Source organism: Bacteroidales bacterium (genome assembly GCA_029210725.1).
Taxonomy (GTDB): domain Bacteria; phylum Bacteroidota; class Bacteroidia; order Bacteroidales.
The window spans coordinates 1-57671 of record JARGFM010000009.1 but is presented as its reverse complement, the minus strand read 5'-3'; the positions used below and the strand labels follow the sequence as shown (position 1 = coordinate 57671).

Below are 57671 nucleotides of genomic sequence, written 5' to 3'. Positions count from 1 at the left end.
GAAAGTACCGTCTCCCTTATTTCTGAACAGTTGGTTGGTATGTACTTTTCCATCATGTTCTCCTTCGCTAAGCCCCTCGGTATAAGAGCCATTGCTCATGTAGAGATCCAGGAAACCGTCTTTATCGTAATCGAGGAACACGGCACCCCCACCGACGGTTTCCACCAGGTTGTCCATATGATGGTCGCCAATGCTGTGCTTGAAATTGATTCCGTTGTCGGGAGAGATCTTCTGGATAAAATCCCCGTTGTCCTCGGGAACAGTGGCCCTGATTTGTTCAGACTCCCTGATCTTTTTGCCGGGCGACTGGCATCCTGCCATAAATAGGATGAAAGCTGACACGAGGGTCCATGGTGCAAGTTTCATAGATATAGTTTAGGTTTCGGGCTTAAATATAGTAAAGAAGTATTCTAAATAGGGCCCGGATATTGAAAAACATGGGGCCTTTTAACCTATTTTAACACTGTGTAAAATCATTCAACAATCCCGTATCCCTGCCGGAGGGTGTAATAACTGTCCGGTGCGGGTCCCGGGAAGATCTCCCGGGTTCCATCGGACCAGTTGATTTCCAGGCTGTCAATCTTTGGATTCTTGCCCAGGCCGATATGGAGCCTGGGATCGCTGCTGGAGAGGTAGGTGGTGGTCCACTGGTTAATATGGACGGACTTCTTCTCTTCCCGGTGGACCACCAAGGTGGCACCTATGGCCGCCGCGGCCCCATGTTCCCCCTCCAGGGTAAGCCCGATCCAGTGGTTTGCGTTATTGCAGTCGTTTCGGAGCAAAACCGCATTGGCTTTCAGGTCCACATGCGACACAATAATATCCAGATCACCATCATTATCATAATCCCAGATGGCCGCAGCCCGTCCGGAGCGTTTCTCTTTGAAGTAGGGGCTGAGTTTCATACCCACATCGGTAAAACGTCCCTCCCCGTCATTCTCCATCAGAAGGGGATACTGCAGGATCAGCTCTTCGCCGTTGCCATTGGCAGAAAAGAGATCCAGATCGCCGTCGTTATCATAGTCAAAGAGAGCCGAAGCCCATTGTCCCTTCCCTGCAAAGGCGCCTGCGATACCACTCTGCCCGGTAATGTCCCCGAAGGTTCCGTTCCCCAGATTGCGGTACAAGGCACCGTAGCGCAGGTCGGGCACCAGCAGATCGATGAGTCCGTCACCGTCCACATCCCCGATGGCCCCGTGCATGGAACCCGTTGTTTGTCCGTGACTGTTTACGGCCACACCAATCTCCACTCCCACTTCACTGAAAGAGCCCCCGTCGTTGCGAAACATAAAGTTTGCCTGGTGGTCGTTGCCCTGGAACATATCCAGATCACCATCCCGGTCATAATCATAAACGGTCAGGCCCATGCACATCGATTCGGGATAAAGAAGTCCCAGCTCTTCGGTAACTTCCAGAAAGCTGCCGTCTTCCTGCTGCCGGTACATCAGGGAGGCCTGTCCCTTATATTCCGAAGGATGTGGCATCAATTCCGGTGTGACCGGGGAGACATATCCGGGATCAAAGGCCAGGAAATTGCCTACAAAAGCATCCAGCCTGCCATCCAGGTTATAGTCCCAGAATGAAACGCCCACGCTCCATTTAGGAAAACCGTTCAGGCTGTCGGGTCCGGCCAGTCGAAGTTTATCAGTGATATCGGAGAAGGTGCCGTCCCCGTTGTTCCGGTAGAATACATTGGGACCGTAGTTAAGCAGGTAGAGGTCCTGGTCCCCGTCCTGGTCTATATCGACCGGTCCTGCCGCCATGCTCCATTGACGGTTATCCAGACCTGCTTTTTCCGAAACCTCTTTAAAGGTACCGTCCCCCTGGTTGTGGTAGAGCCGGTTAGGGGTGTTTTCAAAGATTCTACCCTCCTCATCCGAGATTCCTTCCAGCCAGGTTCCGTTCATCATATACAGGTCCATCCAGCCGTCTCCGTCATAGTCAAAAACGGTCACTCCCGAACCACTGCTCTCCAGGATGTTTTCATAGCTATAGTCGCCGAAGTTGTACATAAAATCAACACCGGCTTCGGAGGATACCTCTGTAAAGCAGTAGGACGGGGTATCACAGGAAAGCGGAGTAAAGAGGTAAATACAGCACAACAGGAGGAGCCCTGTTCCGTTTCTCACGTTCATTATCTTAAGGTTTGCGCAAATATAATCAATTGATTCTTTCAGGAATATAATCTCCATTTTTGCTATATTAGCCCCGATCAATTTACGTAATCATGGCTAAAAAGGGATCAGTCCGTCAAGTCGAACTTCATTCCAATGAGGTGGAAGATATGCTGGGAAGGGTTCCCGGATGGATTACCAGGAACGGGATGATCCTCTTCGTTTTTCTCCTGGTGCTTCTGCTCCTGGGAAGCTGGATTTTCAGGTATCCCGATATTAAAAAGGCCAGGATTGTGGTTACTTCCGTGAATCCCCCGGCCGACCTGAAGGCCAGAAGCAGCGGAAAGATAGTTGGATTGTATGTCGTTAACAACCAGTTGGTTAAAAATGGAACGGTGTTGGCTATGATTGAAAATCCCGCCGTTTATGACGATGTGGTTCAGCTGAAGAACAGCCTGTTATTTCTTGATACCATAGCCATCGAAGCGATCACCGAAGATCTGACCGAGATGAAAAATGTGAAGCTGGGTACCATTCAGACGCATTATTCCATGTTTCTGAAGGTTTACCGCGATTATATGGAGTTCAGAAGGATTGATTATCATCAGAGAAAGGTGGAGACCGCCCGTACCGAGCTTGAGAAGCAGCGGGAATACACCCGGAGCCTGTCGGAGAGAATCGCGATCCAGGAGCAGGCCTATGAACTGGCCCTGCGACAGTTCAACAGGGACGCTTCTTTGTTCGAGGAGGGGGTCATCTCTGCCTCGGAACTCGAAGAGTCGCGCTCGGAGATGCTTAATGAACGAAATAAGCGTCAGGAGATTATCAGCCTGATGGCCGAAAATAATATCAGTATTTCCAGGACCGAGAACCAGATTGTGGACCTGGAGCTGAAGCAGCAGGAGGAGCGTTCCGGAATGATCTCGGCACTGGGGGAGGCATACAGCAATCTGAAGGCTGCTATCACCTCCTGGGAGCAGACTTATCTCCTGGTGGCCCCGGTGGACGGAACGGTTACATTTACCCGCTTCTGGAGTGAAAATCAGAATGTCAGGCAGGGTGAGAAGGTACTAACCATCATACCGGCCGAATCAGGCTCGATGATCGGCAAGATCAGCCTTCCCCTGGAGGGAGCAGGAAAGGTAAATGTGGGAAACCAGGTCAACATTCAGTTTGATAATTTCCCGCACCTGGAATATGGCATGGTCAAAGGCTTTGTGAGCAATATTTCCGGGGTTTCAGATGATGATTTTTACACGGTCGAGGTGGAACTGCCCGACGGGCTTCGTTCATATTACGATTACGAGATTCTTTTCAGTCAGAATATGCAGGGAGATGCAGAGATCCTGACCGATAAAAAAAGGCTGCTTGAGCGGGTATTGAACCCTCTGAGGTCGGCCCTTTCAAAACAGGCTGAAATGTGATTTCACGAAACAGTCTTCTGGCCCTGCCCTTACAGCTGGCCTGTCTGCTTATCTTCTTTTAGAACAGTAGAGAAAACAGTAATTGGTGAAGAAGCTGTAAATTTTAGCAGATGTTTTATAACTTGCGTCCTCATTTTAACAAGCTCTTAATTATACCCCACCATGTCAGGAGTTCGAAATGGAATATATATAAGTGTACCATTGATCCTGATGGCTGCTATTGTCGTTTTGGTGTTTCTTCCTTTTAACAGGGATTCTTCTGTGAAGCAAGATGTTCAAATCAGTACCGTGGAGGTCGGCAAGGTGGTGCGGTCTTTTCCGGGAGAAGGCGTGGTGGAACCTCATAGCGAGGTCATTATCCTGAGTCCCGCCTCCAGCATTATTAAGGAGATCCTTAAGGAAGTAGGTAACCATGTGAACGAAGGTGAACCTATCATTATCCTGGATCCTTCACCGATACAGTCTCAGGTTGAGAATATCCAGGACCAGCTCGAGGTGAAGCAAAACTCTTTGAGGAAAAACCGGCTGAATGCCCGGAGCACCAGGGTGGATCTGGATTATAATGTGCAGGTGAAGAAACTCAGGATCGCCTCCCTGAAATCTGAGCTGGCCGATCAGGAACAGCTTCTGGAGGTTGGAGGAATCTCCCCGGCGAAATTTGAACAGACAAAGCAGGAACTGGAACTGGCCGAACAGGACCTGGTGATGCTTCAGGAGAAGAACTCCATCAAGCTTCAGCAGTTGGAAGCCGATGAGGAGGGATTAAGACTGCAGATCGAAATGCAGGAGAAGGAGCTGGCTGTAAAAGAAGGGGAACTGAGCAAGATGATTATCCGGGCCCCTTCCGCCGGGATCATTCTTTCGGTAAGGGGTAAGGTTGGCGAAAAGGTCGATAAAGACAGGCTGCTGGTTGAAATGTCGGACCTGACCAATTTCAAGATTCAGGGTAAAGTGGATGATGACTATTCTGAACAAATAAAAACAGGCACCAGGGTTTATGTGGAACTGGATAATGAAAAACTGACGGGAGTGGTGGGGACCGTCAATCCGGTGATCCGGGACCGGATGATTGAATTTGACGTGAACCTGAGGGAAAGCAATCATTATAAATTGCGGCCAAATCTGAATGTGAGTCTGGAAGTTGTTATTGCAGAACGCGATAGCGTATTAAGGATCCATAACGGTCCGGCCCTGAGCCGGGGGGAGGAGCAGCAGGTGTATGTGTTGCAGAATGGGAATGTGGTTGAACGTATGATCAGGACCGGACTCCGGACCGAGGAGTATGTGGAGGTTCTCGATGGGCTTTCTGAAGGTGAGCGGGTGGTTCTTTCTGATTTTTCCTCCCTGAAGGACATGGAAACACTGGAGGTCAGGTAATGAAAGGAAACTATATTCTCGGATCAACGGTTTTTCTATTGTTTTGTGCATCCATGCGGACCATTGCGCAGGATGCCGAACACGTTTCCCTCAGTCTTCGTAATGTGGTGGATATGGCCATATCCCAGTCCTCTTCGGTAAAGTATGTACAGAACCGCGATGTAAATTACTATTGGCGCTGGAAGAACCACCAGACACGATTTCGTCCTCAACTCACACTTTCGGGCAATCTGCCTGATTTTGAAAACCAGACAAAACCCATTATTCAGCCCGATGGAAGTGTTATTTTCAACCAGGTTACACAGTTGGAGACCTCTGCGCAACTGGCTATCAGTCAGCCGATTCCCCAGCTTGGAGCTTACGTTTATGCCGCATCGGGAATTGTCCGGCTGCAGGATTTTAATAACAGCACGGTTGGCTTCTCAGGGGTCCCGGTAAGCGTGGGTATCACGCAGCCCCTGTTTGCCTACAACTGGATGAAGTGGTCGCGTAAAATAGAACCCCTGATTTATGAGGAGGCACAAAAACAGTTTATTGAAAGCATCGAGGAGATCTCCTACAATGCCACCTCCCGTTTTTTTAACTATCTCAAGATACAGACCGACTATTCCCTGGCCGAAAGCAACCTGGCAAACAGTCAGGATAACCTGAAGATAGCAAAAGTGAAGAAGGAGCTGGGTAGCATTTCTGAGAATGATTTCTCCAGGATTCAGCTCTCCGTGTTTAATGCTCAGAAAGCCCTGAATAATGCGCGGATCAATTTAAAAAATGCCGATTACGAATTAAAGAAATATATCGGGCTGGATCAGAGCAAGGTGATAGAGTTGATTATTCCCCTGGATATGTTCCTGTGGGAGGTGGACCCGGATGTTGCCTTAAAAAAATCGATGGAAAACAGGAAGGAGTCCCCGCAGTTTCAGAGAAGGCTTATCCAGGCAGACCAGGAACTGACCAGGGCCAAACGCGAAGCCGGGGTCGGTGCCACTCTGAATATGAGTTACGGGGTGTCGAACAGCGCGGACAGATTCGGGGGTATTTATGAGAATCCGGAGCAGCAGCAGAATATTGCTCTTTCGCTGAGTTTGCCAATTATGGATTGGGGGCGATCCGAGTCCAAAGTGAAGCTGGCCGAGTCACAACGTGAGCTGGTGCTCTATGATGTGGACCAGGACAAGCAGGATTTTCAGCGGGGAGTGGTCGTGCAGGTGGAACAGTTTAACCTGATCAAATCACAAATTGCCACTGCCGAGGCGGCCGATATGGTGGCCGAGGAGGGTTATGAAATTGCTTTGAAGAAGTTCCAGAACGGGGAGATCAGTATCACCGATCTGAATATTTCCTTGCAGGAAAGGGAGGGGGCCAAGAGAGATTATATCCGTTCCATTGAAAACTACTGGGAGTCCTATTACCGCCTGAGGGAGATAACGCTCTATGATTTTGAGTTCCGGCAAAAAATTTATTACACCAATCCCATGTTGACCTATGAATAGTAGCTCCGGGTCTTTGGGGATATAAGATCAACAAGATGAAACGTAGAATACTGATAGCAGCAATAATGGCTGCAGCGCTCAACCTGCAGGCCCAGGAATGGGAAAATCTGTTTAACGGGAAGAACCTGAAAGGCTGGGAAAAGCTCGATGGATCGGCCGAGTACCGGGTGGAGAACGGAGAGATCATCGGGGTGTCAAAAACAGGAACACCCAATACCTTTCTGGCTACCAAAAAGCGATACGGGGATTTTATCCTGGAGTATGAAATGAAAATGGATCGCGGGCTCAATTCGGGGGTGCAGTTCCGTAGTGTGGCCCAACTGCCCGATGGTTCGAAAAGGGTCAATGGCTACCAGGTGGAGTGTGATGATCACGACAACAGGCCCTGGGCAGGAGGTATCTATGAGGAGGCTTCCAGGGGCTGGCTCTATCCCATGTCGTACCGCATGTCTGCGACTGAAGCGAACAAACGCGGCGAATGGAACAAGATCCGGGTGGAAGCTGCAGGCAGCACCATACGGACCTATATCAACGGAGTCAATTTTGCGAATCTGGTGGATGATGCCCGCAGCGAAGGAATTATTGGCCTGCAGGTGCATGGGATCGGAAATGATTCGAGTCTGGAAGGTAAGGAGATCCGCTGGAGGAATATCCGGATACTGACAGAGGAACCAGGAAAGCATATGCTTACCGGTGTGGAGTTATCCCCGGAAGTCAGTTACCTGGACAATCTTCTTACACCCCGTCAGCAGGAGGCAGGATGGAAACTCCTGTGGGACGGGGAGAGCAGCCAGGGGTGGAGAGGAGCCAGGCTGGATGGCTTTCCTGAAAAAGGATGGAGTCTGGAGCATGGTCTTCTGACTGTTCAAAAGAGCGGGGGGGGCGAATCGGCTAATGGCGGCGATATTGTCACCCTAAAGAAGTACAGGGATTTTATTCTGGAGGTGGACTTCAGGATCACAGAGGGGGCCAACAGCGGGATAAAATACTTTGTGGATCCCGATCTGAATACCGGGGCCGGCTCGGCCATAGGATGTGAATACCAGATCCTGGATGACAAGAACCATCCCGATGCAAAAATGGGTATTGCAGGAAACCGGACTCTTGCCTCCCTGTATGACCTGATTAAGGCCGATGCACTGCTTTACGGGCAGGACAACACCCCCAAGCGCTTTAACGGGGTCGGGAGCTGGAACCGGGCCCGGATCGAGGTAAAAGGTGCCAGAGTGGCACACTTCCTGAATGGGATCAAGGTGGTGGAGTATGAGCGGGGGACCCAGATGTGGAAAGCGCTGGTGGCCTCCAGCAAGTACGCTGACTGGCCCGCATTCGGAGAGACCGGGAGCGGACATATCCTGCTCCAGGATCATGGAGACGAGGTAAGTTTTAAGAACATCAAGATCCTGGAGCTTTAGTCATTCTTTAACATTTCTTAAGATTTGCACTTCCCGAAAATCTCTATATTTGTGGACCAATAGTATCCCGGAGCAAGCTAAGCATGGTGGAACAGATAATTATGACGAGTGGCTCTAACACTCTTAACGGTTTTAATTTTGATCATATAGTCCCTGCAACAGGGGCCGGTTTCACTCATCAGGTAAGCAGTTGCATCGAGCAGCTTCAGGAATTCCTGCATCAGGAAGAGGATCTTCATTATCTGGTCACCCAGCAGACTTTTTTTATCTCAGCCAAAACCAGAGACCAGTATGAAGAGCGTTCAGCCATTATACGGGACCAGTTATCGAGGCAGTGTGGAACTAGTTTGCCGGCTACCAGCATTGTGGCCCAATCGCCTGCAGGCGAGATGGATGTGGTACTTGAACTGATCTGTACCAAAGCTGTCGAAAACAAAAAGGTCAGCTACAAGTCCTTACGGGGAGTTGACTATACCGTCATTGAATTTCAGGGATACAAGTGTATACATGGCGGGGGATTAATGGGAAGGGCGGAAGACAGCATACATGAAGCTTCAGAAAGTGCTTTTGAAACAGCCACTGCCATTCTGGAGCTGGAAGGCTTGTCCATTCGGAACATTATCCGGCAATGGAACTATATTGAGAACATAGCCCATGTGGAGGCAGGGGAGAACGCATCACAGAATTACCAGGATTTTAATGATGTCAGAGCCAGGTATTACGACCGGGTTCAGTTTGAACAGGGATATCCTGCAGCCACAGGCATCGGTCAGGATACCGGAGGAGTGATTATTGGTTTTATAGCACTTTCAGACTCGGATATCATCGCTGTAAAACCCATTGCAAATCCCGGGCAGATTGATGCACATAAGTATTCGGAACTGGTACTGGAAGGAAATTCCAGGCAAAAATGCACTCCAAAGTTCGAGCGGGCCAAGCTGGTCACCATTGGATCCAGGAACTATGTTTATGTCTCGGGAACTGCCTCCATTCTGGGGGAGGAGACGGTGCATACAGGGGATGTGGAGAAGCAGACCCTGACTACCATTGATAATATAAAAAAGCTTTTTTCCAAAGAGAACCAGGATAAGCTGGGCCTGGACTTTGAAGTGGAAAAAATCCGCTTCTCTCATCTGCGGGTTTATGTTAAGTACAGGAAGGATATCCCTGCTGTACAAAAGGTCTGCGATGAAGAACTAAACTATAAATCTTCACTTTTCCTGGAATCGGATGTCTGCCGGGAGAACCTGCTGGTTGAGATCGAGGGGGTTTTTACTGTCTGATCTCTGCTTTCAATTCACTCCTATAACACAATTATCCTTACTATCACCCCTGTAAAAGTTGTCAATGCTGGTTTTCCGTAAATTGAAAAACCGGGGATTTAATTTGTTCCAGAATTGATTTGCTGGTTTTTATTGGTAAATTATATGCGATTCCTGAAAGCATATCAAGGCTATATCCATGAAATATCATTCGACAATCTTAGCGCTTTTTCTGTTTTGCGCGATCCTGATGAGTGGCTGTAAGCCTTCACCGGCCGAAAAAAGCAGGGATTATCCCATATCCCCGGTAGATTTTACCCGGGTAAAGTTACAGGAGGGATTCTGGAAGAAGTGGGTGGAAACCGTGCAAAAAACCACCATCCCCTTTGCTTTTCAGAAATGTGAGGAGACGGGGAGGATCGATAATTTCATCTTCGCCGGGGGGCTCAGGGAGGGTAAATTTCGGGGAAAATACGGGTTTAATGATTCGGATCTTTATAAGATTATGGAAGGGGCTGCCTATGCTTTGATGATCGAAGAGGATCCTGAGCTGGCCGCCTACCTGGATAGCCTGGTGTACTATGTTTCCGGGGCGCAGGAGGAGGATGGCTACCTGTATACCGCCTGGACCCTCAAAGCCAATGAGTATAATGAGTTTTATTGCTGTACCTACAGTGATCAGGGGAGGTGGCTGGAAACTTCAAACAGCAGTCACGAGTTTTATAACGCGGGACATATGTATGAAGCAGCAGTTGCTCATTACCTGGCCACCGGAAGCAGGGCCTTTCTGGATGTGGCACTGAAAAACGCCGACCTGGTTTATGAGGTTTGCATCATCCTTGGAAATGACTTTGTGCCCGGCCACCAGGAGATCGAAATAGGACTGGCCAGGCTGTACCGGGCTACCGGGGAAAAGCGCTACCTGCAACTGGCCAAACACCTGCTGGATATTCGCGGAGATGTTCTCGATGGCTCCTATTCGCAGGCTCATCTGCCGGTAACGGAGCAGGATGAGGCAGTCGGGCATGCGGTTCGGGCCAATTACATGTACAGTGCCATGGCTGATGTGGCTGCACTGACCGGAGACAGCGCCTACCTGGAGGCAATCGGGAAGTTGTGGGACAATGTGGTGGAAAAAAAGCTCTCCATTACCGGAGGAGTAGGGGCCAGCCGCCGGGGGGAAGCCTACGGCGAAAACTACGAGCTCCCTAATGATCCCTATAATGAGACCTGTGCGGCTATAGCCAATGTCTACTGGAACCACCGGATGTTTCTGCTTCATGGCGATTCCAGGTACATCGATGTGCTGGAGCGCACCCTCTATAACGGGGTCATCTCGGGGCTTTCCCTGGATGGCCGGCTGTTTTTCTATCCAAATACCCTTCGGCATGACGGCGAGTCCACATTTAACCAGGGAGTTAATGGCCGTTCCCCCTGGTTTTCCTGCTCCTGCTGTCCCTCAAATCTCTCCCGCTTTGTTCCTTCGGTAGCCGGATACGCATACGCAGGCAGGGGAGATGATATTTATGTGAATCTCTTTATGAACAGTGATGTGTCCCTGGAGACTCCCGGAGGAGAACTAAGCCTTTCACAACGTTCTTCCTATCCATGGGAAGGCCATATTCAGCTGGAATTTACCAATGAGAAGGAGGTGCGGGCTGACCTTCATATCCGGATTCCCGGCTGGGCGATGAACACAGCTGTTCCATCGGACCTGTTCCGCTTTGCAGACAGGCAGGAGTCCCGGGCTGAATTAAGAGTCAATGGTAAAAGCGTGGAGATTAAAACCGAGAAGGGTTATGTGGTACTGCAGGGCAGGTGGAGGCGGGGAGACCAAATAAGCCTGGAACTGCCCATGGAGGACCGGATTATAGTGGCCCATGAGAAGGTGATTGAAAAAACCGGACTCCTTGCCGTTCAGTGCGGCCCCCTGGTATACTGTGCAGAAGAGATAGATAATGAGGCGGATGTCCTGGAGGCCGGGATACCTTCAGATGCACGTTTTGAACCCCGCTTTGCCCCACGGCTTCTGGGTGGGGTAAACATGCTTGAGGGAGAAGGGCTCAGACTGGTTCCTTATTATGCCTGGGCAAACCGGGAGGTGGGGAAAATGAATGTCTGGTTTCATCATATCAACTAATCCATGCAAACTCAGAGCTTATGAAAAAGTTACCTTACCTGTCTTTATTGCTTGCTGTTCTTCCCTTTTTCCTGAATGCACAGGGCGTTCAACAGAAAAATATCCTCTACGGAGCAGCCTATTATCATGAATACATGCCCTATGAAAGGCTTGATGAGGATGTAAGGATGATGAAAGAAGCAGGAATCTCCGTTGTCAGAGTCGGGGAATCGACCTGGAGTCTGTTTGAACCCAGGGAGGGGGAGTTTGAATTTTCCTGGATGGACCGGATTATTGATAAGTTTTATGAAGCTGGTATCCAGGTGATTCTGGGGACACCTACCTACTCTGTCCCGGCCTGGTTATGGCACAGGCATCCGGAGGTTCTCCGGGAACACCGGGATGGAGGTAAAGCCTATTATGGGATCCGGCAAAATATGGATATTACAAATCCCGCCTACCTGTTCTATTCGGAACGGATTATCCGGAAGATGATGGAGCATTACGCCTCTCATCCCGGTATTATCGGGTACCAGGTGGATAATGAAACAGAAGCCCGGGGAGTCAATGATTATAACTTCTATGTAGGCTTTGTGAATCACCTGAAAAAGAAATACAAAACCACGGAGAATCTCAACAAGCTCTGGGGACTGAACTACTGGGGAATGACCATTGATGGCTGGGAGGAGCTGCCTCCGCGGGACGGCGTCACCAATACGGGGTATAAGCTGGAATGGGCACGGTTTAACCGGAAGGCTGTGGCCGATTTCCTCACATGGCAAGCGGAGATCGTGGCGGAGTACAAGCGCGACGATCAGTTTATCATGCACTGCTTTATGCCTTCGGTCCAGAATATCGACCAGATTGCAAGTGCTTTAAAAATGGATGTGATGGCCGTAAATATTTATCATGGCCAGCAGGACGATCTGACTGGCAATGAAATTGCATTTGCCGGAGATTATTTCAGGTCGGTGAAGGGAAGCAATTACCTGGTCACCGAAACCAATGCCCAGACCATCGGCTGGAATTCCAAAATGCAGCAGCCACCTTACCCGGGACAGTTGCGGCAGAATGTTTATGCCCATATCGGTTCCGGAGCCAATATGGTGGAATACTGGCACTGGCATTCCATCCATTATGGACAGGAGACCTTCTGGAAAGGAGTTCTTTCCCATGATCTTCAGCCTAACAGGGCCTATGCCGAGGTAAGTAAAACTGCCCATGAGTTGCAAAAGTTCGGAAAGAAACTGGTGAATCTGAAGAAGAAAAACGAGGTGGCTATCCTGTTCAGTCATGATTCCAACGATGCCCTGAATTTTATGCCTTTCAACGGTTCGGGTCCCGACTGGAGTGAATCCATCAACAACGCTTACCGGAACCAGCTGGTGGGCCAGTTTCATAAGGTATTGTACCAGAATAATACCGGTGTTGACTTTATTTTCCCGGAGGACATGACGCCGGATGCATACAAGCTGGTCATCATCCCCTCTTTATATGTGGCCTCTGACGAAGTTCTGGGTCAGATAAGCGCTTATATAAAGAACGGCGGTCATGTAATCATGCAGTTCAAAAGCGGATTCTGTGATGAGAATTCCATGGTCCGCCCCGTTTTGGCCCCGGGGCCCCTGCGGGAAGCCTGTGGATTCTATTACCAGGAATTCTCCAATATCACGGCTCTTCCTTTGAAGGATAATCCCTTTCAGGTGGAAGAGAATTTCGCCACGGACTGGATGGAATACCTGATCCCTGAAACGGCACAGGTTCTGGCCTGTTACGATCATCCCTATTTTTCGGAATATCCGGCAGTGACTTTGAATGAATACGGGAAGGGGACCCTGCTCTATGAAGGATCCCTGTTTTCGGATCAGATTCAGGCCAAGATCATCAGGGAGGCCCTTGAAAGGGCCGGGGTCGAGAATCCGGATACGCGTTTCTCCTGGCCGCTGATTGCCAAAACGGGAATAAACGGGGATGGGAAAGCGGTGCATTTCTATTACAATTACTCATCCGCTCCCCTGGACTTTATTTATCCGCACCTGTCCGGTCAGGAACTGATCAGCGGGAAAGCGGTGAAAAAAGGGGATGCCCTGACTCTGGCGCCCTGGGATGTGCTTATCCTTGAAGAAAACCAGTAGGGCAGGAACAGCGGACCTCATTCGCTTTCCGGGACCTGCTGTCCACCCTCTGCGAAGTAAGCGGGCCTGTGGAAAGCGATCCGGAAAAATATCCCGTGCTGCTGTTACCGGCTAACCCGGCCCGATGCATCCCCGCTCATCAGTTTTTTCACCTCGTCCACCGTAACCCGGTTATAGTCGCCATAAATGGTGTGCTTCAGGCAGGAGGCTGCCACCGCAAAATTCAGTGCTTTTTGCAGATCATCCGCGTAGCTGAGCAGACCGTAGATCAATCCCCCCATAAAGGAGTCACCCCCGCCTACCCGGTCTACCATATGGGTGATGTTATATTCTGGTGCTTTGTACAGGGTGCTTCCATCATATAGCACTCCCGACCAGGTGTTGTGACTGGCACTGATAGATCCGCGCAGGGTGGTGATCACCTTTTTGCAACGGGGAGCCAATTTCATGATCTGTCCCGAAACAGCGAGATAGGCATCAGCATCTACGGCTCCGCTGCTTACATCCACACCGCGGGGGTGAATATCCAGGGCCATGGCAGCATCCTCTTCATTACCCAGGATAAGGTCACAGCCCTGCACCAGTCCGGGCATAACTTCCCTGGCCGTTTTCCCCCACTTCCACAGGTTCTTACGGTAGTTCAGATCGGTGGAAATGAAAAGACCTGCCCGGGTAGCGGCATCCATCGCTTCCCGGCAGACCTCTGCAGCAGATTCAGAAACAGCCGGGGTAATTCCGGTCCAGTGAAACCAGCCGGCATCCTTAAACACCTGCTCCCAGTCGATCATTCCGGGTTTGATTTGTGAGAGAGCCGAATGGCTGCGGTCATAAATCACTTTGCTGGCTCGATTTACAGCACCCGTCTCCAGATAATAGATACCCATGCGCTCGCCTCCCCAGACAATATTCCCGGTTTCCACGCCCAGGCCCCGGAGCTCTTTTACACAGGCGATGCCCAGATCGTTTTCCGGAAGCCTGGTTACGAAACTGACCGGGATGTTATAGTTGGCCAGGGAGACAGCCACATTGGCCTCCCCGCCTCCAAAGGTGGCGCTCAGAACGGGCGACTGCAGAAAACGTTCCTTACCGGGAGCTGCCAGTCGCAGCATCACCTCTCCAAAAGTGATCACTTTTTTCATATTACGAGTTTAATGATTTTTTCTCTAATCATTTTTATACTTTTAAAATACCTAAGTATAGTCTTATGAAAAGGATCAGAGTTTCCGGTAAAATTGCCATGGTATGGATTGCTTTCCTGCAGGGGATCCTGTTCTCCTGTGCCCGGGCGGAGGAAGAAATACCTGAGATCATTCCGCCGAATATTCTCTTTGCCATCGCCGATGATGCCTCCTGGGAACACTTCGGGGCCTATGGCTGCGACTGGGTGAAGACCCCGGCCCTGGATAAGATCGCCAGGGAAGGGATCCTCTTCTCCCGGGCCTATACGCCCAATGCCAAATGCGCTCCTTCTCGTTCCTGCATTCTAACTGGATTGAACAGCTGGCAGCTCAGGGCTGCAGCCAATCATGTACCCTATTTCCCCCCTACGTTCAGCAGCTATGTGGAGGTGCTGGAGAAGCATGGGTATCAGGTAGGCTACACCGGCAAGGGATGGGCACCCGGGGTGGCCATCGACCAGGAGGGAAAATTCCGGGAACTGACCGGGCCCCTGTACAGCGAGCATACTTTAATTCCACCCACACCCTTTATGGCCGCAAGCGACTATGCCGTTAATTTCAGCAAGTTTCTGGAGGAGAAAACTGAAGGAGAGCCTTTCTGCTTCTGGTACGGTGGTTTTGAACCCCATCGTTTCTATGAGTTTGCTTCGGGAATGGAAAAAGGGGGGAAATCGACTGAGGAGATAGACCGGGTGCCGGACTTCTGGCCCGATGTGGATACAGTTCGCCAGGACCTGTTGGATTATGCTTTTGAGATTGAACATTTTGATTCACACCTGATGCAGATGCTGCAGCTTTTGGAGGAAAAAGGAGAGCTGGAAAATACTCTGGTGGTGGTTACAGCCGATAATGGAATGCCTTTCCCCAGGGTGAAGGGACAGGTCTATGAGTACTCCAACCATCTGCCACTGGCCATTATGTGGCCCGGGGGAATAGAAAATCCGGGCCGGGTGGTGGATGATTTTGTGAGCTTCATCGATTTTGCACCCACCTTTCTGGAGGTGGCCGGGGTGGACCTGAAGCAATCTGGAATGCAGGAGATGGAGGGCAGGAGCCTGACCGAGATCTTTTATTCGAAGAAGAGCGGTCAGGTCGTAAAGGAGCGTGATTTTGTGCTGGTAGGAAAGGAAAGACATGATCTGGGCCGGCCTTTTGACCTGGGTTATCCGGTCCGTGGAATAGTGAAAGGGGAATGGCTCTATCTCCATAACTACCATCCGGATCGCTGGCCGGCGGGTAATCCCGAAACCGGCTATCTGAATTGTGATGGCGGAGCCACCAAATCCTATATCCTTAACCAGCGTCGCGTATATGGTAATCTGGAATACTGGGAACACAACTTCGGCCTTCGTGTCCCGGAAGAGTTGTATCATATTAAATCGGATCCCTGCTGCCTCAATAACCTGGTGAATGATCCTGCATATGCTTCCAAACGGGAGGAGTTAAGTACGGATATGACCGCGAAACTGACTGCACAAGGCGATCCGCGTATCCTGGGGAATGGGGAGGTCTTTATGTCTTACCCATATGCCCAGGCTGATCGCGGACTTTATGAGAAGATCATGGCCGGTGAGCAGGTAAATACCGGCTGGGTCTATGACACGGATTTTGAACCCGAATGGCTGCAAAGGGCAAGGGAGGACTAAAAAAAAACACTTTCGTGAAGCTTCTGCACGGGAGGGGACCTCATTTTTTAATTATCTTCAGGGATCAAACGAATCTATTAAATCCGGCCCTTCAAATGACCTGTATTACCCATAGAGTCTACAGCTCTTACAAGCGTTTCTGCAAGACCCTCAGCCTGGAGGATGACCCGAAACTGATTGCGGAATACAAAAGAGTACATATGCCTGATAATATATGGCCGGAGATCACCCGGGGCATGATTGAAGTGGGAATCCTGGATATGGAAATTTATATAGCAGGAACCCGCTTGTTTATGATTATGGACACCATCCCTGAATTTGATCATGACCGGGATATGGATTTACTGGCTGCTAAACCAGGGCAGTCAGAATGGGAAGCCTTTGTTTCCAGGTTTCAAAATACCTCCTCCGATGCCAGTGCAGGGGAAAAGTGGAAGCAGATGGATCGTATTTACAAGCTGGATCGTACCCAATGATGATCCATGCACATCAACTGGACCTTTGGCCGGATTATAAGCAATTAATACCTGAAACCCATGGAGAAAAGAAAATTTAAGCTGCTTGAAAAACAGTACCTGGTTCCTTTTGTGCTGATTACTTCGTGTTTTGCCTTCTGGGGATTTGCCAACGATATTACCAATCCCATGGTCAAAGCTTTTTCAAAGATTTTCCTGATGAATACGGTTCAGGGCTCGCTGGTGCAGGTGGCTTTTTACGGGGGGTACTTTGCCATGGCTTTCCCGGCAGCAATTTTTATCAGGCGCTTTACTTATAAGGCTGGAATCCTGGTGGGCCTGGGTTTGTATGCCACCGGGGCACTGCTCTTTATCCCGGCCAGTGCAATCGGGCTCTATGCTCCATTCCTGATCGCTTATTTCATTCTTACCTGCGGACTTTCCTTCCTGGAGACCAGTGCCAATCCCTACATTCTCTCCATGGGTGCCGAGGAGAGCTCCACGCAGAGGCTCAACCTGGCACAGTCATTTAATCCCATCGGCTCCATAACCGGCATGTTTGTGGCCAAGACCTTTATCCAGGCACGCCTCGATCCTGCAGATACGGTCCAAAGGAGCCTGCTGGGACCGGAGGAGTTTGAGGCCATGAAGATGAGTGACCTGGATACCCTGAGTTCCCCCTATATTATCATCGGGATTGTGATCATCATGATGTTTATCCTCATTGCATCGGTGCGTATGCCAAGAAACGCCGATTCAAACCGTAACATTAATTTTCTGCCCACGATAAGGAGGATATTCTCACTTCCCCGATACCGGGAAGGGGTGGTGGCGCAGTTTTTCTACGTGGGTGCCCAGATCATGTGCTGGACCTTTATTGTGCACTATGGCACCCGCTATTTTATGAGCCAGGGCATGGGCGAACAGGAGGCTGAAGTACTGAGCCAACAGTATAACATTGTGGCCATGGCTATCTTCATTGTGAGCAGGTTTATCAGTACCTTTCTGATGCGTTATGTCAGACCCGGACGCCTGCTGATGTTCTTTGCACTTGGGGGCTTTGCGAGCGTTTCAGGCGTCATATTGTCAACGGGGATTATGGGAATGTACTGCCTGGTGGCTACTTCCGCCTTTATGTCTTTGATGTTCCCGACCATATACGGGATTGCCCTGAGGGGACTGGGAGAGGATGCCAAGTTCGGGGCAGCGGGACTGATCATGGCGATTCTGGGCGGGTCGGTGATGCCACCTCTTCAGGGGGCTGTAATCAAGCAGGGAACCCTTATGTCCATGCCGGCTGAGAATATCTCATTTATCATCCCTCTGGTCTGTTTTGTGGTAGTGGCCATTTACGGATACAGGACCAGGACCTTTGCTCACTAGAACCTGTTTCTGATCAGAAATGAAACTTAGCAGTAAGAGAATGCTTCACCAGGTCAGAAAACTGCATCGGACGACCCAAAGCCTGAGTTTCGTGCAGGTGATGGCTTTTATGTTAAAGATAGAAAACCCGTTAAAAAGTATAAGTCATGTTTAGGTTTATCCTTGGATTTACAGTAACAGCCCTGCTTCTCTCCTGCGGCAGGAGGGAAGCGCCAAATATCCTCTTTATCCTAGCCGATGATCAAAGCTACAATACCATCCGGGAACTGGGAAACCCGGAGTTGCAGACCCCCACTCTGGATGAACTGGCCAGACAGGGAACCGTCTTTACCACCGCCTATAATATGGGAGGATGGCATGGGGCAGTCTGTGTGGCTTCCCGTACCATGTTCAATACCGGCAGGTTCCTCTGGAGAGCCCGTACCCTGGAGAACAAACTGGACAGCCTGGCTGCCACCGGACAATTATGGAGCAAGGAGATGGAGCGACTGGGTTACGACACTTATATGACAGGAAAGTGGCACGTGAACATCCCTCCGCCCGAGGTTTTCAGACGGGTGGGAACGGTCAGGGGAGGAATGCCCGGGGCCGTACCGGAGATGTACGACCGGCCCCTGGATCAGGATGATTGGGAGTGGACCCCCTGGGACACTGCTTTCGGAGGATTCTGGGAGGGAGGTATTCACTGGAGTGAGGTGGTGGCCAATGAAACCATGGGTTTTCTTGACCAGGCAAAGCTCTCAGAAAATCCTTTCTTTATGTATGTGGCCTTTAATGCGCCGCACGATCCGCGCCAGTCGCCCAAAGAGTATGTGGATCTCTATCCGCTGGACAGTATCTCTGTTCCCGGTAATTTTTTACCGGAGTATCCTTTTAAAGATGAAATAGGATGCGCTGCCACCCTCCGCGATGAAAAGCTGGCCCCCTTTCCAAGAACCGGATATGCCGTAAAGGTTCACCGTCAGGAATACTATGCCCTGATCTCTCATCTGGATGCCCAGATCGGTCGGATCCTTGACCATCTCGAGGAGAGCGGGCAGGCAGATAACACCTATATTTTTTTCACGGCCGATCATGGACTGTCGGTGGGACAGCATGGACTGATGGGAAAGCAGAATATGTACGATCACAGCATGCGTTCGCCCCTGATGGTAGCGGGTCCGGGAATACCTGCAGGGAATCGGGAGAAGAGGGTGGTATACCTGCAGGATATCATGCCCACGGTGATTGAGTATGCAGGAGGTACCGTTCCCGAGTGGGTGGATTTCAAGAGCCTGAGGCCTGTGATTGAGGCGAAGAACACGACCACCGCTTACCCTGAAATATACGGAGCCTATATGGACCTGCAACGGATGATCCGGATCGATGACTATAAACTGATCGTCTACCCGGGGGCCGGAGTGATCAGGCTATTTGATCTGCTCAATGATCCCGCGGAACGCTTCGACCTGGCCGGAGCCACCGGACAGCAGGACCGGGTCCGGAGCATGTTCGTTAAATTACAGGAGACCCAGGACCAGATGGCCGATACCCTGAAGCTGGAACCGGGTTTCTTCGGTTTGTAAAAAGAACTATATTTCCAATTGAAAAACTGAAGTTATGGAACTGAGAAAAGATGCTAAATATGCCATGATCATCCCCACCAGCATGGGAATCCGGATCACCCCGGTAAACGGTCAGCCTGTACACAGCAGTGAGCTCTTTAAATTGCAGGTAACAAGTGCAGAATCCAATGTAGGAAGCACCGCCTCTTACCTGGGCCTGCCGGTGAAAATCCTGACCAATTTTGTTAAAGGGAGCCCTGTTGCCAGAAAGATCAAGGACAACCTGGCCAGCCGGCACATGGAATTTGAAGGTCCGGAGGTCGAACAGGGAAACCCATGGGGCTACCGGCACCAGATCAATATCGCGGATTCAGGTTCCGGATCACGCGGCCCCCGGGTATACAACGACCGGGCCGGAGAGGTAGGGCGAAGGCTGGATGTGAAGGACTTTGACCTGGACCGTATATTTGGAGATGAGGGTGCAAAGATTGTACATCTTTCGGGACTTATTGCGGCACTGTCGCCGGAAACCAGTCAGTTCTGCCTGGAGATTGCCAGGGCTGCAAAAAAGCACGGCACCCGTATCTCTTTCGACCTGAACCACCGGGCTTCTTTCTGGGAGGGCAGGGAAAAGCAGCTGCATGAGGTTTTTACCCGGATCGCTTCTATTTCAGATATTCTTATCGGGAACGAGGAGGACTTTCAACTCTGCCTGGGTATTAAGGGCCCTGAAGCTGGAGGAAAGGAGCTGGGAGCAAAGATTGAGGGCTTTAAGGGAATGATTCATCGCGTTCAGGAGTCTTTCCCGGATGTTTCCGTATACGCAACCACCCTTCGCCAGGTGATCAGCGCCAATAGGCATATGTGGGGCGGAATTATCTCTGAAATGGGCAACTGGCACGTGGTCGAACCTCGGGAAATCTATGTGTATGACCGCATAGGCGGTGGAGACGGTTTTGTCAGCGGAATGCTCTATGCCATCCTGAAGGGGTGGGAACCTGTTAAGTGGATCCAGTTTGGCTGGGCTGCCGGGGCGCTGGTGGCCACCCTGGAAAGCGATTATGCCCAACCGGCCGATGAGGAACAAATATGGAGCATCTGGCAGGGGAATGCCAGAGTGCAGCGCTAGCAATTATTGATATTCCGTAAGATTGACAGGCCGAACTTTTTCCGATCCTTATCTCATGGATCAGGGAACAAAGAGGATGGAGGCAGGAGCAGGCAATTTTACCACCGCACCGGTCTTTGTCAGGATGCCGCTCAGGGGATCAACCAGATAGAGCATGATCTCATCCGAACGCTCCCCGGCCACCAGCATTATCTTTCCGGAAGGATCCAGGTTGAAATCCCTGGGCCAGGCGGGTACCTGCTCCACCACCTGGATTCTTGAGACAGTGCCGTCCTCCCTGATTTTAAAGGTACTTATGCAGGAGTTTTCTCCTCGGGTGGAAGCGTACAGGTATTTTCCATTGGGGTGTACCCTGACGGCTGCCGGATATCTCATTCCCTGGTGGGTACTGTCCACCGTAAGGACGGTATTCAGTTCCTTGATGCGCCCCTTGCTGCCCTCATAACTACAGGCGGTGAGGGTGGAGTTCAGCTCGTTCACGATATAGAGGGAATGTCCGTCCGGATGAAAGGCCAGGTGGCGGGGACCAGCTCCCGGGGCCAGTTCAAAGAAGGCTTGTGCCGGGTTCGGGCTCAGGATCCCACTCTTCTCATCAAAGGAATAGAGAAACACCTTGTCCGTTCCCAGGTCGGGAACCAGCAGGAAATTCTGCCCGGGATCCAGGACTGCCTGGTGTGCATGCGGACCCTCCTGCCTGCTTTTCACCGGGCCACTTCCCTCACCGCTAACCACCGAGCTGGCTGTCCCGATTTCCCCGTTCTCCCTTACCGGTAGCGCCGAGACATGACCGCTGCCATAGTTGGCTGCGAAAATATAGTCTCCCGTCCGGCTGCAATGGATATGGCATATGCCTGAACCTTTGCTGCTCCTGCTGTTGATGAGTTTCAGACTGAGATCGGCGGGATCAATGGCAAAGGAGCTCACACTGGACTCGTTCCCCTGTCCGTTCACCGATGCCTGGTTAATGGAAAAGAGGTAATGGTTTCCGGGAGAGAGAGCCAGGTAGGACCCTCCCCGGGCACCCGCAAAGGAGTCCGCCACTGTAAACTCCTGAGCAGCAGGATCAAGTCTGCACAGGTAAATGGAATGAGAAAGGCTCCCCTTGGAAGAACCCACATAAAAATTCAGGGATTGGGCAGGTTCTGTACTTCCTGTGCAGCTGATCAGAGCCATGGTCGATAGTGCCAGAAGGCTGGTATTTATGAATAAGCTTAGTTGTTTCATACCTTTTAGTTAAGAATATGATTTACTTCATATACTGGTTGATGAGGGATTCATAAAGTTCCTGTTTTCCGGAGATCTGTCTGGGCTCGCCATGGAGCTTTGCCAGGGCGCTGAGCTCCTCCAGCTTCAGTTTTCCCTGCTCGAACCTGGCTCCGTCACCACTGTCAAAGGAGGCATAACGATCTGCCCTCATCTTTCTGAAGGCTGATTTCTCCAGCAATTCCAGGGTGATCTCAAAGGCCCTGGCAAAAACGTCCATGCCGGCAATATGGGCGATAAAGATATCCTCCAGATCGGTGCTGTTGCGTCGCGTCTTTGCATCAAAATTAATCCCGCCCGAGCTAAATCCGCCTGCCTCCACGATGGGCAGCATGGCTTCAATCAATTCGTACAGATTGATGGGGAACTGGTCTGTATCCCAGCCATTCTGGTAGTCGCCCCGGTTGGCATCTATGGAGCAAAAGAGCCCGTTATCCACGGCCACCTGCAACTCGTGCTGGAAGGTGTGGCCCGCCAGGGTGGCATGGTTCACTTCGATATTCATTTTGAAGTCACCATCCAGACCGTGTTTCTGCAGGAATCCGATTACGGTAGCGGTATCAAAATCATACTGGTGCTTGGTGGGTTCCATGGGTTTGGGTTCGATCAGGAAGGGACCGATAAATCCATTTTTTCGCGCATAGTCCCTGGCCATATGCAGGAATCTGGCCAGGTGCTCCTGTTCGCGCTTCATATCTGTATTCAGAAGGGACATATAACCTTCCCGTCCTCCCCAGAAAACATAGTTTTCACCACCCAGGGCTATGGTGGCATCCAGGGCATTTTTCACCTGGGTGGCCACCCAGGGAAGTACGTGGAAATCGGGATTGGTGGCCGCCCCGTTCATATAGCGGGGATTGGAGAAAACATTGGCAGTACCCCACAGGAGTTTGACACCGGAGGCTGCCTGCTTCTGACCCGCATATTCCACGATGGCCTTCATATTGGACTCATACTCACTCAGCGACTCTCCTTCCGGGACCAGGTCGATATCATGAAAACAATAATAGGGCGCTCCAATCTTGGTGAAAAACTCAAAGGCTGCATCCATCTTATTTTTGGCCCCCCGGATGCCATCTTTTTCTGCAGCCCAGGGAAAGATCTGGGTACCTGGTCCGAAGGGATCCTCGCCGGTTCCGCAGAAGGTGTGCCAGTAGGCTATGGCAAAGCGCAGATGCTCTTTCAAGGGTTTTCCAGCCACTACCCGGTTTTCGTCATAGAATTTGAAAGCCAGGGGATTATCCGATTCCCTGCCTTCGAATTGGATCTTCCCGATGCCCGGGAAATACTCTTTGTCTCCTAATAAGTAGTCCATTGCATTTTTATTTAATCGATTATTTGAATATCAGACACTATATATGAATATTTTTTTCCAGGACCTCGCTCCATTTGTTATAAGCGTCCGCGTACTCTTCGGAATGCCGGTGTGAAGGTTCAATGACCATTCTCATATTCAGGTTCTCAAAGGCCTCTTCGAATGATGCGTATGTGCCGGATCCGATTCCGGCCCCGTTGGCTGCTCCAATGGAGCCGTCGGTATCATACAATTCGATGGTAGCCCCGGATATTTCAGCCAGGGTCTCTCTGAAAACCTGGCTCAGGAACATATTGGCCATCCCGGCCCTGATCACCGAGGGATGAATGCCTGTCTCCTTCAGGATCGCCATTCCATAATGCATGGAGAAGGCCACACCTTCCTGGGCTGCTCTTACCAGATGGGAACTGTTATGAATATTAAAATTAATATTTTTTATGGTGGCCCCCACATCTTTGTTTCCCAGCATTCGTTCGGCGCCGTTCCCGAAGGGAAGCATCAGGAGTCCTTCTGAGCCGATGGGCGCGTCAAGCGCCAGGTCGTTCAGGGCCGGATAATTCATTTCCCTCCGGGCCAGGTGTTGCTTCAGCCAGGAATATTGTATTCCGGTGCCGTTGATGCATAGCAGCACCCCCAGCCTGTTTAGTTCCGGACTGTGATTTACGTGAGCAAAGGTATTAACCCTGCTTCGCGGATCATACTTTACTTCATCACTTACCCCGTAAACCACTCCGGAGGTGCCAGCGGCGGCAGCTATTTCGCCGGGATTCAGCACATTCAGGGAAAATGCGTTGTTGGGCTGGTCGCCGGCACGGTAGGCAATCCGGATTCCGGGCACCAGTCCAAGTTCTTCGGCAGCTGGTCTGGTGAGACGTCCCTGCTCTGAAAAGGTGGGTACAATATCGGGGACCAGGTGCTTATGGATTCCGTAGTATTCCAGCAGAAAATCTGCCAGGGAGTTTTTCTGGAAATCCCACATGATTCCTTCTGACAGACCTGATATCGTCGTATTGATCTCCCCGGTCAGCTTCATGGCTATATAGTCACCCGGCAGCATGAATTTGTATGCTTTTTCGTAGATATCAGGCTCATTCATGATGACCCAGCTCAGTTTGGAAGCCGTGAAATTTCCAGGGGAGTTCAGCAGGTGAGAAAGACAGAGCTCCTGACCGATTTTCTCCATGGCATGGTCGCCATGGGAAACAGCCCGGGAGTCGCACCAGATGATGGAGGAACGAAGCAGCTGGTGATCCTTGTCTACCAGTACCAGTCCGTGCATCTGGTAGGCAATGCCAATGGATTTGATGGAGGAGGGATCAATCTCTGCAGACTGCATCACGTCATTGGTGGCAAGCTTCAGATTGGTCCACCATTGTTCCGGATCCTGTTCGGCCCAGCCGGCCATGGGTGCATCAATTTTCATTTCCTTTTTGGGGTAAAAGGCTGAAGCTACCTGCCGCCCGGATTCTGCATTGATCAGGCTGGCTTTCACCGAAGAGCTTCCGACGTCATATCCAAGTAAGTACATAGCGAGTTGGTTCAATTATTTCATAAGCAGATTGGGGAGCCAAAGGCTCAGTGAGGGAATGTAAGTTACCAGCATCAGGACCACTATCATGATGATAAACATGGGCAGCAGGGGTTTGATCACCTGCTCAATTTTCAGATTTGCCACACTGCAACCGATGAACAGGACAGATCCCACAGGCGGGGTGCAGATCCCCACGCAGAGGTTCAGTACAATGATAATACCAAAATGGACGGGATCCATGCCCAGCTGGGCGGAAACAACTGGCAAAAAAATGGGAGTGAAAATCAGAACAGCCGGAGTCATATCCATAAAAATTCCCACAACGAGAAGGATAAAATTGATAACCAGCAGGATAATCAGGGGATTGTCGCTGAGATTCAACAGACCGTTGCTTACATTTTGCGGGATGTTTTCATAAGACATGATCCATGACATCCCGATGCTGGTGGCCACCAGCAGCAGCACAATACAGGTGGTGCGCACCGATTTCAGAATGATAGCCGGAAGATTCTTCAGGCTGATCTCTTTATAGATCAGGGCAAGGATCAGTGCATAGAGTACGGCCACGGCCGATGCTTCGGTAGCAGTGAAAAAGCCAGCTACGATTCCTCCAATGACAATGACCAGCATTAGCAAGGATGGCAGGGCATCGATAAATTTCCTGATGGCGAATTTGAAAAATGACCAGTTGGTGGCCGACTTGTAGACCGAATATGCCAGGAACAGGGTGAACAGGGCGTAAATAAGTCCCCTGAAAGCCATAACAGAAACTCCATGCACCGCTTTCAGTCCGATCCCGGCTCCCACCAGGGCCACAGAGACCAGGAGCACCTTGCCCAGCAGGGCAGTCAGCCCTTTCAGTCCCCTGTTTTTCAAAACCATCATCGACATGGCAACCAGCATGATTCCGAGTCCCGTGAGTATTCCTGGGATATATCCGGCCAGGAAGAGTGCGGTAATGGAGGCCCCGCCGCTGGCCAGGGAATATATAATCAGGATATTACTGGGAGGGATGGTAAGCCCTGTGGTGGCCGAGGTGATATTGACAGCGGTGCTGAAACTCTCATCATATCCTTCCTTTTTCATTTCAGGTCCCATGATACTGCCTATGGCGGAAGTAGCCGCTGCGGCAGAACCTGAAATAGCACCAAAAAGCATATTGGCAATCACATTTACAAAGGCCAGTCCGGCAGGAAGTTTACCCACCAGTACCCTGGCAAAGTTGATTAGCCGCATGGCAATCCCTCCGCTGTTCATGATACCTCCTGCCAGCACAAAGAAAGGAATGGCCAGCAGGGCAAAGCTGTCCAGACCGGTAGCCATCCGCTGGGCGAAAGTGGTCAGGGCCGGCACGGTGTCGATGGAGAGCAACATGGTCAGGATCCCGGAGATGCCTATACTGAAGGCAATGGGCACTCCGATCAGTAAGAGGAGAGCAAAGCTGAGGACAAGCACCAGAACTTCCATGCGATCAGGTTTTTTTTAATTGAAGGATATGCAGCACTTCGTAATACATGATGATCAGTCCGCTGATGGGAAGCACCACATAAACATAGCCCAGTGGAAGCTGAAGGGCTGCTGATTTTACCTGCAGGGCAAAGCGGGTATACATCAATACCACTCCGCCGGTGACCATGACCGAGAGGGCAAACAAAAAGATCAGGGAGTGAATGATGAAAAGCAGCAGGCGCTGCCTGCCTGGCGGCGATCTCTGAACCAGGATATCGATGGCCAGGTGTTCCTTTCTGCCGGCAACATAGGCTGCACCCAGCACCCCCACCCAGATTAAAAGGAAGCCGGCGAGTTCATCTGTAAATGAGCTGGGAGAGGAGAGCAGGTAACGACTGAATACCTGCCAGAGCACATCCAGCACCAGGATGGTCATCAGGATGACCAGGCTTAGCTCCAGCACTCTGTTTAACTTATATTGAAATTTTCTCATTGGCACAGCTTTGTCACTATTGTACTTCCCTGATCCGGGTGATCAGATCATACAGTTTTTCATTTTCCCGGTACGATTCCAGCAATTCAGTGACCCTCTCTGAAAAGGGTGCCTTGTCGGGATAGCTGATCACAACTCCAGCCTCCTTAACGATCTCCAGGGACATTTTTTCGGATTCGGCCCAGAGTTTTCTCTGAACCGGAACCGACTCGTCGGCCGCCTGCTGCAGCCAGCTTTGTTCCCGGGCAGAGAGTTTTCCCCATACCTTCTGACTGATAATAAGTACATCGGGTACCATGGTATGTTCGTTCAGGCTGTAGTACTTACAGACTTCGTAGTGGTGACTGGTATAGAAACTGGGAGGATTGTTCTCGGCACCGTCCACCACACCGCTTTGCAGGGCTGTGTAAAGTTCACCCCAGGAGATCGGGGTGGGGGAGCCCCCCTGGGCTTTAACCATTTCCATGGCAGTGATGCTTTTCATGACCCTGATTTTTAAGCCCTTCAAATCATCAGGGTGATTGATCTGTTTGTCAATGGTGTAAAAACTCCGGCTTCCTGCATCGTAGAAGCAGAGGCCCCTGATCCAGAAGGGTTCCGTACTTAGCAGTAATTCATCCCCGATCTCTCCGTCCAGAACCTGGAAGGAGTGCTCCTTGGACCTGAACACGTAAGGCAGGCCCAGGACCTTGAACTCTTCGGTAAAACTTTCCATGACTGCGGCCGAAACTTTGGTAATGGCCAGGCTGCCAATCTGCAGGAGCTCCACGCACTGTTGTTCAGACCCAAGCTGACCGCTGGGGTATATATCAATGGTTAATGCACCGTTTGAGATTTCCCGGCACCTTTCTGCCATATAGACCATGGCACTGTGCACCGGGTGGGAGGGATCGAGCCCGTGGGCCAGTTTCAGAGCCTCTCCCTGCTGCTGAGTTCTGCAACCGGCAACTAAACACAGAAAAAGAGGCAGAATAAGTATTGAGCGGATCTTCATATGCACTTATCCCTTCAGATTTCGGATGATCTCCATGGCCTCTCTGGCGGTCTCTTCCAGGAGCTTATAATTCGCCTGGCTGATGATCTCCCCGGTAATCAACCGGGAACCCATCCCCACACAGAATGCGCCGGCCCTGAACCATCCGCTGAGGTTTTCAAGGGTGGGAGATACTCCTCCCGAGGGCATGATACTGGACCAGGGACAGGGCCCCAGGTAGGCTTTTAAGAAATCGGCTCCTCCTACGGTGGGACCTGGAAAGAGTTTCACCAGCTCGGCCCCAAGCTCTTCGGCTCTCCCGATTTCAGAGGCAGTGGCGCATCCGGGGACCCAGAGGACCTTACGGCGGTTGCATACCCGGGCCATCTCCTCATTGAGCAGGGGGGATACAATAAATCTGGCCCCTGTCTGGATATAAAGCGAGCAGGTTCCGGCGTCAACCACCGTCCCTGCACCCAGGATCAGACCGGGCAACTCTTTGCGGCCCCAGACGACCAGTTCTGCAAAAAGCTCATGTGCCATATCGCCCCGGTTGGTGAACTCGAAGATGTTCATACCTCCACGGTAGCATGCGGAGATTACCTCTTTCATGACTTCAATATCGGGATGGTAGAAAAGGGGGATCGCTCCAGTCTCCCTCATGCTCAGTACAACATCAAGTCTCTTCATGGTATGGCTTTTAGAATAACGGCTTGCAGATTTTAAAGTAGAGTTTATCGGGTAAAGATATAATTCTTGCCATAAAACAAATAACTCAATTCGCAGGGACCACCGCCCGGGTCCATCTTTCAGCCTCAGCCTTTAAATACTTTTTAATAGCTTAGACAGGAAAAGGCACAGGATGCTTGTTTTGCTCATCTTATTCTTCGTTGGAAGGTTTTCCAATGGTGGCCAGGATTCCTCCATCTACATAAATAATCTGACCGTTTACAAAATCGGATGCTCGGGAGGCCAGAAATACGGCTGTTCCGGCCAGGTCTTCCGGATTTCCCCATCTGCCGGCCGGTGTCCGGGCAATAATAAATTCATTTAAAGGATGTCCTTTAGCACGCAGAGGAGCGGTCTGCTCGGTGGCAAAGTAGCCCGGGCCCAGGCCGTTGATCTGGATGTTGTATCTGGCCCATTCGGTGGCCATGTTCCGGGTGAGCATTTTCAATCCGCCTTTGGCAGCAGCATAGGCGGAAACAGTATCCCTTCCCAGTTCACTCATCATGGAGCAAATATTGATGATTTTCCCGCTCCTGCGCCTGACCATCCCCCTGGCCACTGCTTTTGCCATGATAAACTGGCCGGTCAGGTTTACATCCAGGATTTCCCGGAAATCCGCTGCTTTCATCTCCAGGATCGGAATTCTTTTGATAATGGCCGCGTTATTAACCAGAATATCAATGGGGCCCGCCTCCTTTTCCATGATGGGAATGATCCTCTCTGCTTCAGCTTCATCGCGTATATCAAGCAGATAGGTGTGGGCGCTGATCCCCTTATTGGCATAGGTTTGCCGGGCAGACTCAAGTTTAGCCGGACTGTGGCCGTTGATAATAATAGAGGCCCCCGCCTCTGCCAGTCCTGTGGCAATGGCCATGCCCAGTCCATGGGTCCCCCCTGTGATCAGGGCTGTTTTTCCTTTCAGATCAAATAGTAGCTGCGACATGCCTTAAGTATTAGCGCAATTCATCGGGTTGAAACATATCCATGTCTGCGTAATCCAGATTCTCCCCGGCCATTCCCCAGATAAAGATATAGTTGCTTGTCCCTGCTGCGGAATGGATGGACCATGGAGGAGAAATGACCGCCTGTTCGTTCTGCAGCCAGATATGTCTGGTCTCCTTTGGATCACCCATAAAGTGACAGATCGCCTGCCCTTCAGGAAGCTCAAAATAGAAGTAGGCTTCCATCCTGCGGTCATGCAGGTGAGGCGGCATGGTGTTCCATACGGATCCATGTTTTAATTCGGTCATCCCCATCTGCAACTGGCAGGTCTTTACCAGCGGATGGACCAGAAGCTTATTGATCTTTCTGGCATTGGATTGCTCCAGGCTTCCCAGTTCTGCCACCTCAGCATCTGCCAGGGTAACTCTTCTGGATGGATAGGACTGATGGGCAGGAGCTGAATTGAAATAGAGATGTGCCGGTCTCTCCTCCACTCTGCTGATCATCCTGATATGCCGGGATCCCGCACCCACATAGAGGGCTTCCTTATAGTCCAGGTCATATTCGATATCGTCTACCCGGATGGTAGCCGCTCCCCCCACATTGATGATGCCCAGCTCCCGGCGTTCACAAAAATAGGCTGATCTCAGCGGATCGATGCCGGTCAGTTCCAGTTCGGAGACAGGAACCGCCCCCCCCACGATATAACGGTCGTTCATTGAATAAACCATATGGATTTCTCCGGGTACCATCAATTTCTCTACCAGGAACTCTTTCCTCAATCTCCCGGTCCCGTATAGTCTGGTATCTTCGGGATGATTCGAAAATCTCACTTCATAATGGATTTTACTCATATTTCAGTTTTTTACTGGTACGGGACTAAAGTTACTAAAAGGGCTGCTATATTTACCTGTATAAATAACAGAACCATGAAAAAGAATACCTCCCTGATGATGCATCTGCTGTTTGCGGTGATTGTCCTGGTTGAACTCCTTGGCAGACTACTTGACAATATCCAGATGGAGTACTTTGTGAAACCCCTGATCATGATCTGGATGGCCGTCTATTTTCTGCTATACATGAGGAAAAGTGCTTTAAGCATTCCGGTATTGCTGGCTTTTTTCTTCTCCTGGGCAGGCGATAATTTTCTGATGTTGTCTGGAAAAAATGAATTATTTTTCTTCGCAGGAGTGGGAGGGTTTTTCCTTGCACAGCTTAGCTATATCTACACCTTTGCCCGATACAGTGAAACAGGAGGAAAGGGCTTGCTGCAAAGAAGACCCTGGCTTTCCGTTTTCTTTATGGCCTATGTGGCCGGAATGCTGGTCCTGCTCTTCCCTGGTCTGGAGGGGATGATGAAACCTGTGATTGCTATCTACGCTATTTCACTGATGCTGATGTCCATGACGGCTCTTAACCGCTCGGGCAGGGTAGGGGACAGCAGTTTCAAACTGGTCTTTGCAGGATCCTTGCTGTTCCTGCTGTCTGACAGTTTGATCGCATTTAACAAGTTCCACAGCGAGATCCCCCTGGCCGGGTTCCTGATCATGCTTAGCTATATAGCAGCACAGTACCTGATTATGCGTGGATTGATCCTGGAGGAATAGCTAAGGTTGTTTGTACCGGCGAACGGCCTCCAGGGCCGGATCGGTGCCACTCATATATTGCTTGAAATCCATGGGCGTGTGAAGGTCGGGTTCCATCGACGGGCGATCTTCCTCCAGAAGGGAATAGTAGGTGCTCGGGTGGCTGATAATCAGCCTGGATTCGGGAAGCACAAAACGTTTGACATCCCCGAAATGATTCGCTGTCCCACTGGTCTCTTCTCCCACCAGGATCACCCTGGTGCTTTTCATAAAATCAACGGCGTTGATGATGGCAGCTTCACGGGTGCTTCTGCCTATCAGCACAAAGACCTCTCCCTTGTTTTCAGGCAGCGAACGGCATATTTTTCTTATAAATTCAGTTCCCTGGCGGGAATGTCCGCCCCCGTTGAAGCGCAGATCAAATACCAGCTTGTCAATTTCTTTTTTCCTGAGTACCCGGATGACCTGTTTTTCAAACTCTTTGAAGGAGGGCATAAACAGGGCCGACGCACCCGAGCCGTAATCCTCTTCTGCCTCCCGGCTTCAGCAGCGGTTGTACTGGATGTAGTAGATATGCTCGTTTTCAAAATAGTGGTCCCGGAAATAGCTTTTCTGATCCTGCCACCCCAGGGGGAGCGATGGAGGCTGAACCGTCACCAGCTCTCCCGGTTTACAGGGCAGCGCCACATGGAGGGTTTTCTCCGGACTGCCACTGAAAGTTAAAGTGAGCTTTTCTTTAGAGGCAAAACCAAAGTGCTCCGGTAATTGATACCAGGTAAGCATGCGGGGAATGCTGTTTTTCAGCACAGACTGGTTATTATTGTCCAGCAAGGTGGCCAGTGAATCAATTACAGTATCCAGGGGAAAGCCGTTGACAGCGGTCAGTTTTTTTCCCAGGGCAGGCTCATACTGCTTATCGGTCTCCAGGACATAAATCCCGTCCTCAAACCAGTATAATTCCAAGGGCAGAATCCTAAATTTGTCTATCAGAAAATGGTAATTGACCTGGGTCTGGGCATCTCCCATGGCTGCAAGAACCTGTTGAAGCTCGACGGACAAGAGCCCGGGGTGTTTCGCTGCCAGTTCCCTGGCCAGCAGATCAATCTCATATTCCCAATCGATCTCATTCCCAGGCTGGGCATGGATTCCTGGAAAAAGAAGCAGGAGCAGCAGGATCAGGGTCGGCTTACGGTTCATGCAGAAAGTCTCTAAAACCTGAAATTAACACGAGCTCCGAAGCCTTTGTAGGCTCCCTCCTGGAAACCTACATAGAGGCCCAGATCCATCAGGAAGAACAGTTCGTTCAGGCTGTAGCCCATCTGAATGTAGTGAGGGGCCTGCGGTGTATAAAGATAAGTGACTCCCAGCGACTCCTTCCAGAGCCGCTCACTGAACCAGGGAAGAAACTTGAGCATCAGGTAGGAAGAGGTGAGCCTGGCATCTGCATGCACCCAGTACTCGGAGGTACTGGCTTCGTAATAATCCAAAAGCATCAAGGCATCTTCAAAGCCTGCTATATCGATGTAGAGGGGACTTGATTTGAAATGCCGGAAGTCAGAAAAATGCATGGCTCCCTTATGGAGGAAGTATCCGGAACCCAGGGACCAGTCCAGGGTGGATAAGAGCCCTGTTTCGACGGAATGTGTCACTCCTGCTGAAAGCAGGCTGAAATCTGACCATCCCTCATTTTCCAGGGGAAAGGCATGCCGGTATTCGAGCAGGAAGGTGGGCCAGGGAGATGGACGCAGATCCTTTCTGTAGGTTCGGACCTCGTAAGGCTGTTTGGGTGTGAATTCCATCCGCAAAAGCCCCATCAGTTTCTGAAAGTCTCCCAGTGAGGGGTCATCCGCCAGAAGACCTCCGGGGATGTTTGGGTCGAAATCCTTTTTGTTCCTGAGAAAAAAGGAGAAGTCACTATGATTGACCAGGCTGTTTTGCTGCCCATAGCTAAGCGATGTGCTCAGCTCCCATCCATTGGCTACATCGATCCGGTTATAGAGGGTGGCATCAATCTGCTCATATTTTTTCATATAATTCTCCCTGAAAAAAAGAGTATAAACCATGTTGGTGGCCTTTGGAATACCCGAAAAACCATTGAAATCAGAGGAGGTGTAATTCAGGTACAGGGCTAGCTTTCCACGGGCCAGGGGCGCATATAAAAGGTCTGTGTTCCAGGTGATCATGGGAGCCTTTCTTTGGAAAGCATATTCCGCTGCGAAGAAGGAACGCATAGTCAGCATGGTATCGGGTTTCCAGTTCAGATGAAAGCCCTGCCCATAGGTGAGCCCGTCCACCGTATTGTATCCAAGCCGGTCCAGGTCGATCAGTCCGTCATGGGTAAATCGCAGCCTTCCCCTGCTTTTGGTATAAGTGCGCCCCGTGAGAACACCCCGGAATCTTTTCTGCCTGTGCGGAGTGGATCTGATGGTGTCAGATCCGGAAGGAACAGAGGCTTTCTGAATACCTATGATGGAATCCCTCACCTTCAGGGTAATATGCTCCTCGGGAGTAAGCGGAATGGGACGGACAGCGTTCCAGTAGAGGGAATCGTTCTTTACCGCGCTGTCAGCCACCGTAAAGGTGGTGCCGGTCCGGTTCAGGTCACCACCCTCCGGTTCCGGTGTGGATTTGGCCGCTTCTTTTTCCATGAGCCTGGACAGACGTTGCACATCCCGGTTTGTCAGCTCCTCCTTTTGAATTAGTTCGTTGATTTTCTCCTGCTCTCTGGAGACAGGCTCTTCATCGGCCAGTTCTTCTTCCTCTTCAAGCCCTTTTGTACTGGTGAAATAGGCCTCAGGGAGGTTGGGATTCAGAATAACATCGGAATACTTCAGTGAGGAAACATAGGTCACACTGGCCAGGACACCGGCAATATCCACATCCACCCCGATCTGGTGGTTGACCGGCAGCCAGGCATCCATTATCACATTGGCAAAAATTTGCTTCAGTTTTACGGTTCCTGCAATGGTGTTTACAGAAAGATCTGCAGAATGCAGGCTCCAGAGATCCTCCACCACGTAGAGGTAGCCCTCACATAATTGCAGACTCTTTCTTTTGGGGGTCACCTTGATCTTGTTGATAATATGGGTGCCCTCCAGGAAGGTCCCGTCAAACCTGAAGCGGTAATAGGAAAAGGCGTTCCGGGCCAGGGGAGAGATAATCCCTTCTATCTGCTGCTGATAGAGACTGGCATTCACATAATCCATGGGATTTACGTTTTCCGCGTATCCCGGAAGGGTGTTTTGCGAAGCAATGACCCGCATCTCGTATTTATCGGGAGCCGTAAACTTCACTTCGTTGAGCGATTCGAGCATATAGGCTTCGCCCTCTTCTACCCGGATGTTATTTACTTCTATTCTCCGCGCAATGGCCCTGGGCAGTTTTTCCAGAAGAGCACTTCCCTTGATATAAATCTCCGCCTGGTAATTCAGCACCTCATTCAGGTGGTAATTGGCCAGTCCGATGGTTTTTCGCATGATCCAGTAAGCAGGATCCTCTCCCGAGGCGCTGATCCTGACCTCCGGGATCATGTAAGTCTGGGGAGGTAGCTCAATAACCAGGTCGATGAATTCCGAACCAAGCTCAACGTTTCGTGAGACTTCTGTATAACCCAGGCTGCGGAAAAAGATGGTGTAACTGCCTTCCGGAAGTGGTAAGGAGAATAAACCCAGTGCATTACAGGTTGTTCCCCTGGTCAGCTCCTTGATGAAAATGGCGGCGAAGGGAACCGGATCACCGTTTAAATCCCGGATCTCGCCCTTTATGCCCTGCGATCTTACAGGGATCAAAAAGAGCAGCAATAACAGACATACGGCTACCGATCTGATCGTTTTATTAACCACGGCTTTATTGTTTACTTCAGCGCAAAATACTCTTTTGCGTTGTAATAACACACATTCTTTACCAGATTATCAATCAGGGAAGCCTGGTTCGGGATCTCACCCCGTTCCACATCTCCACCCACAAGGTTACAGAGAATCCTGCGGAAATATTCATGGCGCGGGTAGGAGAGAAAGCTTCTGGAATCGGTCAGCATTCCCACAAACCGGCTAAGCAGTCCCAGGGTAGAGAGGGTGTTTAACTGCTCGGTCATTCCATATTTCTGATCCATAAACCACCATCCTGAACCAAACTGCATTTTCCCGGGAATCAGGCCATCGTTGAAATTATTGAGCATGGTAAGAATCAGGGCATTGTCCCTTGGATTGAGGTTGTAAACAATGGTTTTTGTCAGTTGGTTTTGCTGGTCCAGACGGTCCAGGAACCTGGACATGGACCTGGCCATTAAAAGATCTCCTATGGAATCGAAGCCGGTGTCGGGACCCAGTTCAAGGAAACGGCGGCTGTTATTATTCCGGATAGCACCTACATGAAACTGCTGGGTCCAGCCTGTTTCATGATCCATGACGGCCAGTTCGATGAGCATGGCAGACTTAAAACGCTCCACTTCCAGCTGATTCAGGGCTCGTCCCTTTCTTATCTTTAGAAAAATCTTTTCAATGTCCTGGTGGTCAAATTCTTCAGCATGGAAGACTTCCAGACCGTGGTCCGAAAGGCGGCAGCCCATCTGGTGAAAGAAATCGTGTCTTTCCTGCAGTGCGGTCAGCAGATCCATATAGGAGGAAATGGAGGTATCTGAAGCCTGTTCCAGTCTGTCCAGGTAAAGGTTGTATGCAGCCGGATCTTCCACAGCCATAGACTTGTCAGGTCTCCAGGCGGGAAGTACCCTGGTTTCAAATCCATCCTCTCTGATCTTCCGATGGTGCTCCAGAGAGTCCACAGGATCATCGGTGGTACAAATCACTTCCACATTCATCTTCCGAATCAGCTTGCGCACACTGAAAGAATCCGATTGAAGCAATTCCCCTGCCTGCTGGTAGATGAAGGGAGCACTCTCCTCATTCAGCAGATCACGGATACCAAAATAGCGCTCCAGTTCCAGGTGTGTCCAGTGATAAAGCGGGTTTCGCAGGGTGTCGGGAACCGTGGCGGCCCATTTTTTGAATTTTTCCTCATCTGAGGCGTCTCCCGTGCAGTATCGCTCCTCCACCCCGTTGGCACGCATGGCTCTCCATTTGTAATGATCCCCTGACAACCAGACCTGAGTCAGGTTCTCAAATTTCGCATCTTCTGCAATCAGTCCGGGATCCAGGTGACAGTGATAGTCAATAATGGGCATACCGGCAGCCACTTCGTGGTAGAGCCTTCGGGCTGTTTCACTCTCCAGCAGGAAATCTTTGTCCAGAAACTTCTTCATGGGCTGTTCCCTTAAAACAATCTTTGTATGTGTCTTTCAAAAATATTGCTCCTTACCTGTTCGCCAATCAATTCGCCATGTGAGCGGATCATGGTCAGGTAGACCTCTCCCATCTCTGCAGCCACCTTATACCCCACATGCAGCAGCTGACGGAAGCCAGGATGGTAGTTGGGATGGCCGGGAATATGCCTGAGGGTGGTGGCGAATTTTTGACTGTTCCAATGCAGCACCTCTTCCGGGTCGGGCAGCGTGGCAGCATCTATATCAATAACGGCCTGGTAAGGTCCGCACAGTTCCTCCCTTCTTTCATAGGCACTGCGATAGATTTCCCCGGCCATCTGCAAGGCATCCCCGCCGGCCATCGCCAGTCCGACGAGCTCCTCGAGCCAGGTGGTCCCGGCGGTTTTCACATGGATTCCTGCATTATGTTTTTTAATCAGCTCACCCATGACGGGGTAAATGGTGAATTTGTCACTTCCCGAATGCACACTCAGCTTGAGGTTTGGTGGCAGTCCGAAGGATTTCACTGCAAAATCGATGACCAGCAGGTTCTCTTCAAACTCTTTTCTGAACCGTTTAACATCGCCCTCATAATCAACCCCCTTGTTAAACCTGCCTGTAAATTTCGGGGCGATGGTCTGGGCCGGGATTTCATAATGACTAATCATCATCAGGATGAAAAACAGCTCAGCGGGTGTTTGAGCTTCTTCCACTTCATCCATGGAGATCTCTGCAATAAAGTTGTCAGCTCCCTTGCTTCCGGCAATACGGGTATAAATGGCTTCCGCTTCACGAACCGCTGCCAGGAAATCCCCGGCGATCTTGATCAGCTGTTTTTCGCTTACTGTAAAAGGTTTCTTTATCCCGGGTATGGCAAGTTTTCCTGCATAGGCAGAAGCTACTTCCAGGAACTCCCTAAGTTCATGCTCCTTGATCCCGGAACCAATAGAACCGGCCACATCGAGGGTGAAAAAGTTGGCATAATCCAGGAAGGGGTCCACCGTCTTCAGATTGATATGGTCCGCATCCACATAATAAGGGTGTTCCCAATTCAGCTCCCTGACCGCAGTCTCCGCCTCCAGGAGGGTATCCTTTGGAGAGGAGCGTACGATCTGGTGTTCGCGGTTTGATTTGTTCCATACCGGGACCATTTCTATTCCCAGGTCTCTGGCCTGTATCAGGGCCTTTAGCTGGGCAGGTCCCTGCTGACCGAACCTGTCTCCTATTCCCAGGGAGTACTTCTCTAATTTCATAGGATTAACGGATTTCCGTGTACGGACACGAAATTAAGAAATTTAGTGACTTTTTCCTAAAAAAAATACGTAATTTTGGTCCACGAAAGCGGAACAGTTTCAGGTGGATGCCTGTCGCAGGCTGTTGAAATAAAAGGTATATGGCTAAGATCAGGATCAAGGATATTGCTGAAATTGCCAGGGTTTCCGTGGGAACCGTTGACCGGGTGATCCATAATCGCGGAGAGGTATCTCCTTCCACGCGTGAGAAGGTCCGGAAACTGTTGCAACAGTTCGACTACAAACCCGATATTGCAGCCCGTTCACTGGCCATGAAGCGAGATATCCACCTGGCTGTGGTGATGCCGGGTGTTGTTAGTGATCATACCTTTTGGGAGCTGCCACGACAGGGGATCCGCCAGGCCCTTGAAGCGCTGGACCAAAATCATATACATCTTCACCCTTTTTACTTCGACCAGGTAGACCGGGAGAGTTTTACGGCCATCCTGGATCGTTTTCCTTATGAGAAGGCCGAGGGAGTCCTTTTTGCCCCGGTCTTTACAGAAGAATCCATGGCATTCCTGGGCCGCTGCGCCGCTGCGAATCTTCCGGTGATCCTCTTCAACTCCCTGCTCGACTCTGCCTTTGTAAGCAGTTTTGTAGGGCAGGATGCTTATCAAAGCGGTTACGTAGCTGCCCGGCTGGTCCTTTACGGATTGGAACCAGAAAAGGATGTGGCCATTGTGAATTTGTCTGCCAGAAAGGAGCACTATGCTCACATCATTGAGAGGGAGAGGGGATTCAGAGATCATTTTGCACATTTGAAGGGTAAACGGAAACATCTGCTGAGCATAGATCTGAATGGGGCCGATGACCTTATGCTGAAGGAGGAGCTGGGCAGGCTTTGTGCAGCTCATGATATTTCCGGACTATTTGTGACCAATTCAAGGGTCCATAAGGTGGCCCGTTTCCTGGAAGAAACGGGGCGGGACCGGGTCCGGCTGGTGGGTTATGACCTGCTTCCGGAAAATATCGAATATCTGAAACTGGGACGTATCGACTTCCTGCTTTCTCAAAAGCCTGAAGAACAGGCCTACAAGGGTTTGTTATCCCTGTTTAACCTGGTGGTTTTTAATCGGAAACCTGAAGCGAAACAGTGGCTTCCCATTGATATTATCACCCGTGAAAATCTGCGTTTTTATCAAACTAATACCTCTGAATAGATGGAACATCCGGCATTGCTTGGCTTAAGGAACAAAATATGTGTAATCACGGGAGGCGGCGGAGTGCTGGGGACCTCCATGGCCAGGGGGCTTGCTGCAGCCGGGGTCATTACAGTAATCCTGGACATTGATGAAGGGGCCGCAAAGAAAGCAGCCTCTGGTATTACGGCCGAACTGGGGATCAGAAGTTATGGATTCAGGGCCGATGTGCTGGACAGGAACTCCCTGGATAAGGTGAGAGAAAAAATAAGGAGAGAGCTGGGTGAGATCGATATTCTGATCAACGGAGCAGGCGGGAATTCTCCAAAGGCCACTACCTTACTGGAACAGATTACCGTCGGGGAGCTGGATCATCTGGAGGACGGATTTTTTGGACTGGAACTGGAGGGGTTTCAAAAGGTGTTTCAGCTCAATTTCACGGGAACCCTTCTTCCAACCATGGTTTTTACCAGGGATATGGTCATGCGCCAGAGCGGGGTGGTTCTGAATATCTCCTCCATGAATGCCTATAAGCCGCTCACGAAGATTCCGGCCTATTCGGCAGCCAAAGCATCCATTAATAACTTTACCGAATGGCTGGCGGTCCATTTTGCCAGAGTGGGGGTGAGGGTGAATGCCATAGCACCCGGGTTCTTCCTGACCAATCAGAACCGCTTCCTGCTTACCGATGAACATACAGGCGCTCTGACACCCCGGGGGGAGAAGATTATTGCCAATACTCCCATGGGGGTGTTTGGGGCGCCGGACGATTTGAATGGCACTCTGCTCTATCTCGTATCGGATATGAGCCGTTTTATTACCGGAATCTGTATCCCGGTGGACGGGGGATACAACGCATTTGGAGGAGTGTAGAATGATCTATTTTGAACAGGGCGCACCCGGTGAGGTGCTCACAGACCGGACGATCGCAAAGGCTCTGACCGGTGTATTTCAAAAAATCGGTCCCAGGAAGAGGGTTCTGGCCGTGCCGCCTGATATAACCAGGGTTCACAGTATGGCAGGGCGGATGACCGAGATCGCCTGGGAGTATTTCGGCAGACACCTGACCGATGTGCTTCCGGCCCTGGGCACACACCGGGCCATGACCGGGGAGGAGATCAGCCGGATGTATGGGGCGGTGCCCCCATCCTTATTCAGGATTCACGATTGGCGAAAGGATGTCGTTACCCTGGGAGAGGTGCCCCCCTCCTTTATTGAAACAGTTTCGGAGGGGAGGGTCAGCTATTCCTGGCCTGCACAGGTCAACAGGCTCCTGTCGGAGGGCGGGCACGACCTGATCCTGTCCATCGGGCAGGTGGTCCCCCATGAGGTGACAGGAATGGCCAATTACAATAAGAATATTTTTGTTGGGACCGGCGGGCCGGAAGGGATCAACAAGAGCCATTACCTGGGAGCTGCTTTCGGGATGGAGCGAATTATGGGCCGGGCCTCAACGCCGGTCAGGGAAGTGCTGAACTATGCTTCGGACCATTTTGCTGCTGGACTTCCCATTGTTTATATTCTTTCAGTGGTGGGCCGGAACCACTCCGGTGATCTGGTGGTACGCGGACTCTTTATCGGGGATGATGAAGAGTGTTTTTTGAAAGCCTCCGCACTCTCCCTGAAGGTCAATTTCCAGATGCTGGAGGAACCCCTTTCCAAGGTGGTGGTATACCTGGAGCCCGGTGAATTTAAAAGTACCTGGCTGGGAAACAAGAGTATATACAGGACGCGGATGGCCATGGCCGATGGCGGAGAGTTGCTGGTTCTGGCACCCGGCCTGAAAGAGTTTGGCGAAGATGCTGAAATAGACCGGCTGATCCGGAAATACGCCTATCGGACCACTCCGGAAATATTACAAGCCGTGGAAGAGAACAGCGATCTGAAGCAGAATCTGAGTGCAGCGGCTCACCTGATCCACGGGTCCACGGAGGGGAGGTTTCATGTAACTTACTGCCCCGGTCATTTATCAAGGCAGGAGATCGAAGCGGTAAACTACGGCTTTGCTGAGCTGGAGGAGACATGGGCCCGTTATAATCCCCGGATCATGAGAGATGGATTTAATATCATGCCCGACGGCGAGCAGGTATACTATATCTCAAATCCTGCACTGGGATTATGGGCCTGGAAGGATAAGTTCAAAACGAAGGATGATGATTAAGATAGTTGCCGACCATAAAATCCCTTTCCTGGCAGGGGCGCTGGAGGACAGAGCCAGGGTGGAGTATCTTCCCGGTAGTGAGATTTCCCGGAAGCAGCTCCTGGATGCCGATGCTTTAATTATACGGACGCGTACCCGGTGTAACAGAGAGCTGCTGGAAGGGACCTCAATCAGGTTTATTGCATCGGCTACCATCGGTTACGATCATATCGATACCTCCTATTGCACGGAGAACGGGATCGGCTGGACCAATGCCCCGGGCTGCAACTCCTCTTCGGTGGAGCAGTATGTGGTCTCTGCCCTGCTCTGGCTGGCAGTCCATCGCCGCTTCGAGCTCAGGGGACTTTCCTTGGGGGTCATCGGTGTCGGGAATGTGGGAAGCAAAGTAGCCCATGCAGGCAGGACGCTTGGAATGAAAGTGCTGCTTTATGATCCACCCCGCACGCGGGCAGAGGGCAGTGCGGAGTTTGTCACTCTGGAGGAGTTGAAGGAAAAATCGGATATTATCAGCCTGCATGTTCCTCTGAACAAAGGGGGCGTGGATAACACCTTCCATATGGTGGACAGGGAGTTTATTTCTTCCCTGAATAAAGGGACCATCCTGCTTAATTCTTCCCGAGGAGCCGTGGTGGATGAGGAGGCACTTCCGGAAGGGATCCGTGAGGGAATATTATCCGATGTGATCCTGGATGTATATGAAAACGAACCGGACGTTAACAGGGACCTGCTGGATATCCTTACACTGGCAACCCCGCATATCGCAGGTTATTCGCTGGATGGAAAGGCCAATGGCACCACCATGTCGGTTCGTTCCCTCAGCCGATTCTTTGATCTGGGACTGGATTTGTGGGCCCCTGACGGTATCCCCGCTCCGGACCATCCGGAGATACTTGCCGATGCTGGTGATTCCAGGCTTACAGAGCTCTTATGGGATATATACAGAAAAGGCTATGATATTGGTCTGGACGATCAACGCTTCAGGAACTCTCCGGATCACTTTGAGATCTTACGGGGCGATTACCCCTTTCGACGGGAACCGCCTGCCTTTGCGGTCCGGCTGTTCCAGGGATATCCTGAGTTAAGAGGCATCCTGGAGGAACTGGGATTTGATGTCCTGTCGGATCAGTGTATGTGAAAATGAAACATCATAGAATCAATTAAAAAATTAAAGCAAAAAGAATGAAAGCAAAAGCAGATATCGGACTGATCGGACTGGCAGTTATGGGTGAGAACCTGGTGCTGAACATGGAGCGAAACGGCTTTACAGTGGCTGTTTATAATCGCACCCTTGAGAAGGTGGATAAGTTTATGAACGGCCGGGGAAAGAATAAAAATTTCAAGGGAGCGCACTCCATGGAAGAGTTCATTGCTTCCCTGGAAAGACCCAGGAAAGTGATGCTGCTGGTAAAGGCCGGAAAACCGGTGGATGACTTTATCGAGATACTGATTCCCCACCTGGAGAAGGGCGATATAATCATTGACGGGGGAAACTCTCATTTTCCGGACACCGTTCGCCGGACCCGTTACGTGGAGAGCAAAGGCCTGCTGTATATTGGAACCGGCGTTTCGGGAGGGGAGGAGGGAGCTCTCCTGGGTCCTTCCATCATGCCCGGTGGGTCGGCGGATGCCTGGCCGCACGTGAAAAATATTTTCCAGGCCATATCGGCCAAAGTGGAGGATGGCACTCCCTGCTGCGACTGGGTGGGGGAAGATGGAGCCGGTCATTTTGTGAAGATGGTGCACAATGGTATTGAATACGGGGATATGCAATTGATCAGCGAGGCATACAACCTTATGAAGAACCTGCTGGGAATGAGTGCAGATGAGATGCACGATGTGTTCGCAGAATGGAACAAAGGGGAGCTGGACAGTTATCTGATTGAGATTACCCGGGATATTCTGGGTTTTAGGGATAAGGATGGAGAACCCCTGCTGGAGAAGATTCTGGATACAGCCGGACAGAAGGGAACCGGGAAGTGGACCGGGATCGAGGCTCTGAACCTGGGAATCCCACTGACACTGATCGGGGAATCGGTATTTGCCAGGTGCCTCTCCGCCCTCAAGGAAGAAAGGGTGGAAGCTTCAAAACTACTCTCGGGTCCTGTCCCTTCCTACGGAGGCGACCGGGAGATCTTTATCCAGGATATCCGGAGCGCCCTCTATGCCTCCAAGATCGTGTCCTATGCCCAGGGATACACGCTGATGCGTGAGGCAGCCAGGGAGTATGACTGGGAACTGAATTACGGAGGGATTGCCCTGCTGTGGAGAGGGGGATGCATCATCCGCTCGGCCTTCCTGGACAAAATAAAGGAGGCTTTTGATCGGAATCCTGCCCTCCCTAACCTGCTGCTGGATCCTTTCTTTAAGGGAAAAGTGGAGGCTGCCCAGGAGGGCTGGCGCAAAGTGGTTGCCACAGCCCTGGTGAATGGGATTCCTGTTCCGGCCTTTACCACGGCGCTGAATTATTTTGACGGCTACCGGTCGGAACGACTTCCTGCCAATATGTTGCAGGCTCAGCGGGATTATTTCGGGGCGCATACCTATGAACGCGTCGACAGGCCACGGGGTGAATTTTTCCATACCAACTGGACCGGAAGAGGGGGAGATACCAGCTCATCCACCTACAACATCTAAGTATTTTTTCCCTTAGAAAAAGGGGCTGTACCTTTTGATACAGCCCCCTTATTCAATTTTTGTCAGGAACAGGTTCCTAGCCATTAAATCCGCTAACTCGTTTGTAATTGTCCTGCGCATTGATATAAAAGGCTTTGTATTTGATATAGTGGTTACCTTTCTTGAATTCCCAGTGCACATTCTTGGCTTTAAATATCTTTCCAATACAAGCCTCGAAGATCAGGTGGTAAGGGATTCCGGTGACCTGCTCAGCTTCCAGGATGCTTTTAAATTCCACACTCCTGTCGGCGAAATGTCCGATTACCGGAAGGGAGTATTTCTTCTGGGCTCTCTTTTTCCTGGCTCCATCGTTAATGACAGGAGCTTTTCTGACTTCTGATTTTTTGTCCGACATATATGCTGTTTTACCTCTAATACGTAAATGTATATCAAATTGTTATTCCTGTGGTACAATTAAGATAAAAAATAGAAGCTGAAGAGCAGGGATTTATTAACAAATAGTGTACTTTTAAAACGCCCTGAGGAAAAAAAACACATGAAAACCCTTATTGCATACTCGACTACACTGGGATGCACAGAACAGTGTGCCTCCAGGTTGAAGGAAGATCTTGGAGAAGGGGTGGAGATGATCCGTATCTCCAGCCGCAGAAGGTATAACCTGCAGAAGCATGATACCATTATTGTGGGAGGTTCCATCCACGAAGGGATGATCCAGCGGTCCGTTCATAAATTTTGCACCAGCAATCTGGATATACTCTTAAAAAAGCAGGTTGGGCTATTTGTGTGTTGTATGGACCCGGATGCCAATGAGAAGGAGCTGATCGACCGCGCTTTCCCGTCACAGCTGGTGGAGCATGCTCTGGCCAGCGGGTTCTTCGGGGGAGAATTGAATATCAAGAAGATGAACCTGCTGCAGAAGATCATGACCAGGAAGGCCGCCCGGCTGAATAAGGAACCGGATATTGATTTTCACAGGATCCTGCAGTTTGCCCGGACCATCCATGAGCTCGGATCAGATAGCAATATCGACGGACCCATCGTACACATATGACGCAGGTCCCGTCAGGTAGATTTCACTAAAGTTTTGCTTATCCAGGACCCTGAAGGAGACATTCAGCATTCCCCCTCTGGTCCTGACCTGGTATGACCTTATGTCAGTATTGAAATGTGAACAGGCCGTAATGGCAGCGGCGGTGACACCGGTCCCGCAGGACCAGGTTTCTGCTTCCACTCCCCGTTCAAAGGTCCTGACTGCTATCTGAGCTGAAGAGGCATCTGCCTCCAGAAAGTTGACATTCACACCTCCGGGTCCAAACCTCTTCTGCTTCCTGATCTCCGCGCCAATACCCTCCACATCAGTTTCCTCCAGGTTCGCCGCGAGGATTACAAAATGGGGGGATCCCGTGTTGAGCAGGTAACCATCTTCCAGCTGCTGAATCCCCGACACATCTGCCAGTTTCAGCCGAATTTCCCCATGAGTCCCGATGGATGCACTATGTGTCCCGTCGATCCCCTCAAATACAGTTTCCCGGCCTGTGATTCCCAGTCTCCTGGCAAAAGCGGTAATACAGCGGCCGCCGTTCCCACACATGGTTCCCTCTTTGCCATCTGCATTATAATACCGCATGGTGAAATCGAAGCGACTGCTTTTCTCCAGGAAAATGAGTCCGTCTCCGCCCACCCCGAACCTGCGGTCGCAGAGCTGTCTGATAATTTCAGTGTGAAAATGGGAGCTTTGCAGATGCCTTCCGTCAATCATAATGAAATCATTCCCAGTACCATGATATTTAGAGAATTGAACAAGCATAGGGTGTGGTGCGTTAAAAAAGGTTAAAAGGCCTTAGGTTTACCAATTTTTCTTCGATTCAAGTTGTTATGATAGTAAATTGCCATGTTAAAGGCACGGAATTTGAAAACAGGAATTCCGCGAAACAAAGTTATTAATTAAAAATACAGTATAATGAAAGCAAGAAGATTCTTGGGTTTATTTGTGGTCGCAGTTCTGGGTGCAATGGCTGCAATTTTTGTATATGCCAGGTGGTTTCAACCTGAGGCGGCTGTGGTGGAAGTGCCTGTGGAAAACAGCTACCGCTATGTCAGTCTCCCGGGAGTCGAATCGGGCAGCGCGCTTGATTTTACAGCGGCGGTGGAACAGTCCATCAATGCGGTTGTCCATGTAAAGACCAAGGTGTTCAGGGAGTATCAGGTAAATCCCCTGTATGAATTCTTTTACGGGGATCAACCCCGGGGAGAAGCGCCGCCTATACTTGGTTTTGGCAGTGGAGTGATTATCTCGGAAAAAGGGTATATCGTGACCAATAATCATGTGATTGACGGTTCGGATGAAATCCTGGTGGTGCTGAATAACAAGCAGGAGTTCAGTGCCAGGCTCATCGGGACCGATCCCACTACGGACCTGGCCCTCCTTCAGGTGGATGCCGAAGGGCTTACCAGTCTGAGATTTGGAGATTCGGATGCACTTCGCCTGGGAGAATGGGTGCTGGCCATCGGAAACCCTTATAACCTTACCAGCACCGTTACCGCCGGGATCGTAAGTGCCAAGGCAAGAAATATCAATATTCTGCGATCCCAGGAGTTTAGTATTGAATCTTTTATCCAGACCGATGCAGCGGTTAATCCTGGAAACAGCGGTGGCGCCCTGATAAACACCAGGGGTGAACTGGTAGGGATTAATACGGCCATTGCATCCCGAACCGGAGCCTTTACCGGCTATTCATTTGCAATTCCGGTAACCATCGTGGAAAAAATTGTTCAGGATCTTATGGAATATGGAGAAGTGCAGAGAGCTATACTGGGTGTCGAGATCAGAGATGTGACGGCTGAACTGGTCCAGCAGGAAGATGTCGACAAGATTGAAGGAGTTTATGTGGTGCGTGTCCGTGAGGATGGCGCTGCCCGAAATGCTGGAATCAGAGAAAAGGATATCATCATTTCCATTGATAATAAAAGGGTAAACAGTTCCGCCGAGTTACAGGAAGTGATATCCAAGTACCGGCCCGGACAGAAGGTGAAGGTAGTTGTTAAAAGAGACGGAAACATGAAACAATTTGACCTGATCTTGCGTAACTTAGAAGGGAACACCGAAATTGTGAAGAGAGATGATGTGATGGAGTTGCTGGGTGCCAGTTTTGAACCACTGTCGGAAAGGGAGAAGCAAAGTCTGGGTATAGGCCATGGCCTCAAAGTTAAATCGGTCCGGAATGGAAAGTTTAAAAAGGTTGGAATCGAGGAGGGATTTGTGCTGACCTCGGTAAACAAAAAGCCGGTTGGCAGTGTTAATGATATTGCGGCTATATTGAAAGATTCTGAAGGAGGGGTTATTATTGAGGGTTTAGACCGGAACGGTTCCAGATCTTATTATGCTTTTGGCATGTAGAATCTCCCTGATCCATATTACCTGCATATTACAGATATATTAAAATAATGCTTATTTAAATTGACTAAAGATAAATAAGCGGGTACATTTGCAAAGATTTTTTATCTATTCATTTGATTGGAGAAGTAGTACATGAGACAGTTAAAGATCACAAAATCCATTACCAACAGGGAAAGTGCTTCGTTAGACAAGTATTTGCAGGAGATTGGTAAGGAAGAGTTGATCACTGTTGAGGAAGAGGTTGAATTGGCTCAACGGATCAAAAAGGGCGACCGGGCCGCCCTGGAAAAACTCACCCGGGCAAATCTGAGGTTTGTCGTATCAGTGGCTAAACAGTATCAGAACCAGGGGCTTAGTTTGCCCGACCTTATTAATGAAGGGAATCTGGGTTTGATCAAGGCCGCTGAAAAATTTGACGAAACCAGGGGCTTTAAGTTTATCTCCTATGCCGTGTGGTGGATCAGGCAATCGATCCTCCAGGCACTGGCAGAGCAATCGAGGATCGTACGCCTTCCACTGAACCAGGTTGGTTCACTGAACAAGATTAATAAGGCGTTTTCGAAGTTCGAGCAGGAGAATGAAAGAACCCCTACCCCGGAGGAGCTCGCTGAAGCCCTCGATCTTCCCAAGGAGAAAGTGGCTGACACACTCCGTGTTTCGGGAAGACATGTTTCCGTTGATGCACCCTTTGTCGATGGTGAAGACAACAGTCTGCTGGATGTTCTGGTGAACAATGATTCTCCAAATGCGGACAACACCCTTATCAATGAATCTTTATCCCGCGAGGTAGACAGGGCTCTGGCCACGCTTACCGAAAGGGAAAGAGATATCATTAAACTATTCTTTGGCATTGCCTGTCAGGAGATGACCCTGGAAGAGATTGGCGAAAAATTCGGACTGACCCGCGAACGTGTGCGTCAGATCAAGGAAAAAGCGATACGCAGACTGCGCCACACTTCCAGGAGTAAACTTTTGAAGACATACCTGGGGTAAGACATAATTTTGATCGTGAAACGGGGCTGCCTTTTGGTGACCCCGTTTTTGTTGTGACGCCTTTCCGCTAATATCCCTGTTTTTGCTATATTGGCTCCCACTAAAAGACGCAACATTCCATGGAAGAGAAAAGAGCCATTACCTGGTTTGCGCCTGCATGGCGTGCTGATAAGGAAGAGATCAGGAGGCAATACCAGCACTTCAAGGATAATCACATGTTAATCAGTGTGTTGGACTCTGTTTCCATGGCGATCCTGATCCTGAACGAACAGCGTCAGCTTGTTTTTGCCAATAAAGCGTTTATGAATCTGCTGGGAGAAGTCGATGTGACATCCCTACTGGGTTTGCGTGCAGGAGAAGCTCTGGGATGTGTATTTGCAGATATGATGGAAGGTGGCTGTGGCACAAGCGAATATTGCAGGGAGTGCGGAGCTGTCAGGGCAATTCTGAACAGTATGGAGAGTGGCCTGGATGTGCAGGAGTGCAGAATCAGGCTAAAGGACGGTCATCAGGCTCTGGATCTAAGGGTTACGGCCTCACAGCTGAAACATCAGGAAGAGCTGTTCATCGTGTTCTCAGTGTCTGATATAGCGGATGAAAAGAGAAAGGGGTTTCTGGAGAGGCTCTTTTTGCATGACGTGAAGAACACGGCCGGAGTCATTCAGGGATTCAGCAGATTAAGCATGGAGAAAGGCGAAAGCGATAAGATCTGGAAAATGATTATGGACCTATCCGATAACTGTTGGATGAGATTGACTCCTACACTCAGCTAATTCAGGCCGAAAAGGGGCAACTGCGGTTAAAGCTGATGGAATTTGGCACCCTGGAGCTCCTGGAAAGGATCAAGAACCAGTATATGGGGCATGAGGAGGCAAAAGGAAAAGTTATTGAGCTGGATTCCAGGTGTGAAGATGTTATTATGCTGTCTGATGCAGTCATCCTGAGCCGTATTCTCGGCAATATGATCAAAAATGCACTGGAAGCCATAAAAGACGGAGAGATCGTTACACTTTCCTGTGTGAAGAACGGAGAAAAAGTCCGGATAAGTGTACAAAATCCGGGAGTAATTCCCAGGGAAGTACAATTGCAGATTTTTCAGCGATCATTTTCCACAAAGGGAACCGGAAGGGGCCTGGGAACATACAGCATAAAGCTGCTGAGTGAAGAGTTTCTGAAAGGAAAGGCGGGCTTTACCAGCTCTGGTCCTGAAGGGACCACCTTCTTTGTCGATTATCCCGTGTCCTTGGAGCAATGAGGCTTCTTGTTTTACTATGCCTGTCAGTTATCCAGATTGTTTATTAGCTCCTGGAGGGCATACATTTCATCCCGGAAACGGGCAGCTTCGATAAAGTCCAGCTCCCTGGCCGCCTTTTCCATTTGCTTTCTGGCCGCGTCTATGGCACGTTCCAGTTCCGGCTTTCCCATATATCTGACGACCGGATCGGCGGCAAGATCACTTTTTGCCTGGTCTGCATAGGCACTCTGTATGTTCTTCTGCTCGAGGCTCTTGTCAAAGAGACTGTATGTTAATTTTATGATCTGGGTAGGGGTGATCTGGTGCTTTTCGTTATATCCCAGTTGCTTTTCCCTGCGCCTGTTGGTTTCATCTATGGTCCGCTGCATGGAGCCGGTAATCTTGTCGGCATACATGATCACTTTCCCGTTCAGGTTCCTTGCTGCCCGTCCTGCCGTCTGGGTCAGGGAGCGTTCCGATCTCAGGAAGCCCTCTTTATCAGCATCCAGGATGGCAACCAGGGATACCTCCGGCAAATCCAGTCCCTCCCTGAGGAGGTTGATTCCGACCAGTACATCAAAATCGCCCCTTCTGAGCCCCTCCAGGATCTCCACCCGTTCCATGGTATCCACATCCGAATGGATGTACCGGGTCCGGATGTTCAATTTGGTCAGGTAGCTGCTTAGCTCCTCTGCCATCCTTTTGGTCAGTGTGGTAACCAGGACCCGTTCCCGCTTATCCACACGCTGGTTGATCTCACCGATCAGGTGGTCGATCTGGTTCAGACTTGGCTGTATCTCTATGGCCGGATCCAGCAGTCCGGTGGGACGGATCACCTGCTCCACGATAATCCCGCCACAGCGTTCCAGCTCATAGTCAGCCGGTGTGGCGCTAACGAACAGAGTCTGCCCGATGAGGTTCTCAAATTCATTGAACCTGAGCGGTCTGTTATCTACTGCCGCCGGAAGCCGAAAGCCATATTCCACCAGGTTCTTCTTCCTGGAATAGTCTCCGCCATACATGGCGTGAACCTGGGGAAGGGTGACATGACTTTCATCAATCACTGTAATAAAATCATCGGGGAAATAATCCAGAAGGCAGAAGGGCCTGGTGCCCGGGGGACGGCCGTCAAAATACCTGGAATAGTTCTCAATGCCCGGACAATATCCCAGTTCCCTGATCATCTCCAGGTCGTAGGTGACACGCTCTTCTATCCGTTGTGCCTCAATGAGTTTTTGCTCTCTTTTAAAGAAATCCACCTGCTTCATCATGTCGTCCTGGATCTCCTCAATGGCGGCCTTTGTGCGTTCCTTGGAGGTGATGAATATATTGGCCGGGAAGATTACGACCTCCTGATGTTCCTCGATAGTGTGTCCCGTCACCGGGTGGATGGATTTGAGGGAATCGATCTCGTCGCCCCAGAATTCCACCCGGTAGGCCAGGTCCCGGTAGGCCAGGTGAATGTCCACCGTATCGCCCCGCACGCGGAAGGTCCCTGGCTTAAAGTCCACTTCGTTCCGGGAGTATAAGCCATCCACCAGTCTGCGCAGATACACATTCCTGCTAAGCATTTCGTTCTTGCGGACCCGGATGGTGGAGTTGTGGAAATCGGCAGGATTCCCGATACCATATAGACAGGACACCGAAGAGACCACAAGCACATCCCTGCGTCCCGATAGCAGGGAGGAGGTAGTGCTTAGCCTGAGCTTTTCAATTTCATCGTTGATGGAGAGGTCCTTTTCGATATAAGTATCCGTAACAGGGAGATAGGCTTCGGGCTGATAGTAGTCGTAATAACTGACAAAATACTCCACTGCATTTTCAGGAAAGAATTGTTTGAATTCGCTGTAAAGCTGTGCTGCCAGGGTTTTATTGTGACTGAGGACCAGGACCGGCCGCTCCAGCTCCCGGATCACGTTGGCCACGGTAAAGGTTTTTCCGGATCCGGTTACTCCCAGAAGAGTCTGGAACTGCTCCCCGGCCCTGAATCCATCCACCAGTTGCTGAATGGCATCCGGCTGGTCACCGGTAGGTTTATAATCCGAAGTAAGTCTGAATTCCATGCTACCAGGTGAATTCCACATAGATGGGGAGATGGTCGCTGGGTCCCCCGTAGTATTCAGGTCCCCCGTAAGTGGCAGAGGGCAGGCTCTCTCCATATTTCTCACTGGGATATAACATCCACTCCTCTTTCAGAATCTTCCCGTTCTCGAATCCCGTGCTCAGGCCCCTCTCCTGGTTCAGCAGGCTGTAGGAGACGATCATCTGGTCCAGCATGTTCCAGTTGCCCTGGTAATTGTAGGTCCCCTTGCCCTCTGTGTTGTGGAGATCATAGAAGAGATTGTAATGCTCTCCCAGCTGGATATTCCGGCGTTTGTTCAGGGCCGAAAGTCCGTGGCTGATGCTCCGGTTTGTAGGTTCGTCGTTAAAGTCGCCCATGATAATCACTTTATAATCCGGCTCCCTGGCCATCAGTATATCCAGTTGCTTGCGGAGTGTTATGGCTGAAAACATCCGCTGCCTTTCGGTTTCCTGTACTCCTCCGCTTCTGGATTTCCAGTGATTCACAAATATATGCAGGCTGGACCCGTCCGGTCCTCTTCCCTGCACATGCAATATTCTCCTGTAAAGGTAGTCCGGATCCACAGGATCCTCAATGGGAACATATTCATGCGACTTGTATTTGAAGAATTCGGGCTTGTACAGCAAGGCACACTCAATACCACGTGGATCTTTATCATCTTCATGGACGAAGGCATACTCCCCTTTACGAAGGCCCCTGACTCTGGTCAGATCTTCCAGAACTTCACTACTCTCAACCTCCGATAATCCGATAAGAGCCGGGAGCTCCTTGCCGGGAATGGAAAGGAAAACCCTGGCCAGATCGTTCTGTTTTTTCTGGTACCGGTCCCAGGTCCACTCTTTTTCACCGGAAGGGGTGAATTCATCATCTTCGAAGAGAGGAGAATTGACGGTATCGAAAAGGTTTTCCACATTATATGAAACCACCAGGAAGGATTTTACGTTCTTCTGAGAGTAGAGAGGCTGCAAGCCAAGGAGTATGAGTGCAGCAAAAAAGGCCCTGTTTTTCATGCGTGTAATTAGCTTATTGGACAAAGATATTAAACATAATGGGACAAAAGAGGGATGAACTGTTAAAGCGGATCCAAAAACTGGTAAAGAAGAACCAGGACCTTTATGCCAGGAATGAAAAGTTGCAGAAGGCTGTTGCTGGGCTCTCGGAACAAAATGAAAACCTGAAATTGCGCCTGAAAGATGCCCGCCTGGGAATGAAGGAAGAAAGGTACCAGGAGGCCGGAGAAAGGATCAGAAAGTATAAGATGGCGACGGTCCTCTTTGCCTATATCACCGGATTCAGGCATCTCACCGATAACGACTCTTCCGAAGTGGTCATGGACCAGCTGGATGAAGTGCTGATTGAATTCGACCGGATCCTTAGAAAATACAAGATCCATAAAATCAAGACCATCGGGGATACCTATATGGCCGCAGGGGGAATTCCGGTGAAGAACATCACCAATCCCATCGACGTGGTCATGGCGGCACTGGAGATGAATATTTTTCTGAATCAGCTCAGGCGGATCGATGGTATCCGCTATTGGAACCTGAGCCTGGGTATTCATACGGGGCCGGTTAGCGCTACCATCTCCGGTAAGAAAAAGATAACTTATGATATTAAAGGCGATACGGTCAATATAGCACACCGCATGCAGGGGGTGGGCGATAGTGGAAAAATCCTGATTTCAGTGATGACCTACGAGCTGATCAAGGAGTTTTTTGTTTGTGAGTATTACGGAAAAATGCCAGTTAAATACAAGGGCGACCTGGAGATGTTTGTGGTAAACGGCATCAGACAGGAGTTCTCCATGCGTGGGAGGGGAGTCATGCCCAATGCCTTGTTCAATACGAAATTCAAGTTGATTCAGTTTACGGATATCCAGGAGATGATCCTGGACAGGCTTGAAAATGAACTGCCCCGGTACCTTTACTACCACAATGTGAAACATACGGTGGATGTGGTCACCGAGGTGGAGTTGATCGGTTGGGCGGAGGGGCTTGACGATGAAGGAATACTGCTTTTAAAGACTGCCGCCCTGTTCCATGATGCGGGGCACATCATTTCCTATGACGACCATGAATATCATGGTACTGAACTGGCCAGGAAGTTTCTGCCTGAATATGGCTACTCGGAGGAGCAGATCGAAAAGATCTGCAGGATCATTATGGCCACAAAACTTCCACCGGAGCCTGGGGATATCTATCAGCAGATCATATGTGATGCGGATTTGGATTACCTGGGCAGGAGCGATATGATACCCGTGTCCAACACCCTCTATAAGGAGCTGAGTGAACAGGATAAGATCGGGACACTGAACGAATGGAACAAACTGCAGTTAAGATTCATCTCCAGTCACTCCTACTTTACCAAAACTGCAAGGAGCTTACGGGAAGTAAACAAGCAGAAGCAGATTGAACGCATCCGCAGGCTGATCACCGGGGATTGATTCCTTCGATGGGAGCTCTCTCAGGGGAAGCCCTGCAGAAGATTCTGAATCTCTAATAGTCCGAGTATTCGGTCGGATAGAGCAGGGTTCTGGTGATGTTTGAAACCGTATTCTGGTATTTGTCCAGGTTCTTCATTCTCTCCCATTCCGGGTGGTTTACAAAGGCATCCCAGTTTTCCTTCTGAGCCGTGCTGTCTGCATGAGCAGTCATGTAGATCAGGTGAGGCATATGTGCACTGGAGAGCACTTCGCAAAAGAAGACCGGATTGAATTTCAGTTCCTGGAACAGGGCCGATTCGCCTTCGTTAAACATTTCAACTTTCAGCTTATACAACTTTTCAGTGGCTGCCTCATAGCTTCTGAGTTCATAAACCCTCTCCGAACGGGCGGTGTTCAAATCCGGTAATACTAATTCTGGTGTGGCGCTGAAGGAGCGCAAAATCATGCTTTCGATGCGCGCATAGGGTGGATTATCGTGTGAAGCGTTCAAATAGTTGCCGGCAGATTGCAGGTACTCCGCATCTTCCATTAAAAGGGCATCCAGCTTTTCAAAGTGATCCAGGGAGTTGAAGGGCGTCAGGACGATTATAAAGTCCTTACGTTCAATGAGTTCTTCTATGGCTTTGAAGACACCCACATTCTGTATGCCGTTGCGGTGAAGTGCGGGAAGAAGGGCATCCCGGAAATAAACATCCAGGAGGGCTTCCTGTTCTTCGTTCTGAAAATTATAGATTTTCAGCTGGAAGTAATCTCTCTGCAGGCTTTCGCCTTGAACAGCTTCAGCCCTGGTCTGGTCTTCCGCTTGAGTGCAGGAGCTCAGGATCAGGATCGAAAATGCAAGGAGTAACAAGGTGGTGTTTTTCATGAGAATCGTCTTAGGTTCCATGTCAAGATAGGCAATTTCTTTGCAGCATTTGCTTTCTTACTGGCTTCCTGCAATGGTAAACCGGATCCATTTACGAGGGATCCCGGAAGTATCTCTTCCGGAAAATTCAGTCGGCTCTCTGAGGAAGCATCGGGAACAGCCTTTGCAGCTCTTCCTGGCTGGGTTGCTTGCCATATTCACAGATCTCAAAGCCTTCGGCATGCCGGACAGTCTTGCCCTTTTCTCCGTACCATTTGATCAGGGCCTCCCTGGTGGATGCGCCGGGACTGAATGTCCTTCGTTTGGCCAGGTAGCTTAACCTGGCTGCTTCATCCTCGGGAATCTGATCCAGGGTTCCCGAGGTCCATGGAAGCCAGTCGAAATATTGAGAAGTATGGGCAGCCATCCCGCTGATTTTCTGTTCAAAGACCTCATCAATATCGATGGCAATATCAGCTTCAAATGGATTTGGTTTCTGAAAACGGTCCTCGGCATAGAGAAATACCGGATTCTTCTCCAGCGGGGGTACATCGGGAGCCACATTGGGGACTATGACCATGAAAGCTGCATCCTGCATTAATATGGACGTATAGCGGTGATCCGGATGGTAATCGTTGGGCCGGGGACCAATCACGATATCGGTGTTCCATTTCCGGATCTCCCGGATCACCTTCAGCCGGTTCTCCAGGGTGGGCATCAGCTCGCCATCGTGGTTATCCATGACCACATATTCCTTCACTCCCAGTCTCTTTCCGGCTTCTGCTGCCTCGGCCATTCGCACCTTGGCCAGGGCTCCGCCTCCCATGGCGTAGTGTCCGGCATCTCCGTTGGTAAGAGAAACAAATTTCACATGGTGTCCCATCCTGGCATACAGCAAAGCAAGACCACCCGCATCGCCTTCACAATCGTCGGGATGCGCACCCAGTACTATTACATTTAAGGGCTGATCCTGTGCAAACAGGAATACTGCCATTAATAGAAGGCAGATTGAAAAAAGGACTCTCTTCATAGATATCATTCTGTTAGATTAGTTTCATGGCATCAGGGTCCCACTGAACCGGATGTCCCTTGTAATAACTCTCATTGGCCAGAAGGGCAGCACCGGCAGCACGCAGACCAAAAGTGGGATTTTCGATAATTTCTTTATTTCCGCGGATCCCCTCGAAGAAGTTGTAGAAATGGTCGTAATGAGATCCTTTATAGTCCGATGGGGCCACCCAGCTGGTCTCCCCGATATTCAGGTCCTTGGATCTTTCATCGGCGAATTTCTTATCATAGGCGGCTATAATTTTCTTCTGATTCTCTTCCGTATGAGCAATCAGGGCATAAGCTTCAGGCTTCATTCCCAGTTTTGCCCGGATCAGTCTGATGCTATCAGAGTCCACCTGCATTTCCCCTTCAGTTCCAACCAGACGGAATCCGCCTCCTCCTCCGTTCCCGGCAATGAAATTCACACGGAATGCAGCATTGAAAGCTGCATGTGTTTTGGTTTCCGGATAATCATATAGGGTTATGGTCACATCGGGGACATCCCGGCCATCCTTCCAGTACCGCAGACCTCCGGTTGCCTGTGCCCTTTCCGGACCGTTGGAGCTCAGGATAAAGTTAAGCGTGGAAAAGGCATGTACGAACAAATCTCCTGCTACTCCGGTTCCGTAGTCTTTGTAGTTTCTCCATCTGAAAAACCGTTTTAATTCGAATGGAACATTGGGAGCGCTACCCAGAAAGGTATCAAAATCAACGGTTTCAGGAGAGGCATCGGGAGGGATGGGATAGTTCCAGGCCCCTTCCGAGGAGTACCGGTCGTTATACATATCCAGCATGACAATCTCTCCGATAGCTCCATCTTCATAAAGCTCCTTGGCTTTTTCATTTCCCAGGGAGGACATGCCCTGGCTGCCCACCTGCATGACCTTGCCCGATTTCTGATGGGCTTCGATAAGCTCATGTCCTTCATGAAAGTTCTGTACCATGGGTTTTTCACAATAGACCGCTTTCCCGGCCTTCAGTGCTTCGATGCTGATCCGCTTGTGCCAATGGTCAGGAGTGGCAATAATCACGGCATCCACATCTTTCCGGTCCAGGATCTCCCGGTAATCCCTGGTGGTAAAGATATCCCCTCCCCAGAGCTCTGTGGCTCGGGCCAGTCTTCCCGTATAGAGGTCGCAGGTGGCTACCAGTTTTACACCTGGGACCCTGAGGGCCGAAATGGTATCGAAGATGCCCTGGATCCCTGTACCGATCAGGGCCAGGTTGATCTGATCATTGGCTGCCCGGGATTCAGCTTTGTAGGACCTGGAATCCAGCAGCAGACTTTGCCTGTAATTCCGGGACAGCACTGCAGGAGCAGAGCTTACAGCAGCAGCACCCAGCGCTGCTTTTTTCAGAAAGGATCTCCTGGAGTTCTGCTTATTTGAATTTTTCATGGGAATGTGGAATAAGTGATTGGCTTAAAAGAAATTAGTTGTAATGGATATTTTCGCATTTTTTCAGCTCAATGTGTGCAATAGAACGGGTTTGTCTGCCGCTGCAGAAAAATTCCTGAAGGTCAAATATATTGCCCAGCGTACAGGGCACATCCAGTTTCTTCGGGTATATAATCTCTCTCATGGGGGAGGGTAATGAATGGGCATCAAAATAGAAAATAAAATCCTGATCTGAAAGCTAAATGGGGGAAAGCTCAAATATAATCTTGCTAATTAGTGTCTCAAAGAAAACACCTGTTTTTTCAATTTCTGTTTAACCAGCTCTTTTTCTTCATGCTCCAGAAGATCCAAGGCGAACCTTTCTTCATCTGTTTCAGGTTTACGTCACCCGAATTTCACAATTAGGATCATAATTTCACCCTCAAGGACATACCATCCCCATGTGTGATGACAATCTGATCATATATTTCGATGCAGCCTTTATGCAGCTGCTCTTATTTCTCTTTCGGTCTGCTCCTTCCTGCGTTGGATGGCAATTAGTTCCTGGCCAATGCGCCGCAAGTTATATGCAGCAACTGCAAGGCCGATATACCGCTTAAAATTCTTATAACCACGATCAGGGCATCGATCCAGACCTCTGTGTTCAAGCTCATTGATATTGGATTCCACCGCACTGTGTTTATTCCTCAGTATCTTGAACTGCCGCTGACTTTCTTCCTCCTTTTCCTGCTTATTGGGCTTGCCCTTCTTGGGCATCACAACCCTTTCGACATGCTCTTCCAGCAGTGCCTT

Annotated in this window: 49 protein-coding genes (1 of these 49 running past the window's edge); 24 read left to right on the top strand and 25 right to left on the bottom strand. The window is 50.2% G+C overall.

The genetic code is table 11. The annotated features are described in order from the left end of the window. On the bottom strand, positions 1-366 hold the start of the coding sequence (locus P1P86_06660; GenBank protein MDF1574859.1) for a CRTAC1 family protein. The gene continues 1296 nt to the left of window position 1, outside the view; only the first 366 of its 1662 coding nucleotides appear in the window; it begins with the start codon at positions 364-366; its stop codon lies beyond the left edge, outside the window. A gap of 107 nt (positions 367-473) precedes the next feature. Continuing rightward, the gene (locus tag P1P86_06655) at positions 474-2135 is read right to left on the bottom strand and encodes a CRTAC1 family protein (protein ID MDF1574858.1); all 1662 of its coding nucleotides are present in this window, start codon (positions 2133-2135) and stop codon (positions 474-476) included. Positions 2136-2227: 92 nt separating this feature from the next. Between P1P86_06655 and P1P86_06650 the strand changes: the two genes are divergently transcribed. From P1P86_06650 to P1P86_06620, 7 genes are all read left to right on the top strand, one after another. Beyond that, the gene (locus P1P86_06650; GenBank protein MDF1574857.1) at positions 2228-3538 is read left to right on the top strand and encodes an HlyD family efflux transporter periplasmic adaptor subunit; all 1311 of its coding nucleotides are present in this window, start codon (positions 2228-2230) and stop codon (positions 3536-3538) included. 162 nt (positions 3539-3700) lie between these two features. Continuing rightward, entirely contained in the window at positions 3701-4915 is a 1215-nt protein-coding gene (locus tag P1P86_06645; GenBank protein MDF1574856.1) for an HlyD family efflux transporter periplasmic adaptor subunit, read from the top strand. Continuing rightward, positions 4915-6405, top strand: a complete 1491-nt coding sequence (locus P1P86_06640) for a TolC family protein (protein MDF1574855.1) — start codon at positions 4915-4917, stop codon at positions 6403-6405. The genes P1P86_06645 and P1P86_06640 overlap by 1 nt, the downstream gene beginning before the upstream one ends. Before the next feature lie 35 nt (positions 6406-6440). Beyond that, entirely contained in the window at positions 6441-7820 is a 1380-nt protein-coding gene (locus tag P1P86_06635; GenBank protein MDF1574854.1) for a DUF1080 domain-containing protein, read from the top strand. A gap of 101 nt (positions 7821-7921) precedes the next feature. Next, positions 7922-9103, top strand: a complete 1182-nt coding sequence (locus P1P86_06630) for a hypothetical protein (GenBank protein ID MDF1574853.1) — start codon at positions 7922-7924, stop codon at positions 9101-9103. Between the two features lie 229 nt (positions 9104-9332). Continuing rightward, entirely contained in the window at positions 9333-11222 is a 1890-nt protein-coding gene (locus P1P86_06625; GenBank protein ID MDF1574852.1) for a glycoside hydrolase family 127 protein, read from the top strand. A gap of 20 nt (positions 11223-11242) precedes the next feature. After that, complete coding sequence (locus P1P86_06620) at positions 11243-13336, top strand: beta-galactosidase (GenBank protein ID MDF1574851.1); 2094 nt, start codon at positions 11243-11245, stop codon at positions 13334-13336. Between the two features lie 104 nt (positions 13337-13440). Here the strand turns inward: P1P86_06620 and P1P86_06615 are convergent, their stop codons facing one another. After that, entirely contained in the window at positions 13441-14475 is a 1035-nt protein-coding gene (locus tag P1P86_06615; GenBank protein MDF1574850.1) for a sugar kinase, read from the bottom strand. A gap of 65 nt (positions 14476-14540) precedes the next feature. Here P1P86_06615 and P1P86_06610 point away from each other — a divergent pair, with 65 nt between their 5' ends. The 5 genes from P1P86_06610 to P1P86_06590 all read left to right on the top strand — a co-directional run bounded on the left by P1P86_06610 (position 14541) and on the right by P1P86_06590 (position 20671). Next, positions 14541-16160, top strand: a complete 1620-nt coding sequence (locus P1P86_06610) for a sulfatase (GenBank protein MDF1574849.1) — start codon at positions 14541-14543, stop codon at positions 16158-16160. Positions 16161-16255: 95 nt separating this feature from the next. Continuing rightward, a complete protein-coding gene (locus P1P86_06605; protein ID MDF1574848.1) occupies positions 16256-16636 on the top strand; it encodes an L-rhamnose mutarotase in 381 nt (126 codons plus the stop codon). A gap of 60 nt (positions 16637-16696) precedes the next feature. After that, positions 16697-17998, top strand: a complete 1302-nt coding sequence (gene fucP / locus P1P86_06600; protein MDF1574847.1) for an L-fucose:H+ symporter permease — start codon at positions 16697-16699, stop codon at positions 17996-17998. A 146-nt stretch (positions 17999-18144) separates the two neighbouring features. Then, positions 18145-19563 (top strand): sulfatase-like hydrolase/transferase, encoded by a 1419-nt coding sequence (locus tag P1P86_06595; GenBank protein MDF1574846.1) that lies wholly within the window; start codon positions 18145-18147, stop codon positions 19561-19563. Positions 19564-19597: 34 nt separating this feature from the next. Further along, positions 19598-20671 (top strand): sugar kinase, encoded by a 1074-nt coding sequence (locus tag P1P86_06590; GenBank protein ID MDF1574845.1) that lies wholly within the window; start codon positions 19598-19600, stop codon positions 20669-20671. Between the two features lie 60 nt (positions 20672-20731). On the opposite strand, the gene P1P86_06585 is transcribed toward P1P86_06590, so the two are convergent. From P1P86_06585 to kduI, 9 genes are all read right to left on the bottom strand, one after another. Further along, positions 20732-21895 carry a lactonase family protein gene (locus P1P86_06585; protein ID MDF1574844.1) on the bottom strand — a complete coding sequence of 388 codons (1164 nt, stop codon included), beginning with the start codon at positions 21893-21895 and terminating at the stop codon, positions 20732-20734. Between the two features lie 22 nt (positions 21896-21917). Beyond that, on the bottom strand, positions 21918-23249 hold the full coding sequence (xylA, locus tag P1P86_06580) for a xylose isomerase (protein MDF1574843.1): 1332 nt from the start codon (positions 23247-23249) through the stop codon (positions 21918-21920). Between the two features lie 37 nt (positions 23250-23286). Continuing rightward, the gene (locus tag P1P86_06575) at positions 23287-24777 is read right to left on the bottom strand and encodes an FGGY family carbohydrate kinase (GenBank protein ID MDF1574842.1); all 1491 of its coding nucleotides are present in this window, start codon (positions 24775-24777) and stop codon (positions 23287-23289) included. A 15-nt stretch (positions 24778-24792) separates the two neighbouring features. After that, positions 24793-26247 carry a TRAP transporter large permease gene (locus P1P86_06570; protein ID MDF1574841.1) on the bottom strand — a complete coding sequence of 485 codons (1455 nt, stop codon included), beginning with the start codon at positions 26245-26247 and terminating at the stop codon, positions 24793-24795. 4 nt (positions 26248-26251) lie between these two features. After that, positions 26252-26722 (bottom strand): TRAP transporter small permease, encoded by a 471-nt coding sequence (locus tag P1P86_06565; protein MDF1574840.1) that lies wholly within the window; start codon positions 26720-26722, stop codon positions 26252-26254. A 16-nt stretch (positions 26723-26738) separates the two neighbouring features. Next, on the bottom strand, positions 26739-27716 hold the full coding sequence (locus tag P1P86_06560) for a TRAP transporter substrate-binding protein (protein ID MDF1574839.1): 978 nt from the start codon (positions 27714-27716) through the stop codon (positions 26739-26741). 6 nt (positions 27717-27722) lie between these two features. Next, on the bottom strand, positions 27723-28385 hold the full coding sequence (locus P1P86_06555; protein MDF1574838.1) for a bifunctional 4-hydroxy-2-oxoglutarate aldolase/2-dehydro-3-deoxy-phosphogluconate aldolase: 663 nt from the start codon (positions 28383-28385) through the stop codon (positions 27723-27725). Positions 28386-28575: 190 nt separating this feature from the next. Beyond that, positions 28576-29367, bottom strand: coding sequence for a gluconate 5-dehydrogenase (locus P1P86_06550; GenBank protein ID MDF1574837.1), 792 nt, complete (start codon positions 29365-29367; stop codon positions 28576-28578). Positions 29368-29377: 10 nt separating this feature from the next. Further along, positions 29378-30220, bottom strand: coding sequence for a 5-dehydro-4-deoxy-D-glucuronate isomerase (gene kduI, locus P1P86_06545; GenBank protein ID MDF1574836.1), 843 nt, complete (start codon positions 30218-30220; stop codon positions 29378-29380). A gap of 75 nt (positions 30221-30295) precedes the next feature. On the opposite strand from kduI, the gene P1P86_06540 reads away from it, so the two are divergent. Continuing rightward, on the top strand, positions 30296-30973 hold the full coding sequence (locus P1P86_06540; GenBank protein MDF1574835.1) for a lysoplasmalogenase: 678 nt from the start codon (positions 30296-30298) through the stop codon (positions 30971-30973). On the opposite strand, the gene P1P86_06535 is transcribed toward P1P86_06540, so the two are convergent. From P1P86_06535 to P1P86_06515, 5 genes are read right to left on the bottom strand one after another with little or no spacing between them, the layout of a single operon-like run. Beyond that, the gene (locus P1P86_06535) at positions 30974-31447 is read right to left on the bottom strand and encodes a S41 family peptidase (GenBank protein ID MDF1574834.1); all 474 of its coding nucleotides are present in this window, start codon (positions 31445-31447) and stop codon (positions 30974-30976) included. 48 nt (positions 31448-31495) lie between these two features. Next, on the bottom strand, positions 31496-32149 hold the full coding sequence (locus P1P86_06530; protein MDF1574833.1) for a hypothetical protein: 654 nt from the start codon (positions 32147-32149) through the stop codon (positions 31496-31498). Positions 32150-32160: 11 nt separating this feature from the next. Continuing rightward, positions 32161-34794, bottom strand: coding sequence for a DUF5686 and carboxypeptidase regulatory-like domain-containing protein (locus tag P1P86_06525; protein MDF1574832.1), 2634 nt, complete (start codon positions 34792-34794; stop codon positions 32161-32163). Positions 34795-34805: 11 nt separating this feature from the next. Then, entirely contained in the window at positions 34806-36209 is a 1404-nt protein-coding gene (gene uxaC, locus P1P86_06520; GenBank protein ID MDF1574831.1) for a glucuronate isomerase, read from the bottom strand. Positions 36210-36220: 11 nt separating this feature from the next. Beyond that, positions 36221-37462, bottom strand: coding sequence for a tagaturonate epimerase family protein (locus P1P86_06515; protein MDF1574830.1), 1242 nt, complete (start codon positions 37460-37462; stop codon positions 36221-36223). A 140-nt stretch (positions 37463-37602) separates the two neighbouring features. On the opposite strand from P1P86_06515, the gene P1P86_06510 reads away from it, so the two are divergent. The 5 genes from P1P86_06510 to gnd are packed head-to-tail and all read left to right on the top strand — an operon-like array spanning position 37603 to position 43438. Next, complete coding sequence (locus tag P1P86_06510; protein MDF1574829.1) at positions 37603-38664, top strand: LacI family DNA-binding transcriptional regulator; 1062 nt, start codon at positions 37603-37605, stop codon at positions 38662-38664. Beyond that, entirely contained in the window at positions 38665-39516 is an 852-nt protein-coding gene (locus P1P86_06505) for an SDR family oxidoreductase (GenBank protein MDF1574828.1), read from the top strand. 1 nt (position 39517) lies between these two features. Next, positions 39518-40804: a lactate racemase domain-containing protein gene (locus P1P86_06500; protein MDF1574827.1), complete on the top strand. Its 1287-nt coding sequence runs from the start codon at positions 39518-39520 to the stop codon at positions 40802-40804. Further along, positions 40800-41939, top strand: a complete 1140-nt coding sequence (gene pdxB / locus P1P86_06495; protein MDF1574826.1) for a 4-phosphoerythronate dehydrogenase PdxB — start codon at positions 40800-40802, stop codon at positions 41937-41939. Before P1P86_06500 ends, pdxB begins: the two co-directional genes overlap by 5 nt. A 44-nt stretch (positions 41940-41983) precedes the next feature. After that, positions 41984-43438, top strand: coding sequence for a decarboxylating NADP(+)-dependent phosphogluconate dehydrogenase (gene gnd / locus P1P86_06490; GenBank protein ID MDF1574825.1), 1455 nt, complete (start codon positions 41984-41986; stop codon positions 43436-43438). A 76-nt stretch (positions 43439-43514) separates the two neighbouring features. Here gnd and P1P86_06485 read toward each other — a convergent pair whose 3' ends face one another. Beyond that, positions 43515-43832 (bottom strand): hypothetical protein, encoded by a 318-nt coding sequence (locus P1P86_06485; protein MDF1574824.1) that lies wholly within the window; start codon positions 43830-43832, stop codon positions 43515-43517. A 141-nt stretch (positions 43833-43973) separates the two neighbouring features. On the opposite strand from P1P86_06485, the gene P1P86_06480 reads away from it, so the two are divergent. Next, entirely contained in the window at positions 43974-44489 is a 516-nt protein-coding gene (locus P1P86_06480; GenBank protein MDF1574823.1) for a flavodoxin domain-containing protein, read from the top strand. Here the strand turns inward: P1P86_06480 and dapF are convergent. Then, on the bottom strand, positions 44451-45245 hold the full coding sequence (gene dapF, locus P1P86_06475) for a diaminopimelate epimerase (protein ID MDF1574822.1): 795 nt from the start codon (positions 45243-45245) through the stop codon (positions 44451-44453). The genes P1P86_06480 and dapF overlap by 39 nt on opposite strands. A 153-nt stretch (positions 45246-45398) precedes the next feature. Between dapF and P1P86_06470 the strand changes: the two genes are divergently transcribed. The 4 genes from P1P86_06470 to P1P86_06455 all read left to right on the top strand — a co-directional run bounded on the left by P1P86_06470 (position 45399) and on the right by P1P86_06455 (position 49083). Next, positions 45399-46835 (top strand): Do family serine endopeptidase, encoded by a 1437-nt coding sequence (locus P1P86_06470; GenBank protein ID MDF1574821.1) that lies wholly within the window; start codon positions 45399-45401, stop codon positions 46833-46835. A 132-nt stretch (positions 46836-46967) separates the two neighbouring features. Beyond that, positions 46968-47828: an RNA polymerase sigma factor RpoD/SigA gene (locus tag P1P86_06465; protein MDF1574820.1), complete on the top strand. Its 861-nt coding sequence runs from the start codon at positions 46968-46970 to the stop codon at positions 47826-47828. A 119-nt stretch (positions 47829-47947) separates the two neighbouring features. Then, positions 47948-48601, top strand: a complete 654-nt coding sequence (locus tag P1P86_06460; protein MDF1574819.1) for a PAS domain-containing protein — start codon at positions 47948-47950, stop codon at positions 48599-48601. Next, positions 48571-49083 (top strand): HAMP domain-containing sensor histidine kinase, encoded by a 513-nt coding sequence (locus P1P86_06455; protein ID MDF1574818.1) that lies wholly within the window; start codon positions 48571-48573, stop codon positions 49081-49083. The genes P1P86_06460 and P1P86_06455 overlap by 31 nt, the downstream gene beginning before the upstream one ends. 23 nt (positions 49084-49106) lie before the next feature. Here the strand turns inward: P1P86_06455 and uvrB are convergent, their stop codons facing one another. After that, complete coding sequence (gene uvrB / locus P1P86_06450; protein ID MDF1574817.1) at positions 49107-51125, bottom strand: excinuclease ABC subunit UvrB; 2019 nt, start codon at positions 51123-51125, stop codon at positions 49107-49109. Between the two features lies 1 nt (position 51126). Then, entirely contained in the window at positions 51127-52155 is a 1029-nt protein-coding gene (locus P1P86_06445) for an endonuclease (protein MDF1574816.1), read from the bottom strand. A gap of 38 nt (positions 52156-52193) precedes the next feature. Between P1P86_06445 and P1P86_06440 the strand changes: the two genes are divergently transcribed. Next, the gene (locus P1P86_06440) at positions 52194-53588 is read left to right on the top strand and encodes an adenylate/guanylate cyclase domain-containing protein (GenBank protein ID MDF1574815.1); all 1395 of its coding nucleotides are present in this window, start codon (positions 52194-52196) and stop codon (positions 53586-53588) included. Between the two features lie 52 nt (positions 53589-53640). On the opposite strand, the gene P1P86_06435 is transcribed toward P1P86_06440, so the two are convergent. From P1P86_06435 to P1P86_06420, 4 genes are all read right to left on the bottom strand, one after another. Then, the gene (locus tag P1P86_06435) at positions 53641-54453 is read right to left on the bottom strand and encodes an NIPSNAP family protein (GenBank protein ID MDF1574814.1); all 813 of its coding nucleotides are present in this window, start codon (positions 54451-54453) and stop codon (positions 53641-53643) included. Between the two features lie 127 nt (positions 54454-54580). Continuing rightward, a complete protein-coding gene (locus P1P86_06430) occupies positions 54581-55462 on the bottom strand; it encodes a PIG-L family deacetylase (protein MDF1574813.1) in 882 nt (293 codons plus the stop codon). A 13-nt stretch (positions 55463-55475) separates the two neighbouring features. Further along, on the bottom strand, positions 55476-56879 hold the full coding sequence (locus P1P86_06425) for a Gfo/Idh/MocA family oxidoreductase (GenBank protein ID MDF1574812.1): 1404 nt from the start codon (positions 56877-56879) through the stop codon (positions 55476-55478). A gap of 480 nt (positions 56880-57359) precedes the next feature. After that, positions 57360-57671: ISNCY family transposase (locus P1P86_06420; protein ID MDF1574811.1), on the bottom strand; the 312-nt coding region annotated here is incomplete at its 5' end.

Bases quoted from the DNA above. Each gene is read 5' to 3' on its own strand.
- P1P86_06575 (MDF1574842.1), bottom strand. From the start codon at position 24,777: ATGTACTTACTTGGATATGACGTCGGAAGCTCTTCGGTGAAAGCCAGC.
- P1P86_06470 (MDF1574821.1), top strand. From the start codon at position 45,399: ATGAAAGCAAGAAGATTCTTGGGTTTATTTGTGGTCGCAGTTCTGGGT.
- P1P86_06620 (MDF1574851.1), top strand. From the start codon at position 11,243: ATGAAAAAGTTACCTTACCTGTCTTTATTGCTTGCTGTTCTTCCCTTT.
- fucP (MDF1574847.1), top strand. From the start codon at position 16,697: ATGGAGAAAAGAAAATTTAAGCTGCTTGAAAAACAGTACCTGGTTCCT.
- dapF (MDF1574822.1), bottom strand. From the start codon at position 45,245: ATGCTTGTTCAATTCTCTAAATATCATGGTACTGGGAATGATTTCATT.
- P1P86_06440 (MDF1574815.1), top strand. From the start codon at position 52,194: ATGGGACAAAAGAGGGATGAACTGTTAAAGCGGATCCAAAAACTGGTA.
- P1P86_06570 (MDF1574841.1), bottom strand. From the start codon at position 26,247: ATGGAAGTTCTGGTGCTTGTCCTCAGCTTTGCTCTCCTCTTACTGATC.
- P1P86_06510 (MDF1574829.1), top strand. From the start codon at position 37,603: ATGGCTAAGATCAGGATCAAGGATATTGCTGAAATTGCCAGGGTTTCC.
- P1P86_06565 (MDF1574840.1), bottom strand. From the start codon at position 26,722: ATGAGAAAATTTCAATATAAGTTAAACAGAGTGCTGGAGCTAAGCCTG.
- P1P86_06630 (MDF1574853.1), top strand. From the start codon at position 7,922: ATGACGAGTGGCTCTAACACTCTTAACGGTTTTAATTTTGATCATATA.
- P1P86_06655 (MDF1574858.1), bottom strand. From the start codon at position 2,135: ATGAACGTGAGAAACGGAACAGGGCTCCTCCTGTTGTGCTGTATTTAC.
- P1P86_06615 (MDF1574850.1), bottom strand. From the start codon at position 14,475: ATGAAAAAAGTGATCACTTTTGGAGAGGTGATGCTGCGACTGGCAGCT.
- uxaC (MDF1574831.1), bottom strand. From the start codon at position 36,209: ATGAAGAAGTTTCTGGACAAAGATTTCCTGCTGGAGAGTGAAACAGCC.
- P1P86_06535 (MDF1574834.1), bottom strand. From the start codon at position 31,447: ATGCCCTCCTTCAAAGAGTTTGAAAAACAGGTCATCCGGGTACTCAGG.
- P1P86_06590 (MDF1574845.1), top strand. From the start codon at position 19,598: ATGGAACTGAGAAAAGATGCTAAATATGCCATGATCATCCCCACCAGC.
- P1P86_06505 (MDF1574828.1), top strand. From the start codon at position 38,665: ATGGAACATCCGGCATTGCTTGGCTTAAGGAACAAAATATGTGTAATC.
- P1P86_06460 (MDF1574819.1), top strand. From the start codon at position 47,948: ATGGAAGAGAAAAGAGCCATTACCTGGTTTGCGCCTGCATGGCGTGCT.
- P1P86_06445 (MDF1574816.1), bottom strand. From the start codon at position 52,155: ATGAAAAACAGGGCCTTTTTTGCTGCACTCATACTCCTTGGCTTGCAG.
- P1P86_06530 (MDF1574833.1), bottom strand. From the start codon at position 32,149: ATGAACCGTAAGCCGACCCTGATCCTGCTGCTCCTGCTTCTTTTTCCA.
- P1P86_06625 (MDF1574852.1), top strand. From the start codon at position 9,333: ATGAGTGGCTGTAAGCCTTCACCGGCCGAAAAAAGCAGGGATTATCCC.
- P1P86_06560 (MDF1574839.1), bottom strand. From the start codon at position 27,716: ATGAAGATCCGCTCAATACTTATTCTGCCTCTTTTTCTGTGTTTAGTT.
- P1P86_06640 (MDF1574855.1), top strand. From the start codon at position 4,915: ATGAAAGGAAACTATATTCTCGGATCAACGGTTTTTCTATTGTTTTGT.
- P1P86_06485 (MDF1574824.1), bottom strand. From the start codon at position 43,832: ATGTCGGACAAAAAATCAGAAGTCAGAAAAGCTCCTGTCATTAACGAT.
- gnd (MDF1574825.1), top strand. From the start codon at position 41,984: ATGAAAGCAAAAGCAGATATCGGACTGATCGGACTGGCAGTTATGGGT.
- P1P86_06605 (MDF1574848.1), top strand. From the start codon at position 16,256: ATGACCTGTATTACCCATAGAGTCTACAGCTCTTACAAGCGTTTCTGC.
- xylA (MDF1574843.1), bottom strand. From the start codon at position 23,249: ATGGACTACTTATTAGGAGACAAAGAGTATTTCCCGGGCATCGGGAAG.
- P1P86_06435 (MDF1574814.1), bottom strand. From the start codon at position 54,453: ATGAAAAACACCACCTTGTTACTCCTTGCATTTTCGATCCTGATCCTG.
- kduI (MDF1574836.1), bottom strand. From the start codon at position 30,220: ATGAGTAAAATCCATTATGAAGTGAGATTTTCGAATCATCCCGAAGAT.
- P1P86_06610 (MDF1574849.1), top strand. From the start codon at position 14,541: ATGAAAAGGATCAGAGTTTCCGGTAAAATTGCCATGGTATGGATTGCT.
- uvrB (MDF1574817.1), bottom strand. From the start codon at position 51,125: ATGGAATTCAGACTTACTTCGGATTATAAACCTACCGGTGACCAGCCG.
- P1P86_06540 (MDF1574835.1), top strand. From the start codon at position 30,296: ATGAAAAAGAATACCTCCCTGATGATGCATCTGCTGTTTGCGGTGATT.
- P1P86_06480 (MDF1574823.1), top strand. From the start codon at position 43,974: ATGAAAACCCTTATTGCATACTCGACTACACTGGGATGCACAGAACAG.
- P1P86_06645 (MDF1574856.1), top strand. From the start codon at position 3,701: ATGTCAGGAGTTCGAAATGGAATATATATAAGTGTACCATTGATCCTG.
- P1P86_06515 (MDF1574830.1), bottom strand. From the start codon at position 37,462: ATGAAATTAGAGAAGTACTCCCTGGGAATAGGAGACAGGTTCGGTCAG.
- P1P86_06550 (MDF1574837.1), bottom strand. From the start codon at position 29,367: ATGTCGCAGCTACTATTTGATCTGAAAGGAAAAACAGCCCTGATCACA.
- P1P86_06650 (MDF1574857.1), top strand. From the start codon at position 2,228: ATGGCTAAAAAGGGATCAGTCCGTCAAGTCGAACTTCATTCCAATGAG.
- P1P86_06635 (MDF1574854.1), top strand. From the start codon at position 6,441: ATGAAACGTAGAATACTGATAGCAGCAATAATGGCTGCAGCGCTCAAC.
- P1P86_06555 (MDF1574838.1), bottom strand. From the start codon at position 28,385: ATGAAGAGACTTGATGTTGTACTGAGCATGAGGGAGACTGGAGCGATC.
- P1P86_06500 (MDF1574827.1), top strand. From the start codon at position 39,518: ATGATCTATTTTGAACAGGGCGCACCCGGTGAGGTGCTCACAGACCGG.
- P1P86_06425 (MDF1574812.1), bottom strand. From the start codon at position 56,879: ATGAAAAATTCAAATAAGCAGAACTCCAGGAGATCCTTTCTGAAAAAA.
- P1P86_06465 (MDF1574820.1), top strand. From the start codon at position 46,968: ATGAGACAGTTAAAGATCACAAAATCCATTACCAACAGGGAAAGTGCT.
- P1P86_06585 (MDF1574844.1), bottom strand. From the start codon at position 21,895: ATGAAACAACTAAGCTTATTCATAAATACCAGCCTTCTGGCACTATCG.
- P1P86_06595 (MDF1574846.1), top strand. From the start codon at position 18,145: ATGTTTAGGTTTATCCTTGGATTTACAGTAACAGCCCTGCTTCTCTCC.
- P1P86_06430 (MDF1574813.1), bottom strand. From the start codon at position 55,462: ATGAAGAGAGTCCTTTTTTCAATCTGCCTTCTATTAATGGCAGTATTC.